The following is a 55247-nucleotide window of genomic DNA, read 5'->3' as shown; positions in this document are numbered from 1 at the left end:
GACGGTCCCGCCGCACCCCTCACCTGAGCCCGACCCAGGAGACCACCCGCATGAGCATGCCGTTCTACGTCTCGCCCGAGCAGCTGATGAAGGACCGGGCCGACTTCGCGCGCAAGGGCATCGCCCGGGGCCGCTCGGTCGTGGCGATCCACTACGCCGACGGCGTCCTGTTCGTCTCGGAGAACCCGTCGCAGGCCCTCCACAAGGTCTCCGAGATCTACGACCGGATCGCCTTCGCCGCGGTCGGGCGCTACAACGAGTTCGAGAACCTCCGCATCGCCGGGGTGCGCCTGGCCGACATGCGCGGCTACGCCTACGACCGGCGCGACGTCACCGGCCGCGGCCTGGCCAACGCCTACGCCCAGACCCTCGGCACGATCTTCTCCTCCGGCGGCGAGAAGCCCTACGAGGTGGAGCTGTTCGTCGCCGAGATCGGCGACGCGGAGGCCGACGACCAGATCTACCGCCTCACCTACGACGGCCAGGTCGCCGACGAGCACGGTTTCGCGGTGATGGGCGGTGCGGCCGACGTCGTCGCCGGCCACCTCCGCGAGCACTACCGCACCGGCATGTCGCTGGACGACGCGCTGCGGCTCGCGGTCGCCGCCCTCGGCCACAGCGAGACCGACGACCGGGTGATCCCGACCGAGGACCTCGAGGTCGCGGCGCTCGACCGCACCCGCACCCAGCCCCGCAAGTTCGTGCGGCTGCGCGAGGCGCGGCTGGCCGAGGTGCTCGGCGACCGCGGGCCCGGCGAGGCCGACGCGCCCGCAGCCGAGGACTCGGCGCCGGGCGGCGGGGGCCAGCCGTCCGCGGTCGACGACCCGGCCGATCCCACCGACCAGGTCTCCGGAGCCGTCGCCCCGCTGGAGGACCCGGTGACCGGCGAGCCTCCGGTCGCACCCCCCGCAGCTCCGCCGGCAGCTCCGCCGGTCGCACCGCCCGTGGCACCGCCGGTCGCACCGCCCACCGAGCCCGGCCAGGGCTGAGGGGGTCCGGCTCCCGGGCTCAGAGCAGGTGCAGCCCGGTCCACCCGGGCGTCGGCGTCGTCGGGATGCCGCTGAGCCGGCGCCGGTAGCGCACGAAGGGACCGAACTCCGCCAGCGCGTCCCACAGCCGCTGGTGCGCCGCCCACGGCAGCGGTCCGGACGGGCGCACGTCGCCGTCGGGCCCGAACTCGTGCCACGCGGCGCCGAAGCCGATCCAGGCCGGCGTCCACGTCGCCGCGTCGTCCCAGCCGCCGTGGCGCTGCTCGACCATCCGTCGGCGCAGCTGGAACTCGGTGCGGGGACCGTCGACGACGACCGGGGCCGTGCGCACCGGCCACAGCCACAGGTCGTCGGTCATCAGCCGCAGCTCGAGGTCGCCCACGGTGCCCGGCTCGACCAGCGCGGTCGCGACGAGGTGGCGGGGTCCCATGCCCCCACGCTCACCCGGACGCGACGGGCCCGTCAAGACGTCGCTCGACCACCGACATCGCCAGCGAGAGCGTCGCGGCCGCAGCGCCCATCCAGAGCCGCGGGCGCCGTACGCCCCTCGCCGTCAGTCCGTGCTCGGCCCAGGTGTCGAGCCCCTGGCCACCGCGGCTCACCAGTGCCGTGACCGCGCCGACCCCGAGGGCCAGCGCCGCGACCGTCGCGACCGGCGGCGGCGCGTCGTCCTCGTCGCGCCCGTGGATCCGCAGGCCGAGGACGGTGGCCGCGGACGCCAGCGCACCGAAGCCGCCGTGCAGGCTCCACTGGGCGCGGCGGCTCCACCGGTGCATCGGCAGGAACGTCGTCACCACGCCGGTGGCCGCGGCGGTCGCGAGGTCGCTGGCCCAGCCCCGGGCCGCCTCGGGCGTCCCGGCGCCGCTCGAGGTGCCGCCCGAAGTGCCACCCGACGTGTCGCGCGGGGTGCTGCTCGTGGTCTCCATGCGGGCAACCCAAGCAGCCGCCGCAAGTCGAGCGGCGGGTCGGCAGCGGCGCGCCGAGGGGGATTTGCGCCGGATCCGGGGGCGGGGCTGGTGCGCGGTCCTAGGGTGGGGTCATGGACCGTCGGATCTTCGGGATCGAGAACGAGTACGGCGTGACGTGCACGTTCAAGGGCCAGCGCCGCCTGAGCCCCGACGAGGTCGCCCGGTACCTCTTCCGCAAGGTCGTCAGCTGGGGTCGCTCGTCCAACGTCTTCCTGCGCAACGGCGCGCGGCTCTACCTCGACGTGGGCAGCCACCCGGAGTACGCGACGCCGGAGTGCGACGACATCGTCGACCTGGTCACGCACGACAAGGCGGGGGAGCGGATCCTCGAGGGCCTGCTGCTCGACGCCGAGAACCGCCTGCACGAGGAGGGCATCTCCGGCGACATCTACCTGTTCAAGAACAACACCGACTCCGCCGGCAACTCCTACGGCTGCCACGAGAACTACCTCGTCGGCCGCGCGGGCGAGTTCAGCCGCCTCGCCGACATCCTCATCCCGTTCCTGGTGACCCGGCAGATCGTCGTCGGCGCCGGCAAGGTCGTGATGACCCCGCGCGGGGCGTCGTACAGCGTGAGCCAGCGCGCCGAGCACATCTGGGAGGGCGTCAGCAGCGCGACCACGCGCAGCCGCCCGATCATCAACACCCGCGACGAGCCGCACGCCGACGCCGAGCGCTTCCGCCGCCTGCACGTGATCGTCGGCGACTCCAACATGAGCGAGACCACCACGATGCTCAAGGTGGCCTCCTGCGACCTCGTCCTGAGGATGATCGAGGAGGGCGTGGTGATGCGTGACCTCACGATGGAGAACCCGATCCGGGCCATCCGCGAGATCAGCCACGACCCCACCGGCCGCCGCAAGGTGCGCCTGGCCAACGGACGCGAGGCCAGCGCGCTCGACATCCAGGGCGAGTACCTCGCCAAGGCCCGCGACTTCGTCGACCGGCGCCAGATCTCCACCCCCACCATCGAGCGGGCGCTCGACCTGTGGGAGCGCGGCCTCAAGGCCGTGGAGTCCGACGACCTCGGCCTCGTCGACCGCGAGATCGACTGGGTGATCAAGCTCAAGCTCATCGAGCGCTACCGCGCCAAGCACGGGCTGCAGCTCGGCGACGCCCGGATCGCCCAGCTCGACCTGGCCTATCACGACATCCACCGCGGCCGCGGCCTCTACTACCTGCTGGAGAAGCGCGGAGCGGTCGCGCGCGTGACCAGCGACCTCAAGGTCTTCGAGGCCAAGAGCGTGCCGCCCCAGAACACCCGGGCCCGCCTGCGCGGCGAGTTCATCCGGCGTGCCCAGGAGCGCCGCCGCGACTTCACCGTCGACTGGGTCCACCTCAAGCTCAACGACCAGGCCCAGCGCACCGTGCTGTGCAAGGACCCGTTCAAGGCCTACGACGAGAGGGTCCAACGACTCATCGACGGCATGTGAGCGGCTGTGAGCGGCATGTGGGCGTCGTCTGCTGGGCGATGCTGGATAGGGTGACCCGGCAACGCTGTCGTCATTGATGAGGTCGAACCCGTGTCCCGTGTACGTTCCGCCGTCCTCGGCGGCCTGCTCTCGCTCAGCCTGGTCGGACTCGCCGCATGCGGCTCGTCCTCCAGCGACACCGAGGAGGGCGGCAAGTCCTTGAGCTCGGTGAAGATCGAGGGCAAGCAGGGCAAGGAGCCCGAGGTCACCTTCGACGGCCGGCTCGACGGCTCGAAGACCGAGACCGAGACCGTCATCGAGGGCGACGGCGAGACCGTGGCCGACGGCGACACCGCGAGCGCCAGCTTCTGGATCGGCAACGGCTTCACCCAGGAGGAGGCCACGAGCACCTACGACCAGGGTCCGCAGAAGGTCGAGCTCACCTCCGACGTCCTGAAGCCCCTGCGCGAGGCGATCGTCGGCCACAAGGTCGGTGACCGGGTCGCCGTGCTCACCTCCGCCGAGGACGCCTACGGCGAGACCGGCAACCCGTCCATCGGCATCGGCAACAAGGACTCCGTGCTGTTCGTCGTCGACATCCTCGGGCGCTCCGACACGATCCCCGCGCTCGACGGACCGAAGGGCGAGGAGAAGAAGCCGGCCTCGTGGGCGCCGACGCTCGTCGAGAAGGACGGGGTCGTCACCGGCCTCGACTTCACCGACGCCCACCAGCCGACCGGCAAGCTCATCGCCACCACGCTCGTGAAGGGCGACGGCGCGAAGGTGGAGAAGGGCCAGACGATCACCGTCGACTACCTCGGCCAGGTCTACGACGCCGACAAGCCGTTCGACGAGTCCTACAGCAAGGAGCCGGCGGAGTTCCCGATCGGTGTCGGCCAGGTCATCAAGGGCTGGGACGAGCGCCTCGTCGGTCGCACGGTCGGCTCGCGGGTGATCCTCGAGATCCCGCCGGCCGACGGCTACGGCAAGACGGGCAACGAGGCCGCCGGCATCAAGGGCACCGACACGCTCTTCTTCGTCGTCGACATCCTCGCCGCCAAGTGACCCCGCCGACGCCCGGCTGACCCACCCGACCGAGATCCCGACCCAGACCCCGACCAGCACGAGCAGGAGCAGGAGCAGATGGCGCAGCCACGGGCCGAGCGGCTGATGAACCTGCACATCCTGCTGCTCGGCGCGAAGCGGTTCGTCGGCAAGGACGCGATCCGCGAGGCGGTCTACCCCGAGCACCCCCGCGGTCCCGCCGGCGACGAGGCGTTCGAGCGCGCCTTCGAGCGCGACAAGGACGCCCTGCGCCAGATCGGCGCGGTGATCGAGGTCGGCAGCGCGGACGCGTTCTTCGACGACGAGATCGGCTACCGGATCCCCACCGAGCAGACCTCGCTGCCCGAGCTCCGCTTCGAGCCCGACGAGGCCGCGGTGCTGGGCCTGGCGGCGCAGGTCTGGCAGCAGGCCACGCTCGCGAAGGCGACCGGTCGCGCGCTGGCCAAGCTGAAGGGGCAGGGGGTCGAGATCGACCCGTCGCGCCTGGAGGTGGTGGCGCCGTCCATCAGCGCCGACGAGCCGGCGTTCGAGCCGCTGTGGGACGCGGTGGGCAAGCGGCGCCAGGTCAGCTTCCCCTACCAGCGCTCGGGCGACACCGCCCCCACCCAGCGCCGCGTCCGGCCGTGGGGCCTGGCGCGCTCCTCGGGACGCTGGTACGTCGTCGGCTTCGACGTCGACCGCGGCGCCGAGCGGGTCTTCCGCCTCTCCCGGATCGTCGGACCGGTCCGCGCGACCGGCAAGTCCGGGGCCTACGACGTCCCGGCCGGCACCGACGTCCGCGAGCTGGCGCGCCGCCTCTCGCCCACCTATCCCTCCGCGCGCGCCGAGCTGCACGTGCGCCAAGGCACCGGCGTCGGCCTCCGGCGACGTGCCGAGCAGGTGCGTCCGCTCGACGAGCGGCGCGGGTGGGACGTCGTCACGGTCGAGGGGCCGGTCCACGAGCTGGCCGACGAGGTGCTCACCTATGGCGCCGACGTGGTCGTGGTCGGGCCGCAGGAGCTCCGCGACGAGGTGGTGGCACGCCTCCGCTCGGTCGCCGCCGCGGTTCCCGCCGCCGGCCCCGCGGACGGGGGTGCAGCGTGAGCACGCAGGTCGGCGACACCGCGCCCGACCAGGTGGCGCGGCTGCTCGCGATGGTTCCCTACCTCCTCGCCCGCGGCGAGGTGCGCCTCGACGAGGCCGCCGCGCACTTCGGCGTCGACGCCGACCAGGTCGAGCGCGACCTGCGGCTGCTGTTCATGACCGGCCTCTCGCCCGGCCTGCCCGGCGACCTGATCGAGGTGGACCTCGACGCGCTCGAGGGCGACCGCGTGATCCGCGTGGACAACGCCGACTACCTCGCTCGGCCGGTCCGGTTCTCCCCGGCCGAGGCGACCGCGCTCGTCGTGGCGCTGCGCACGATGGCGGAGTCCGCGCCCGAGGGGGCCGCCGACGTGATCGCGCGCACGCTCGCCAAGCTCGAGGGCGCTGCCGGCGCCGAGGGCGAGGACCTGCTGCGCCTCCACGTCACGCCGACCCCGCTCGAGGCGAGCCCGGTCGTGCCGGTGCTGCGGTCCGCGATCGATCACGGGCACCAGGTCGAGATCACCTACCACGTGCCCTCGCGCGACCAGGAGTCGCACCGTGTCGTCGACCCGCGCGGACTGGCCCGCGTCGAGGACCTGCTCTACCTCGACGCGTGGTGCCACACCGCACAGGGCGACCGCGCCTTCCGGGTCGACCGCATCGTCGCCGCCACCGAGCTCGACACCCCGGTCGCCGACGCGTCGGCGCGCCCGCGCGACCTCACCGGCGGCTGGTTCAGCGACGCCGAGACCACGACCGTCACGCTGCGCCTGGCCCCGCCGGCGCGGTGGGTGCTCGAGTACTACCAGGTCTCGGGCGAGCGGCCGGGCCCCGACGGCACGGTCGACGTCGACCTCGAGGTCGCCAGCGAGCAGTGGGCGCAGGCGCTGGTGTTCCGCCTGGCACCGCACGCCACGCTGCTCGCGCCCGTGGAGTGGGTCGAGAGCTTCTCCGCCCACGCCCGGGCGGCGCTCCGGCTCTACGAGGACGACGGCGTAGACTCGTAGCGTTCCGCGAAGGAGCGCCCCCAACAGGATGACGGAGTGTTTTCCATGATCGACCCGATGATCGGCATGCCCCAGGGCGCCGAGTGGCTGGTGATCCTTGCCATCGTGGTGCTCGTGTTCGGTGCCGCCAAGCTCCCCGAGCTCGCCCGCAGCTCCGGCCAGGCGCTCAAGATCTTCAAGGACGAGACCAAGAACCTGAAGGACGACGACGCCAAGCGCACGTCGGCCGCCCCCGACGCGCTCGAGACGCGCCCCGAGGTGACCCCGACGGAGACGCACGAGACGTCGGGCGAGGTGCTCCACGAGCGTCGCGACGACACCACCACCTGAGTGAGGCTCGCTGGCCTCGTCGGCCTCTTCCAGGGCGGCCCGCGCCACGGCGTGGGTCCCGACGGCCGGATGGCCCTGTCCGACCACTTCCGGGAGTTCCGGGCCCGGCTGCTGCGCTGCCTGCTGGCGTTCGCGCTCGCCTTCGCGGTGGCCCTCGTGTTCCGCCACCTGCTGCTCGACGCCGTCTTCGGACCCTACGAGGACGCGCAGACCAAGCTCCCGGACGGCGTCACCGAGGCGACCACCAGCGGGGCCGGGGCCGGGCTGATGCTGTGGCTCAAGCTGGCCGGCTTCACGGCGGTCGTCGTCACGGCGCCCTACTGGCTCTACCAGATCTGGGCCTTCGTCCTCCCGGGGCTCTACGCCCAGGAGCGCAAGATGACGCGCATCTTCGTCGCGGTCGCGGGTCCGCTGTTCCTGATCGGCGTCGCACTGGGCTACTTCACGCTGCCGGTCGCGCTCGAGGTGCTCATCGGGTTCAACCCCGACGGCGTCACCAACCTCATCGACTTCAACGACTACCTCCAGTTCTTCACCCGCACGCTGCTGGTCTTCGGGCTGTCGTTCAACATCCCCGTCTTCGTGGTCCTGCTCAACTTCGCCGGGGTCGTCAAGGGCAAGCAGCTGGCCGCCTACCGGCCCTGGATCGTCATCGGCACCTTCGTCTTCGCGGCCGCCGCGACGCCGTCGACCGACCCGTTCTCGATGTGCCTGATGGCCGTGCCGATGATGCTGCTGTTCTTCGCCTCCGAGGTCATCGCCCGCCTCAACGACCGCCGCCGGGCGCGCGCCCGTGCCGCCACCCTGGCCGGGGACGGCGTCTGACAGGCTGGGTCCATGCTCGCCACCATCGACGACGTCGACCCGTTCGACCTCCCGGAGTGGCTCGGCACCGCTGACGTGGTCTGGCGCTCCGACGAGGGCCTCTCGACCGGGCACCAGGTCGCGGGCCGGCTCACCGCCGACGGCGAGGACGACCTCGTGTGCGACCTGCTGGCGGTCGACGACGCGTACCCCGAGCCGGTCGTCGACGCCGCGACCCGCACCCGTGTGCACCAGGCCTGGCGGCACGGCCAGGTCGTCGTCGGGCGGCTCGACGACCGGATGGTGCTGGCCGTGCCGGGCACCGGGTTCGGGCCCGAGCTCGTGCTCGACGTCCTCGCCCGGCTCGCGCGGTCGGTCGGCGCGCACACCGAGCGCTACGCGGCGCTCCTGCGGCTCGGCGGGTAGGAGCGGGGGATAGGGTCGCGCCCATGCACGACCCCACAGCGGCCGTCCCGGTGCGGGGACGCGAGATCGCGCTGCTGACCAACCCCACCGCGGGCAGGGGCAAGGGTGCGCGCCACCGCGACGCCGCGCTGACCCGGCTGCGGGAGAGCGGCTTCGTCGTGCGCAACCTGCAGGGACGCGACGCCGACGAGGCGGCCGACCTGGCGCGCGGCTGCGTGGCGGACGGCGTCGAGGCGCTGGTGGTCTGCGGCGGTGACGGGCTGGCGCACCTCGGCGCGCAGGCGGTGGCGGGCACCGGCACACCGCTCGGCCTGATCCCCGCCGGCACCGGCAACGACGTCGCGCGCTACCTCGGCCTCCCGCGCACCGACCCGGTGGCGGCCGCCGACCGCATCGTGATGTCGCGCCGACGCACGATCGACCTCGCCCGCTGCGGCGACCGCTACTTCGTGACCGTGCTCGCCGCCGGGTTCGACGCGGTCGTCAACGAGCGCGCCAACGCCATGACGTGGCCCCGCGGCCAGATGCGCTACAACCTGGCCACGCTCGCCGAGCTGCGCACGTTCCGCCCGCTGCCCTACGTGCTCGACCTCGACGGCGAGACGGTCGAGCACGAGGCGATGCTCGTCGCCGTCGGCAACGGCCCCTCGTTCGGCGGGGGGCTGCGGATCACCGAGGGCGCCTTGCTCGACGACGGCATGCTCGACGTCGTGGTGATCACCAAGATGAGCAAGACCAAGCTGGTGCGCTCCTACCCGCGCCTGTTCACCGGTCGCATCGACGGGGTGGAGGAGTACGTCCACCGCCGGGTGCGCGCGGTGACCGTGGCGGCGCCCGGCATCGTGACGTACGCCGACGGCGAGCGCTTCGGCGCGCTGCCGCTCACCGTCGAGTGCGTCCCCGGAGCACTGGAGGTCATCGCATGAACGACGAGCAGGAGCTCTCACCGGCCGAGCGCTACGCGGCGTTCCAGCGCGACAAGGGCCACCCCATGCTGAAGGACTTCGCCGGCCTCTACGGCTTCACCCTCGACGACTTCCAGGTGCGTGCCTGCCAGGAGATCGAGGACGGGCGCGGCGTCCTGGTCGCGGCCCCGACCGGGTCTGGCAAGACGATCGTCGGCGAGTTCGCGATCCACCTCGCGCTCCAGACCGGGCGCAAGGCGTTCTACACGACGCCGATCAAGGCGCTGTCGAACCAGAAGTACCACGACCTGGTCAAGCGCTACGGCGCCGACAACGTCGGCCTGCTGACCGGCGACAACGTCGTCAACGGCGAGGCGCCGGTGGTCGTGATGACCACCGAGGTCCTGCGCAACATGCTCTACTCCGGCTCGCGCACGCTGCTCGGGCTCGGCTACGTGGTGATGGACGAGGTCCACTACCTCGCCGACCGGATGCGCGGCGCGGTCTGGGAGGAGGTGATCATCCATCTCCCCGAGTCGGTCACCCTCGTCTCGCTGTCGGCGACGGTCTCCAACGCCGAGGAGTTCGGCGAGTGGCTGGCCACCGTGCGCGGCGAGACCACCACGGTCCTGGAGGAGAAGCGGCCGGTGCCGCTGTTCCAGCACGTCATGGTCGGGCGCCGGCTGCTCGACCTGTTCGCCTCCTCCGACGTCGACGCCAGCGCCGGTTTCGTGAAGGAGGGCGCACCCGTCAACGATGAGCTCACCCGCATCGCCCGCGACGACTGGGCGAGCTCACGCCTGATGCGCGACCGCCGCTCGCCCCGCAAGGGGAAGCCGGGATCGTCGAAGAACCCCCGTGCGGTCGGCAACGGCCGCCGGGTCTGGATCCCTACGCGCGTCGACGTGGTCGAGCGCCTCGACCGCGAGGGGCTGCTCCCGGCCATCGTGTTCATCTTCAGCCGGGCCGGCTGCGACGCCGCGGTCACCCAGCTCGTGCAGGCCAACACCCGCCTGACCACCGCGGCCGAGCGCGACGAGATCTTCGCCCGGGTCGAGGAGGCCGCGCGCACGCTGCCCGAGGAGGACCTCCACGTCCTGGGCTACCACGAGTTCCTCGACGGCCTCACGCGCGGCATCGCGGCGCACCACGCCGGGCTGCTGCCGGCGTTCAAGCAGGTGGTCGAGGAGCTGTTCCAGGACGGGCTGGTCAAGGTCGTCTTCGCCACCGAGACCCTCGCGCTGGGCATCAACATGCCCGCGCGCACGGTCGTGATCGAGAAGCTCTCCAAGTGGAACGGCGAGACCCACGCCGACCTGACGCCGGGGGAGTACACCCAGCTCACCGGGCGCGCCGGTCGCCGCGGGCTCGACATCGAGGGCCACGGGGTCGTGCTCTACCAGCCGGGCATGAACCCACGCGAGGTCGCCGGCCTCGCGTCGACCCGCACCTACCCGCTCCGGTCGTCGTTCCGCCCGTCCTACAACATGGCGGTCAACCTGGTGCACCAGTTCGGCCGCGAGCGCTCACGCGAGCTGCTCGAGCAGTCGTTCGCCCAGTTCCAGGCCGACAAGGCCGTCGTCGGGCTGGCCCGCCAGGTGGTCAAGGCCGAGGAGGCGCTCGAGGGCTACCGCGAGGCCGCGCAGTGCCACCTCGGCGACTTCATGGAGTACGCCGCGATGCGCCGCGCGATCTCCGACCTCGAGAAGGGGGCGGCGCGGGAGCGTCGCCAGGACCGCCGTGAGGAGGCGCTCGCCTCGCTCGCGCGGCTGCGTCCGGGCGACGTCATCCACGTGCCGGCGGGCAAGTTCAGCGGCCTCGCCGTGGTGATCGACCCCGGGAAGTCGGGCGACGAGCCGCGCCCGTACGTCCTCACCGCCGACCGCCAGGCGCGCCGGCTCGCGCCGATGGACTTCCCCGTGCCGGTGGAGGCGATCACCCGGATGCGGGTGCCGAAGTCGTTCAACGGGCGCAACCCCGCGATGCGGCGCGACCTCGCCACCGCGCTGCGCGACAAGGCACGCGGCCTCGACGCGCCGCGTCAGCGGCGCAGCGACAAGGGCGACTCCTTCAGCGACACCGCGGCCGACCGCGAGATCGGCCGGCTGCGCGCCGACCTCAAGGCGCACCCCTGCCACCAGTGCCCCGAGCGCGAGGACCACGCCCGCTGGGCCGAGCGGTGGTTCAAGCTGCAGCGCGACACCGAGACGCTCAAGCGCCGCGTGGAGACCCGCACCAACACGGTCGCGCGCACCTTCGACCGCGTCTGCGACGTGCTCACCGCGCTCGACTACCTCGAGGGTGACAAGGTCACCGACAAGGGCCGGCACCTGCGGCGCATCTACACCGACATGGACCTCGTGGCGGCGGAGGCGATCCGCGCCGGGCTGTTCGACGGTCTGTCGCCCTCCGAGCTCGCGTCCGTGCTCTCGGCGCTGGTCTTCGAGGCGCGCAGGGCCGACGACGCGTCGTCGCCGAAGATCCCGGGCGGCCAGGTGCGTGAGGTCCTCGGCGAGCTGGTGCGGCTCTGGGGCCAGCTCGACGCGCTCGAGCGCGACCACAAGCTCGACTTCCTGCGCCAGCCCGACCTGGGCTTCGCGTGGGCGGCGTGGCGCTGGGCGGAAGGCGACGACCTCGACGAGGTGCTGATGGTGACGGGGCTGTCGGCCGGCGACTTCGTGCGGTGGATGAAGCAGCTGCTGGACCTGTGCGGGCAGGTGGCCGACGCCGCCGGCGAGGCGACGCTGCGCGAGACCGCACGGGCGGCCGCGAAGGCCCTCAAGCGGGGCGTCATCGCCTACAGCGTGCTGGCGGAGTAGCAGCGGCTTCCGCCCGGCTTCCGTCCCGCCGCTGCCCGGCGGGGCGGCGTCGGGGCGGCGTCGGAGGCGTGTGGGAGGCTGCCGCCATGGCCTCCGGCGACCGCCTCCTGCTCCTCGACACCGCCTCGCTCTACTTCCGGGCGTTCTTCGGGGTGCCCGACTCGGTGAAGGCACCCGACGGCACGCCGGTCAACGCCGTCCGCGGCCTGATGGACTTCATCAGCCGGCTGGTGGGGGAGTACGACCCGACCCACCTGGCGTGCTGCTGGGACGACGACTGGCGCCCGCAGTGGCGCGTCGACCTGATCCCCTCCTACAAGGCCCACCGGGTGGTGCGCGAGGTCCCCGGCCCGCGTCCCGACGTGGAGGAGGTGCCCGACCCGCTGCAGGCGCAGGTGCCGGTGATCCGCGAGGTCCTGGCGGCCTACGGCATCCCCGTGGTCGGCCACCCGGAGATGGAGGCCGACGACGTGATCGGCACGCTCGCCACCGGTGCGGGGATGCCCGTCGACATCGTCACCGGCGACCGCGACCTGTTCCAGCTCGTCGACGACGAGACGGCCGTCCGGGTGCTCTACGTCGCGCGCGGCGTGAGCAAGCACGAACGCGTCGACAACGCCTGGGTCCGCGCGAAGTACGGCGTGCCCGCGGCCCACTACGCCGACCTCGCCACCCTGCGCGGTGACGCCTCCGACGGCCTGCCCGGCGTCGCGGGGGTGGGTGACAAGACCGCCGCCACGCTGATCAACCGGTTCGGCGGCGTCGACGCCATCGTCGCGGCCGCCGCCGACCCCGACTCCGACATGGGGCCCGGGCCGCGCGGGAAGATCAAGGCGGCCGTCGACTACCTCGACGTCGCGCCCGAGGTCGTCGCCGTACGCCGTGACCTCGACCTCGGGTCCCCCGACCTGACCCGTCCGCGCACCCCCGCCGACCACGACGCCGTGGTCGCGCTCGACGAGCGCTGGGGCCTCGGCTCGTCTGCCGTGCGGCTCGTCGAGGCGCTCTCCGGATCCCACTAGTCTGTGGCCGTGAGCACATCGGAGGTCGAGTCCAAGGACCGGCAGATCCTGTCCCTGCTGGCCACCGACGGCCGGATGTCCTTCACCGACCTCGGCCGCGCCACCGACCTGTCGACCTCCGCGGTCCACCAGCGCGTGAAGCGGCTCGAGCAGCGCGGACTGATCAAGGGCTACGGCGCCACCATCGACCACGACCAGCTCGGTCGACCGCTGACCGCGTTCATCTCGATCACCCCGATCGACCCCTCCCAGCCCGACGACTACCCCGAGCGGCTGGGCGGGATCCAGGAGATCGAGTCGTGCTGGTCGGTCGCGGGGGAGGAGTCCTACATCCTCAAGATCCGCGTCGCCACCCCCCGTGACCTCGAGGACCTCCTCGCCCGCATCCGCGGCGCCGCCAGCGTCTCCACCCGCACCACCATCGTGCTCTCCACCCCCTACGAGAACCGCCCCCTCGACTGACCCTGGGGCGGCGTTCGTCAGTGATCCCCGGCCGCCTGCCGCGCGCCGGCCGCTGCGCTTAGCCGCTGCGCGTAGCGCGTCGGGTTCCCCCGCTTCACCGGGGGAACCCGTGGTTCTGGCACCTTGCAAGCCACGAGAACCACGAGGAACGCTCGAGAGGTCACGCACCCAGCGGGCGGCGCAGCTCCAGCACGCGGCGGATCCGCGAGCCCGTCTGCAGCGGCCGAGCGAGGTCCTCCCAGGTGATCCGGATGCAGACCCATCCCGTCAGCAGGCACACCAGCTCTTCCCGCTTCTTCTCGCGGAGCAGGTACTGCGCCAGCGTCTCGCCCGGCCTGCGGTGCTGGTCGTACTTGGCTCGACCGTCGAACTCCACGAAGACGCCGTACGCCGGCCACGCGAGGTCGAGGCGCGCCACCACGTTGCCCCGTTCGTCGCGCACGACGTACTGCGGCTCGGGACGCGGCAGACCCTGCTGTCGGCACAGGTAGAACGCCCGCGTCTCGCCGACGGACTCGAACCGCCCGTCCGCGAGCGCCACCACGACGTGCGCCGACAACGAGTAGGGCCAGTGCTTCATGGCCTGCGCCGCGGCGACCAGCTCTGGGCGGGTGATGTGCCGAGCATGGAGCAGCCCGTTCGCGACGACGAGGGCTGCCTCCGGTGTCGCGGTGGCCATCACCTCGACGGCCGCGCGGGCGGCGGGCCCGATGCGTACGCCCTCCACGACCTGCGTCTCGCTCTCGGCCAGGAGCCCCGAGTGGTGGACGACGCCTGCCTCCCGCCGCGCACCCTTGCCGTCCGTGCGGGTGGTGTGCACCTCGTCGAGCGGGACGCCCCACACCGCGACCCCCAGCTCCAGCACAGCCGAGACGTGCGTCAGCGCCATGAGCGGGTGCCCCGCACGGAGGACCGCACGGCTGAGGACGCGGTGCCGGTCCTCGGGCGCGAGCCGGTCCCACAGCTTCTTCTCGACGTACGCGCCGCGGCGGATCCTCACCAGCACCCCGGCCCGTAGGAGCCTGGTCAGCTGGTCGTCGGTGTACCCGTCGGCGAGGAGCTCACGACGCAGCCGGACGGCGAGTCGGAGGTCAGGAGGTGGTGACTGCATGGGCTGTACCTGCCCACCCGCGACCGGCGCCGAAACCGGCACCCCGTCGGTTGTGGAGAACCGCTGGGACGTACCGGGGAGTTCTCGGGTGTGTCCCGGGGTTCTCGCGGTCTGCAAGGCACGAGAACCCCGGGTTCCCCCGGCTAGGCGGGGGAACCCGGGGTTCCGGGGCGGCAACGCCTCAGTAGGCCTGGAGGGCAGCCGTACGGCGGGAGGCCTCGGCCATCTCGGCGGCCTTGAGGGAGGCCTCGTCGAGGCGGCCGTGCTGCTCCCACCACTGCTGGCCGGACTCGGGCAGCGTGTGGATCGGGTCGTAGTACTCGTAGTAGCGCGAGAGGGCCTCGGCGTCGTCGGCCTCGATCGAGGTGCGGTAGTTCTTGGTCCAGTACGAGATGCCGTGCTCGGTGTCGTAGTCGGCGTTCTGGTGGACCCAGCGCTTGCCGACGAACGGGACGTCGCACACGATGCGCGGCGTCGCGAAGCCCGGGAGGTAACCCATGATGTGGTGCTGCAGGCGCTGGGCGTCGGCCAGCGAGACCCGCCAGTGCTCCGAGAACGGGATCATGTCGCACATGTAGAAGTAGTAGGGCATGATCTGCGCGCCGTCGAGGAGGCGGAAGCACAGGTCGAGCAGCGCGTGCGGGTCGGCGTTGACGCCGTTGAGCAGCACGCCCTGGTTGCGCACGTCGCGCAGGCCGGCGTCCAGCATCGCCCTCGCGGCCTCGGCGACGACCGGCGTGACGGAGTTCGCGTGGTTGGCGTGGGTGTGCATCGCGAGCGAGACGCCGCGCGAGCGGGCGAGGCCGGCGACGCGCGAGACGCCCTCGACGACGTCGGGCTGCAGCCAGTGCTGCGGCAGGCCGATGAGCGCCTTGGTGGCCAGGCGGATGTCGCGGATGTTCTCGACCTCGAGCACGGAGGTGAGGAACGCCTCGAGGCGGGGCCACGGCATGTTGGCCACGTCGCCGCCGGAGACGACGACGTCGCGCACCGAGGGCGTACGACGGAGGTAGTCGAGCATGTCGCCGAGGCGGTCGTTGGGCTTGCCGGCGAACTTCAGCTTGTCGATGACCACCGTCGAGTTGCCGACGAGGTCCATGCGGGTGCAGTGGCCGCAGTACTGCGGGCACGTCGGGAGCAGCTCGGCGAGCACCTTGGTGGGGTAGCGGTGGGTCAGGCCCTCGGTGGCCCACATGTCGTGCTCGTGGAGCGAGTCGCGCGCTGCGTGCGGGTGGGAGGGCCAGTCGGTGCGGCGGTCGCTGAAGACCGGGATCATGTAGTGGCGCACCGGGTCGGCGTAGAACGCCTCGGTGAGCGAGCCCGGACCGGCGGGGTCGAGGTGCGGCACCATCGTGTTCATCATCTGCGGCGGCACCAGCATCGACATGGTGGCGCGCTCGGCCTGGTCGCGCTCGAGGTCGGCGTAGAACCGCTCGTCGAGCAGGTCGCCCATCAGCTCGCGCAGCTGCTTGACGTTCTTGATGCAGTGGGCCCGCTGCCACTGGACCGAGGCCCAGTCCTCGGCGGTGACGCCCGCCCAGCCCGGGAACCGCGTCCAGTCGGGCTCGACGAGCTCGACGCGCTGGTACGGGTAGGGCTGGCCGGTGTCGAGGGCCTGTCCCAGCGCGCTGGCGGTCTCGATGCTCATGAGGTCTCCTTGAAGCGTGGCCCGGTGGATGGCCGGGTCGGTGCCGGACGGCGCGCCGGTTGTGTGGGCGGCGCCACATCTGGGAGAGTACGCGGAGAAAGTGCGGTGCGTCCAATGCCACGCCGCAAGATTTACGGTCCAGCCGCGTTGACGAAGAAGGATGACCTGCATGCCCACCCCCTCGGACATCCAGACGGAGCACCAGCCCGATCCCGCGAGCGGCCGCCGTCCCGGCGACCCGACGGGCCTGCACCGGGTGCTCGACGAGCGCGTCGTGCTGCCCCAGGCCGCCCAGCGCCTCGACACCACCGACGAGCTGTGGCCCGACGAGGTCCGCGTGCGGGTGGAGCGGCTCAACCTCGACGCCGCCTCCTTCCGCCAGCTCGAGCGCAAGCACACGCGCTTCGGTGAGACCGACGGCGACGCGGTGCGCGCGGAGGTCCTCGACATCGTCGCCACGCGCGGCAAGATGCAGAACCCCGAGACCGGGTCCGGCGGCATGCTCGTCGGCACCGTCGAGGAGGTCGGCCCGGACTCACCGCTCGGCCTGTCGGTGGGCGACCGCGTCGCCACCCTGGTCAGCCTCACCCTCACCCCGCTCGTGATCCAGGACGGGCTCGCGCGCTGGGACGGCGCGAGCGAGCAGGTGCCGTGCGACGGCTACGCCGTGCTCTTCGGTCGCTCGATCGCCGCCGTCATCCCCGACGACCTCGACCCAGCCCTCTCGCTGAGCGTGATGGACGTGTGCGGCGCACCGGCCCTCACCGCCCGCGTGGTGGGGGAGTACGCCGCCACGGGGACCGCCCCGACCGTCGCCGTCATCGGCGGCGCCGGCAAGTCCGGCTCGCTCAGCCTCGCGGCCGCGCGCCAGGCGGGCGCAGCGCGCACCATCGGCGTCGTGCCCCACCAGGCCGAGCACGACCTGCTCACCGGCGCCGGGATCGCCGACGCCGTCACCATCGCCGACGCGCGCGACCCCATCGCCCTGCGCGAGGCGGTCGCCGCCGCGGGCGGTCCTGCCGACGTGACGGTCGTGTGCGTCGACGTCCCCGGCTGCGAGGGCGGCGCCGTCCTGGCCACCGCCGAGGGCGGCACCGTCATCTTCTTCTCCATGGCCACCAGCTTCAGCGCCGCAGCGCTCGGCGCCGAGGGACTGGCCGCCGACGTGCGGATGCTCGTGGGCAACGGCTACGTCCCCGGCCACGCGGCCTACGCGATGGAGCTGCTGCGCGCGGACGCCGGTGTCCGCGGACTCTTCGAGCGGAGGCTCTGATGGCACGCCCCACCAGCCAGCTCGGCATCGACCGGGCCGACGTACGCCGCGCGCGCACGCTCGCCCGCCAGGTCGGCAAGCCGATCGTCGACCTCGCCACCCAGCACACGACGGTGAGCGTCGAGCGGGCCACGCTGCGCCTGGCCGGCCTCTCGGGTGCCGACCCCGACGGCACCCCCTGGGTCAACCGCCTCGCCGACGCGGTGCGCGCCGACGTGGGCCTCGAGCACGGCGTCAGCCTCCCGGTCTGGGACGCGCTGCTCCGGGGCGAGGGCGACGACCTCACGACGCTGGCCCAGAAGGCCGCCGCCGGCTCGGTGACGTTCCGCGTGCCGGAGGGCAAGGACGCCACCCGTGCCACGGCCGCCTCCCGCAAGGCGGTCGGCGCCGGCATCAAGCAGGTCGACCGGCAGCGCGTCGCGCGCGAGCGGATGATCGCCAAGGTGGGCGACGCCCCCAGCAAGCCGTGGATCTACCTCATCGTCGCCACCGGCGACATCATGGAGGACATCCCGCAGGCCCAGGCCGCGGCCCGCGAGGGCGCCGACGTGATCGCGGTGATCCGCTCGACCGGCCAGTCGCTGCTCGACTTCGTCCCCGAGGGCGCCACCCGGGAGGGCTTCGCCGGCACCTACGCCACGCAGGAGAACTTCCGCCTCATGCGCGCCGCGCTCGACGAGACGTCGAGGGAGCTCGGCCGCTACGTCCGGCTCACCAACTACGCCTCGGGTCTCTGCATGCCCGAGATCGCCGCGCTGGCCGGTCTCGAGCGCCTCGACATGATGCTCAACGACTCGATGTACGGGATCCTGTTCCGCGACATCAACCCGATCCGCACCTTCGTCGACCAGCGCTTCAGCCGCCAGGTCCACGCGCGCGCGGGCATCATCATCAACACCGGCGAGGACAACTACCTCACCACCGCCGACGCCGTCGAGGCCGCGCACACGGTCACGACCAGCCAGCTGCTCAACGAGTACTTCGCCAAGGAGGCCGGGCTCGAGGACTGGCAGCTCGGGCTCGGGCACGCCTTCGAGATCGACCCCGAGGTGCCCGACTCGTTCCGCCTCGAGCTCGCCCACGCGATGCTCGCCCGCGAGCTCTTCCCCGACGCCCCGCTCAAGTGGATGCCCCCGACCCGCCACATGACCGGCGACATCTTCAAGGGCTACCTCCTCGACGGCTTCTTCAACCTCGTCGGCGCGATGACCGGCCAGGGCATCCTGCTGGTCGGGATGATGACCGAGGCGGTCGTGACGCCCTGGATCTCCGACCGCGACCTGGCGCTGCAGAACGTCCGCTACGTGATGAACGCCGCGGGCAACCTGCGCGAGGACTTCCACCCCGCGCCCGAGGGGTTCATCGCCAGCCGCGCACGCGAGGTGCTGGGCGAGGCGATCGGCCTGCTCGAGGAGATCAAGGCCGACCGCAGCACGCCGGGGGAGCCGCCGCTGCTCTCGGCGATCGCCGACGGCACGTTCGGCCTGATGAAGCGCCCCGCCGACAAGGGCAAGGGCCTCGACGGCGTGGCCCGCAAGGCCGAGGGCTACTACAACCCGGCGACCGAGATCCTCGAGGGGGACCAGCGATGAGCTTCGAGGCTCGCTGCGCTCGCACCTCGACCACCGAGAGGGGATGCTCCGCATGAACCTGATCCGTCCCTACGGCGACACCACCGGCGACGGCATGGTGCAGCTGTCCTTCACCCTGCCGATCCAGCACTCGAAGGTCGCCGAGGGCGCCGCGGTGCAGCTGGCCAACAAGATGGGCATGGACCCCGCGCTGGTCGTGCACGCCAAGCCGATGGGCGACGGCTTCACGTTCTTCGTCGTCTACGGGCGGGTCAACCACCTCGTCGACCCCAGCACGGTCGAGGTGGTCGAGCGCGACTACCCGCTGCTGACGCCCAAGGAGGCCAACGCGGCGATCAAGCGCTCGATGCGGCGCCGCCTGGTGGTGGTGGGCGGGTGCATCGGCACCGACGCCCACACCGTGGGCATCGACGCGATCCTCAACATCAAGGGCTTCGCCGGCGAGAAGGGCCTGGAGTACTACCGCGAGCTGAAGGTGGTGAACCTCGGCGCCCAGGTCTCGGTGCCGCAGCTCGTCGAGGCGGCCCGCGCGGAGAAGGCCGACGCGGTGCTGGTCTCGCAGGTCGTCACCCAGCGCGACGCCCACCTGCTCAACACCCGCGAGATGTCAGCGGCGTTCCGCGAGGCGTATCCCTCGGACAAGCGGCCGCTGCTGGTCGTGGGCGGGCCGCGCTTCGACGAGACGATGGCCGAGGAGCTCGGCGTCGACCGGGTCTTCACCCGCGGCACCACGCCAGGCGAGGTCGCCTCCTACATCGTCCACCGCGTCGCGGGAGCCCGCGCGTCCAGCAAGGAGAAGGCCTCGTGAGCACCCCGGACCCGACCGCGGGTCGCGTCGGCACGGTCGTCACCCACCGGCGCTACGTCCCGTACTCCCACGCCCACTACGCCGGCAACCTCGTCGACGGCGCCTACAGCCTCGGGCTGTTCGGCGACGTGGCCACGGAGATGTGCATCGTCCTCGACGGCGACGAAGGCCTGTTCGCCTCCTACTCAGACGTCCAGTTCAAGGCCCCGGTCAGGGCCGGCGACGTCCTCGAGATCACCGCGACGCTCGTCAGGGAGGGCACCCGCAGCCGGGTGATGGACTTCGCGGTCCACGTGGTGGGTCGCGGCGCCCCGACCCAGGACGCGCCCGGTGCCGCGGAGGTGCTCGACCCGCCGGTGGTGGCGACGACCGCGACCGGCACGGTCGTCGTTCCTCCCCGCTGACCCGAGCAGCCGGACACCGGGCGTCACACCGGCACCACGCCGTCGGCGTGTCGCCCACGACACGCCGGAGCGCCTCGAATCGGCGGTGCCGCCCGGTCCGCCGCTGACCTGCGGGGATGCACGAATCCGCAGGTCAGGACCGTGTTGACACCGGCCCGCCCGTGAAGGCATCGTTCCGGCGTCCGCCTGTGCAGCTCGTGGGTGGTGGTGTCGGCAAGGGGGAGCAAGACGTGCGGATCGCAGCGCCAGCGATGACCGCCGTCGAGCAACCCGTCGGCAGCGCCCTGCGGGGGCCGGATGCGGGAGGGACCCCGGTGCCGTAGACAACTTCACGCGATCGGCAGCCAGCCGTGTCGCGCGTCGGTCCGAAGCCTCGTCGTCCCTCCCGCACCGCTGCAGGCCCTTGGCCGTCGGCTACGGTCTGCACCGTGCCGCTGCGCTGCCTCCTCGCCCTCGTCGGCGGACTCGTCCTGGCAGCCGCCTTCGAACCGATCGGCTGGGCGTGGCTGATGCCGCCCGCGATCGCCGCGCTGGTGCTGTCGGTGCGCGGCCTGGGACCGCGTCGCGCGTGGCTGCCGAGCCTGCTCTTCGGGCTGACCTTCACCTACGCCGTCATGGTCTGGATGCGCTCGGTCGGGACGGATGCGTGGATCGGGATGTGCGGCGTCGAGGCGGCGTTCTTCGTGCCGCTCGGCCTCGGCCTGTCCTGGAGCCTCCGGCTGCGGGCGTGGCCGGTGTGGACCGCGCTGTGGTGGGTCGGGATCGAGACCCTGCGCAGCGGCTTCCCGTTCTCCGGGATGCCCTTCGGGCGACTGGCGTACGCCACCGCCGGGACGCCGTGGGCCGAGGCCCTGCCCTACGTCGGCATGGTGGGCACCGGCTTCCTCGTCGCCCTCACCGGCACCACGCTCGCCTGGGTGCTGGTCACGGTGCGCTCGCACCCACGGGCGGCGGTGGCCGTCGTCGCGGCCCTCGCGGTCGTCACGCTGCTGCCGGCGCTGGCGCCGTTCCGCGTGACGCAGCAGGGCTCCACGACGGTCGCCGCGGTGCAGGGCGACGTGCCGGGCACGGGCCTCGACGTCCCGTCGGTGCACCGGGAGGTCACCGCCAACCACGTCGACCTGACCCGCGACCTCGCCGAGGCCGTCGCGGCGGGGGAGCAGCCCCCGGTCGACTTCGTGGTGTGGCCGGAGAACTCCACCGCGGTCGACCCGTTCACCGACCCGGGCATCCACGCCGGGATCGTGGCGGCCAGCGACGCGGTCGACGTGCCGATCATCGTCGGCGGCGTCTCCACCGACCCGCTCGACGACACGCAGGTGCTCAACCAGGGCATCGTCTACGAGCCCGGGCTCGGCAGCGGCGACCGCTACACCAAGCGCCACCCCGTGCCGTACGGCGAGTACATCCCGTTCCGGGGCAGCAGCCTGATCCCCTCGACCTACGGCAAGCTCCGGATGGTGCCGCGCGACATGGTGCGGGGCACCAGCCTGGAGCCGCTGCGCGTGGCCGGCGTGCGGGTGGCCGACGCGATCTGCTTCGACGTCGCCTACGACGACGGGATCGCCGGCCAGGTGGCGCGCGGCGCCCAGCTGGTCACCGTGCAGACGAGCAACGCCATGTTCAGCCGCACCTCCCAGCTCGACCAGCAGTTCGAGATCAGCCGGCTGCGGGCGCTGGAGACCGGCCGCTGGGTCGTGGTCGCGGCGATCAACGGGATCTCGGGCATCGTGAGCCCCGACGGGGAGGTCGTGGCGTCGGTCCCGCGCCGCCAGCAGGGCGTCCTCGTCGAGACCGTGGGGCTCAGCACGACCCTCACCCCGGCCGTGCGGATCGGGCTGTGGCCGGGACGGCTCGCCCTCGTGTTCCTCCTCGTCCACACGATCGTCGTCGTTCTGGCCTATCGTCGTCGCCGACGCGGCGACCGCCCCGTCGACGTGCGGAGCGAACGAGGTGGCACCCGGTGAGCGTCGAAGGCCTCGGCCGCTGCGTGATGGTCGTCCCGACCTACAACGAGTCGGAGAACCTCGAGTGGATCGTGGGTCGCCTGCGGGCCGCCCAGCCCGGGGTGGACGTGCTCGTCGTCGACGACAACAGCCCGGACGGCACCGGCGCCATCGCCGACCGCCTGGCGGCGGAGGACGAGGCGGTGACGGTGGTGCACCGCACCGAGAAGGCCGGGCTGGGGGCGGCGTACCTCCACGGCTTCCGGGTGGCGCTCGAGGCCGGCTACGACGTGATCGGCGAGATGGACGCCGACGGCTCCCACCAGCCCGAGCAGCTCCAGCGCCTGCTCGACGCCCTGCGGACCGCCGACCTCGTCATCGGCTCGCGCTACGTGCCGGGCGGGTCGGTGGTGAACTGGCCGGTGCAGCGGCTGCTGCTCTCGCGCGGCGGCAATCTCTACGTGCGCCTGCTGCTCGGCATCAAGGTCAAGGACGCCACCGCCGGCTACCGCCTGTTCCGCCGGGCCACGCTCGAGGCGATCGACCTTGCCTCGGTGAGGTCTACTGGGTACGTGTTCCAGACCGACCTCGCCTACCGCACGCTGTCCCGCGGCCTGCGTCTGAGGGAAGTGCCCATCGAGTTCATCGAGCGCGAGCGGGGCGACTCCAAGATGAGCGGGCAGGTGGCGAGCGAGTCGCTGCGCCTGATCACCCGATGGGGACTCTCCGAGCGCCGCGCCCAGCTGCGCCACCGGAGGGGCGCCGGGGCATGAGCACCCTCGGCAGCACCCGTCCGCCGCGACGACGCCGCGCCTGGCTCCGACCGCTCCTCGCGATCGCCTTCGTGGCGGTCCCGCTCGCCGAGATCTGGGTGATCCTCCAGGTCGGCCGGCTCGTCGGCCCGTGGTGGACGATCCTGCTGCTCGTCCTCGACAGCATGCTCGGCGCGTGGCTGGTCAAGCGGGAGGGCGGCCGCGCGTGGCGCGCGCTGCGCGAGGCTCTCCAGCACGGCCGGATGCCGGCCCGGGAGCTCGCGGACGGCGCGCTCATCCTCATCGGCGGCACGCTCATGCTCAGCCCCGGCTTCGTCCTCGACGTCGCTGGCATCCTGCTGATCCTGCCCTTGACCCGTCCGATCGCGCGCCGGCTGCTCACCTCGGTGGTGGAGCGCCGCCTCGTCGTGGTGCCGGGAGGCTTCCCCGCTGGCGGGCCCGGAAATGGCCGTCGCCCCGGACCGGGGGCCGAGGGGCCGGTGGTCCGGGGCGACGTGGTCGACTGAGCGAGCGGCTCAGGAGACCTTGCGCTTCTTGGCGTTGGCCCGGTGCAGGTGCGCCGGTCCGATCTCCCCGCCACGGAGCAGCTCGAGGCGCTCCTTGAGGATGTCCTCGAGCTCCTTCTCCGAGCGACGCTCCAGGAGCATGTCCCAGTGCGTGCGAGCCGGCTTCTCGACCTTCTCCTCGGGGAGGATGCCGGCCGTGCTGAGGGCCTCGGCGCCGCAGCGCGGGCACTCCCAGACCGCCGGGATGTCGGCCTCGACCGACATGGTCACCTCGAACTCATGACCCTGCTTGCACTTGTAGCCGACCTGCTGACGAGCCGCGAACTCGATGCCGCGCTCGTCCTCAAAGCTCTGGCCGCCGAGCCTCGCGCCACGCAGTGTGCGCTCCGCCACCGTGCCCACCTCCAGTTGGGTTGCTGACCCCGTAGATTGTGTTCCGGGCAATGGGGAGACGAGCCGGACCGTGGTCCATGACGCCGCTCGTGACGACGCGCTCGCCCCTTCTTGATCCTTCAACGGTAGCGGGGACGTCCACATTCCGTGGATTCGACGGCAGAACTCCCACGCGTGAGCGAGACGAACCTCACCCCCACGGGTGGCACCCCGGCCACGGCGGGGCCGGCGGGACTCAGATGACCGCCGGCACCTCGTTCCCGGCGTCGCGGATCCCGCGCTCGGTGTCGACCCGGAGCAGCAGCAGACCGCCGAGGACGAAGAAGATGATCAGGGCGAAGATCGCCGGGCGGTAGGAGTCGGTGAGCTGGAAGACCAGGCCGAACACGAGGGTGCCGAACCACGACGTCCCGCGGTCCATGGCGTGGTAGAAGCTGAAGTACTCCGCCTCCTTGCCACGGGGGATGAGGAGCGAGAAGTACGACCGCGCCAGCGCCTGCGTGCCGCCGAGCACGACGCCGATGGCCACGCCGAGCAGCAGGAACGGCACGAGTCCCTTGACGGGCAGGAAGAGCGCCGCGGTCACGATCAGCATCCAGACCACGAGGCCGCCCAGGATCGTGCGCTTGGAGCCGAACCGCCTGGCCAGCCGGCCGAACACCAACGCGCCGCCGAAGGCGACGAACTGCACCAGCAGGATGGTGCCGATCAGCACCGACTGCCCGAACTCCAGCTCCTCCGAGCCATAGGTCGAGGCCGAGGCGATCACGGTCTGGATCCCGTCGTTGAAGAACAGGTAGGCCAGCAGGAAGTTGAGCGCGACGGGGTAGCGCGGCAGCTCGCGCAGGGTCTTGCCGAGCTGGCCGAAGCTCTGCGCGAAGATCCCGCCGCCCCCACCGTCGGCCTCGGCCAGCGGCACGGGCTCGTGGTCCTGCAGCCGGAGGAACGGGATGAAGGTGAACGCCGCCCACCACAGGCACGCCGAGAGCATGCTCAGCCGCGCCGCGTCGCCCTCGGAGAGGCCGAAGGTGTCGTGCAGGGTCACCACGGCCAGGTTCACCGCGAGCAGGAGGCCGCCCCCGAGGTAGCCCCACGCCCACCCGCGCGAGGAGACCCGGTCGCGGTCGTCCTCGTCGGAGATGAGCGGCAGGATCGAGTCGTTCACCACGAGCGAGGCGCCCAGGAAGATGTTGGCCAGGAAGAAGCCGAGGGCGCCGATCTGCCAGTTGCTGCCGGTGGCGAAGAAGATCAGCGACCCACTCAGCGCTCCGAGCCAGGCGAACGCCGCCAGGAGGCGCTTCTTGTCCGCCGTGCGGTCGGCGACCGGACCCATCAGCGGCAGCACGATCGCGGAGATGATCGTGGAGACGGTCACCAGGTAGGACGGCAGCGAGCCGGGCGCCACGGAGATCCCGAGCAGCGAGACCCGGTTGTCGACCGCCGCCTCCTTGGCGATGGCGATGATGTAGGGCGCGAACAGCACGGTCCCGACCGTGGTCACGTAGGCGCTGTTGGCCCAGTCGTACCAGTACCAGGCCTTCTGCTCCCGCGCGCGGGCGAGCGGGCGGAGGTCGGCGATGCCGGTGGGCGTGCCGGGCGTGCCGGCGGGGTGGGCGCCGTCGGAGTGGCTCATGAGTCACCTTCCCGGCCGCCGTGGGGGCCGTTCCACTGTCCGCGTGCGCGGAGCACGTCCCTGAGTATGTCCGTGCGATCGGTCATGATGCCGTCAACGCCACGGTCGAGGAGGGAGTTCATCTCGATCGGGTCGTCGATGGTCCACACGTGCACCTGCAGGCCCGCCGCGTGGGCGCGACGCACCAGGGCGGGGGAGGTGACCCGCAGCCGTCCGTGGCGGTGCGGGACCTGCAGTGCGCGCGGACGGCCGCGGGTGACCCACCGTGCGAGCCGGGCGCTCGGGAGCAGCAGGAACGCCGCCACCTCCAGCGGGTGGGCCGAGGTGGCGACCCGCCCCCGGGTGCGCCGGCGAAACGCCTCCAGCCGGCGTACGGAGAACGATCCGACCAGCACCCGGTCCCAGGCCTCGCGCTCCTCGACGAACGCGGCCAGCGCCTCCACCGCCCCCTCCGACTTGAGGTCGATGTTGAACCGGGCGTCGGGGAAGGCGTCCACGAGCTGTGCCAGCGTCGGCACCGGCTCGGAGCCGCCGATGAGCGCCATCTGGACCTCGGACCACGTCGCGTCCTCGATGCTGCCGGTGCGGTCGGTGACCCGGTCGAGGACGGTGTCGTGGAACGCCAGCAGGACGCCGTCGCTGGTCACGTGCACGTCGGTCTCGAGGTAGGTGTAGCCGAGCGCCACCGCGTGGCGGAACGCGGTCAGCGTGTTCTCCAGGCCCTCGATCTCGGGGTGGTACGCACCGCCGCGGTGGGCGAAGGCGAGGGGCCGGGGGGAGTCGAGGTAGCGCGACTGGGGCGGGCGCGGCGGGGTCACGCCGAGAAGTATGGGGCGAGGAGTACCTTCAGGGGATGGAGCCCGAGACCGAGAGCCTGACGTGTCCCCGCTGCCGCGCCGAGATGGCCGAGCGCTCCCTCGGCGGAGCCACCGTGGGGCAGTGCCCCGAGGGGCACGGGGTGTTCCTCTCCAGCGCCGACCTCGGCGTGCTGGTGGAGGCCGAGAACGACTGGCACCGCAACGCCGGCCAGCACACCGCCCCCATGCCGCGGATCACCGCCGACATGACCGCCCCGCCTGCGGTCGGTCGCCAGTCGCGCGCGTGGGTGGAGACCCTCTTCGGCTGAGCGCGCACCTCGACGCGCCCGTCCCGGGCTCGTGCGTCGCCCGGAGGGCTTGCTCGGCCTGGCCGAGCCCACGCCGCCGACTCGTCCCTCGTCGGCGGCTGCTCGACTCAGATGTCGCGGAACGAGTCGATGTTGGCGCCGAGCTCGTTGAGCCGCTCCGCGAGGTCCTCGTAGCCGCGGTGGATGACGTACGTCGAGCGCAGCACGCTGCGGCCCTTCGAGGCCAGCATCGCGATCAGCAGCACCACCGCCGGGCGCAGCGCCGGCGGGCAGACGATCTCCGCGCCGGAGAAGTGCGTCGGGCCCTCGACCAGCACGCGGTGCGGGTCGAGCAGCTTGACCTGCGCGCCGAGCTTGTTGAGCTCGGTGAAGTAGATCGCGCGGTTCTCGTAGACCCAGTCGTGCAGCAGCGTCTGCCCCTCCGCCACCGCGGCGATGACTGCGAAGAAGGGCAGGTTGTCGATGTTGAGGCCCGGGAACGGCATCGGGTGGATCTTGTCGAGGGGCGCCCGCAGCTCGGAGGGGTGGGTGGTGAGGTCGACCAGGCGGGTCTCGCCGTTGAGCGCGGCGTACTCGGCCGAGCGGTCGTAGCGGAAGCCCATCTCCTCCAGCGTCGCGAGCTCGATCTCGAGGAACTCGATCGGCACCCGGCGGATGGTGATCTCCGACTTCGTCACGATGGCGGCCGCGAGCAGCGACATCGCCTCGATCGGGTCCTCCGACGGGGCGTAGTCGACGTCGACGTCGATCTCCTGCTTGCCGGTCACGCGGAGCGTGGTGGTGCCGACGCCCTCGACCTCGACGCCGAGCTTGCGCAGGTAGAAGCAGAGGTCCTGGACCATGTAGTTGGACGAGGCGTTGCGGATGACGGTGGTGCCGGGGTGCAGCGCGGCGGCCATGAGGGCGTTCTCGGTGACCGTGTCGCCGCGCTCGGTGAGCACGATCGGGCGCCCCGGCTCGACGGCGCGGTTGACCCGCGCGTGGTAGGCGCCGTCGGTGGCCTTGACCTCGAGGCCGAAGGGCCGCAGGGCCGACATGTGGGGCTCGACGGTGCGCTCGCCGAGGTTGCACCCGCCGGCGTAGGGCAGGTCGAACTGGTCGTAGCGGTGCAGCAGGGGGCCCAGGAACATGATCACCGACCGGGTGCGTCGCGCGGCCGCCTCGTCGATCGCGACCAGGTTGAGGTCGGCCGGCGGGATGATCTCGAGGTCGTTGTCCTCGTTGAGCCAGCGGGTGGCCACGCCGAGGGAGGTGAGGACCTCCAGCAGGCGGTTGACCTCCTCGATGCGGGCGACCTTGCGCAGCGTCGTCCGGCCCTTGTTGAGCAGCGAGGCGCACAGCAGGGCGACGCCGGCGTTCTTGGAGGTCTTGACGTCGATGGAGCCCGACAGCGTGGTGGGGCCGTCGACCCGGAGGTGGGTCGGGCCCGCGCCCAGGGCGACGATCTCGGAGTCGAGGGCGGTGCCGATGCGCGCCAGCATCTCCAGCGAGAGGTTCTGGTGACCCTTCTCGATGCGGTTGATCGCGCTCTGGCTCGTGCCGAGGAGCTCGGCGAGCTGGTGCTGGGTGAGGCCCCGGTGCTTGCGGGCGTCGCGGATCAGGTTGCCGATGCGGCCCTTGTAGTCAGCCATGCCCACCACGGTATCTCAGATATGAGATAAAGCCAGTCAGGGTCGTTCGCAGCGGCGCGTCACCTCCGCCGTGCAGACGTCGCGGCGGCCCTTGCCGCCGTCGGCCCGGTCCTTCCCGGCCCCGCCGACCAGCCGGTCGGGTCGCGGGTCGGACGCCCCGACGAGCACGTCCGCGCCCGGCCCGCCGAGCGCCACCCGCTGGCGGCGCGGGGTGTCGCCCTCGAAGACTCCGCCGTCGGCCGGCATCCGGATCCGGTCGGGTCCGGCCTCGCCGCGCACGACGGCGTCGAGACCGATCGCGCTGACACGGTCGGCACCGGCTCCCGCGCGGACCCGGACGAACGGTGCCGTGGCGTCGATCACGTCGTCGCCACCGCGGCCCCGCACGACGGCCTTGCTGCCGAAGGCCCTCAGCGTGTCGCCGCGGCCCGTCCCGACCAGGGTCGTCGCGGGTTCGGGGGAGGCGCCGGACGACGCGATGACCTCCTCGAAGCGGGAGAAGTCCCCCGTCCTGCCGTCGCACGAGGTGGCGTCGTCGAGGCGCACCACGATCGACCGACGGCACAGCATCTCGAGGTGGGCCGTGTCGCGCCCCGCCCCGCCGAGGGCAGACGCGGGCTGGGTCGGCAGGTTGAGGCCCTGGACGGCGAGCGTGTCGTCACCTCCGCCGAGGTCGACGTCGCCGACGTTGGCGTCGGTGTACCTCACGGTCTCGGCGAGGTCGCTGCCCACGAACGACACGTACGCGCCGAGGGACCGGGTCGGCGTGCCGATCTCGAAGGTCTGCACGTCACCCACCCAGCTGACGGTGGGGGAGCCGGCGACGACGCGGCGAGCGCGGTTGTCGACCAGCACGCCTCCGTAGGGCACGGACCGCAGCCGGTCCGGGCTCGGCAGCGCGAGCGTCGCCTCCTCGGACGCCGAGACGTCGACCAGGCCGTCCGCGGACATCGGTCCGTCGATGACGGCGCGGGCGCCGCGCGTGCCGAAGGTGATCCGGTCGGCGTTGGGCCCGTCGAGCGGTGCGGTGCTCCAGACCTGCGCGGCGCCCGTCACCACGTCGCGCTGCGCACCGGTCAGGCGGGCGTCGGTCGCGACCGCGTCCGGGTCGTAGGCCACGGTCTCGGCGAAGACCTGCTCACCGATGTCGGCGCCCGTGAAGGTGTCGCTGCCCAGGCCGAGCGTCACCGTGGTGGTGATCCCGGTCGTGCCGGCAGGGACGAGGTTGACGACCGTGTCGTCGCCCGCGCCCGCGTCGAGGATGGCGAGCCGGCTGCGTCCGCCGTAGTGGTCGGTGACGATCTCCGCCGGGACGTCCAGGCAGATGGTGTCGTTGCCGCCCTTGGCGTCGAAGTCGGTCCACGCGCCGGGCTCCACGGCCACGACGTCGTCGCCCTCGGTGCCCTCGGTGACGGTGGAGCTTGCCACGACGGTGACGGCCCTGCCGAGGCAGCTGGTCGGAGCGACGGCGTGGGCCGGCACCGCGACCAGGCACGGCGCGACGGCGGTGACGGCGGCCGCCGCGAGGAGCGATCGTGGGCTGAGAGACATGCGTGGTTCCCCCTGTGTCGTGGTGCCTGCCGCGAGGAGACGCCCGTCCGGGCGGAAAGGTTGTCCGGGTCCGTGGCAGTATCCGAGCATGCGCGCAACCACGATCCACGCCCCGGGCGACATCCGCTTCGAGGAGGTCCCCGACCCCACCATCGAGCAGCCGACCGACGCCGTCGTCAAGGTCGTCGCCGGCTGCATCTGCGGCTCCGACCTGTGGCCCTACCGCGGTCACAACGACATCGACGCGGGGGCGACGATCGGCCACGAGTGCGTGGGCGTGGTCGAGGAGGTCGGCGCCGACGTGAAGGACTTCCGCCCCGGCGACTTCGTCATCGTCCCGTTCTGCCACAGCGACAACACCTGCCCGCACTGCCTGGCAGGAGTGCAGTCCGCCTGCCAGAACGGCGGCTTCACCGCCAGCGGCCAGGGGGAGTACGCCCGCGTGACCCAGGCCGACGGCAGCCTGGTCAAGACCGACGGGATGCCCGACGCGTCGATGATCCCCTCGCTCCTCACGCTCTCCGACGTCTTCCCGACCGGCTGGCACGCCGCCGTGTCGGCGGGAGTCCGGCCCGGTGGGACCGCCGTGGTCATCGGTGACGGCGCGGTCGGCCTCTTCGGCGTCCTGGCGGCCTCTCAGCTCGGCGCGGAGCGGGTGATCGCGATGTCGCGCCACGCAGACCGGCAGGCGATCGCCCGCACCTTCGGGGCCACCGACGTCGTCGCGGAGCGCGGCAAGGAGGGCGGCGAGCGGATCGCCGAGCTGACGGGCGGCGTCGGCGCCGACGCGGTCCTGGAGTGCGTCGGCACCGACGAGGCGATGAAGACGGCGTTCGCGGTGGCCCGCCCGGGCTCGACCGTCGGGTTCGTCGGCGTCCCGCACGGCGTCGAGCTGCCGGTGCGCCGGATGTTCCAGAAGAACGTCGGTCTCGCCGGCGGCGTCGCCCCGGTCCGGCGCTACCTGCCGGACCTGCTCGAGCGCGTCCTGTCCAACGCGGTCGACCCCGGCATCGTCTTCGACCTGACCCTGCCGATGTCGGAGTCGCCCGAGGGCTACCGCGCGATGGACGAGCGCCGCGCGACCAAGGTCCTGCTCCAGCCGTGAGCGGGCCCGACGACCTGCTGGTCCTGGGTCCGCTCCTGCGCCACGTCGACTCGACCTCGGCCGCGGTCTGGGTGGAGACGCGCGACCCCGCCACCGTGACCGTGACCCGTGGCGCGACCACCGCGGAGGCGCGCACGTTCGCCGTGCACGGCCACCACTACGCGCTGGTCGAGGTCCTCGACCTGGAGCCCGGGACCACCGAGGCCTACACGGTCGCGGTCGACGGCCGGCAGGTCTGGCCCGAGCCGGGCTCGCCGTTCCCCGCGCCGGTCATCTCCACCCTCGAGCCGGGCCGGCCGCTGCGGATGGCGTTCGGCTCGTGCCGCACCTCGGTGACCCACGACGAGAAGGGCAACCGGTCGCACGGCGTGGACGCGCTGCGCGCCTGGGCGCTGCGGATGGCCGGCCAGGTCGACCCGGCCGACCCCGACGACCCCGACCTCGCCTCGTCGCTGCCCGACCTGGTGCTGTTCCTCGGCGACCAGGTCTACGCCGACGAGACCACCGAGGAGATGCAGGCGTTCATCGAGTCGCGTCGCGACATCGAGCAGCCGCCCTGGACCGAGCTGCAGGACTACGAGGAGTACGCCCACCTCTACAAGCTCGCGTGGTCCGACCCGGCCAACCGGTGGGTGCTCTCCACCGTGCCGAGCTCGATGATCTTCGACGACCACGACATCCGCGACGACTGGAACACCTCGCAGCAGTGGCGCGAGCAGATGGAGGCCACCTCGTGGTGGCACGGGCGCATCGTCGCGGGGCTGGCGTCGTACTGGGTGCACCAGCACCTCGGGAACCTGTCCCCGGCGGAGCGCGCCCAGGACGAGATCTGGCAGCACGTGCTCGCCCACGCCGGTGACGACGAGCAGGACCTGGGCGAGGTGCTCGACGCCTTCGCCGCCCGCGTCGACCAGGAGCCGGCCACCTACCGCTGGAGCTACGTCCGCGACTTCGACACCCAGGCCCGACTGGTCGTGGTCGACTCCCGCGCAGCGCGCCAGCTCGAGGAGGGCCACCGCGCGCTGCTCGACCCCGACGAGGCGGCGTGGCTCGACGAGCACCTCCGCGGCGACGTCGACCACCTGTTCGTGGCCACGTCGCTGCCCTTCCTCCTGGCCCGCGGCCTGCACCACCTGGAGGCCTTCAGCGAGGCCCTGTCCGACGGCACGTGGGGCGACCGCGGCGCCCGGTTCGGCGAGAAGATGCGCCAGACGGTCGACCTCGAGCACTGGGGCGCCTTCCAGCGCAGCTTCCAGGACGTGTGCCGCCAGGTCCTCGAGGTCGCCGACGGCCGGCGCGGGCGAGCGCCGTCATCGGTGACCTTCCTGTCCGGCGACGTGCACCACAGCTACGTCAGCGAGGCGTGGCCGGTCGCACGCGACGGTCAGGTGCGCTCGACCCTGCTGCAGGCGGTGTGCTCACCGATCCGCAACCCGCTCTCGCGCAACATGCGCTTCGCCACCGCGGTGCTGTCCTACGGCGTGGCCGGTCCGATCGGCCGCCTGGCGTCGCGGTCGGCGCACGTGCCCGACGCGCCGCTGACGTGGCGTTACGCCGAGGGGCCGTGGTTCGACAACAACCTGGCCAGCCTGGAGGTCCGCGGCAGGAGCCTGAGGATGTGGTGGGTCACCGGCGAGGTGGTCGATGCTCACGACCGGCCGCGGCTGGCGAAGGTGGCGAGCTACGCCTTGGGGGACGACGGCCGGCCGCCGGCCCACGAGACGGTGCGGCAGCGGTTCGTGCGCGGGGTGCGCCGCCGGGTGCGCGACAAGGTGCGCGACGGGGTCAGACAGCGCTGAGGACGCGGCCCTGCGTGCAGTGGCACGTGTCGGAGCACGGCAGGTAGGAGTGCACACCGTGGCCGCACGCGCTGCACGGCAGGTCGTGCGAGAGGTGCTTCGAGCTGGTCTCGACGGTGTCCCACATGATAGTGCTCCCCATGGCTGTACGGCGGTCCGAGATGATCGCCTGACGTGCTTCGAGCGTGTCACCGGGACGGCCCCCGCACGGGCGAAATCGGGTCAAGTGCCCGATATCGGGGTCGGAATGACCCGAACGGGCCATGGCGGTGGTCCTACGATCGGGGCATGGCCGGGGCGCACGTGCACGAGCTGACCGCCGCGCAGGCCCGGCGCATCGTCGTACGGGCCCAGCTGCTGGCCGAGCCCCGACCGACCGACGTGCTCGACGTGGTGCGCCACCTCGGGTTCCTCCAGGTCGACCTCACCCGGGTGGTGGCCCACCACGCCGACCTCGCGCTGTGGACCCGGCTCGGTGCGCGCTACCACCCCGACGACCTCGAGGAGCTGCTCGGCGACGGCGCCGTGGTCGAGCTCCAGGCGCTGCTGCGCCCGGCCGAGGACGTCGCGCTCTTCCGCGCCGACATGGACACCTGGCCGGGGGAGCCGCCGCTCAAGGAGTGGCAGGAGGACCTCGCCGACTGGGTGGCCGCCAACGACGGTTGCCGGCGCGACGTGCTGGCCCACCTGCGCGCCGAGGGCCCGACCCCCGCGCGCGACCTGCCCGACACCTGCGAGGTGCCGTGGCGCTCCAGCGGCTGGACCAACGACAAGAACGTGATGAAGCTCCTCGAGTGCCTGGAGGCGCGCGGCGAGGTGGCCGTGGCCTCGCGCGAGGGCCGCGAGCGACACTGGGACCTCGCCCGGCGCGTGCACCCCGGCGACCCCGCCGTACCCGCGCCGGAGGCCCACCTCGAGCTGGCCCGCCGGCGCCTGCGGGCGCTCGGGCTGGCGCGACCGCGCGCGCTCGAGGCGTGGCACGAGCCGTACGACGTGCGCGGGGTCGGCGCTGCGGCGCGGGTCGAGGGCGTGCGCGGCACCTGGCGCGTCGACCCGACGCTGCTCGACGACGACTTCGAGGGCCGCACCGCGATCCTCTCGCCCCTCGACCGCCTGGTCTTCGACCGCAAGCGGATGGAGGAGCTGTTCGGCTTCGACTACCAGCTCGAGATGTACAAGCCGGCCGCGGCGCGGCGGTGGGGCTACTGGGCGATGCCCGTGCTCGACGGCGACGCGCTCGTGGGCAAGATCGACGCCACGGCCGACCGCGAGGCGGGCGTGCTTGTCGTGGACGCCGTCCACGAGGACGGCGACTGGTCGGCCGCCCGGCGCCGACGCGTCCACCACGAGCTCGACGCGCTGGGGGAGTGGCTCGGCCTCGACGTGGTGCGCCCCTGACCCGACGCGGGTGCGGGCCGGGCGGCGGTCAGGAGTCGCGCAGCGCGGCCCACACGTGCACGTCGGGCTCGCCGGCGACCGTGCCGGTCAGTTGCGGGCCCTCGCCCAGCGGCGTGCCGACCACGCGCGCCAGCGCGATCGTGTGCCCGCCTGCCTCGACCACCGTCACCGCGTCCTCGTCGCGCACGCCGTCCACCGTCGTGACCGGCGCGGACGCGTCGGCGCTCCCGCTGCCGCTCACCTCGATGCGGGGCGGGATGTCGACCCGCTCGCCGTCGCGCTCGAAGAACATCGGCGTCTCGTGGCCGCCGGTGAGGATCGCGCGGACGAGGGTGTCGGCCCAGACCGGGTCGCCGCAGCCGTCGTAGACCCAGCGGGTGCCGAGCACCGAGTGCTCGGTGGTCGCGACCAGGTGCTCCTCGGCGGACGCGAGCGGCTCCGAGCGGTAGGTCAGCGGTGTCTGCAGCAGAGCCCCGTCGTCCGCCCGCCACACGATCGTCTCCACCCCGACCTCGCCGGCGGGGTCGTCGAGCCGGTACTCGCCGACCTTCTCCGCCACGGTGCGGCCCTGCGCCCAACCGCGGGTGGGCAGCCAGCCCTCGACGATCTCCTGCTTGGTCGGGCTCAGCGAGGCGCCCCGGTGCACGATTCCCATGCCCTGCACCCTAGGCCGGGCAGTGGCACCGCGGCCACGAGCGGCAGCCGCCACGCGTGGGATGGCGGCAGGTGGGCACTGGGGAGGTCCGCCACCGGAAGGACTGCACGATGAAGAGGACCTGGATCGCCGTCGCCGCGTTCGCGCTCGCAGGCTGCGGGGTGGGGAGCGACGACCCGCCGTCCGGCGACCCGAAGGACACGGTCGCGCCCGACCCGAGCACGAGCGAGGTCGTCGACGCGGTCAGTGGGAAGCCACTGTCGGAGTTCGAGGGGTCGGCCGACTACGAGTGGCGCAAGGCCATCGCGGAGGACCCGGACGCGATCGTGCAGCAGATGCAGGCCATCGCGCCCCACCTCGACGAGCAGGACCTGTCGGGACTCCTCGAGACCTGTGGGTCGGCCTCCGGTGGTGAGGCCGACGACCAGCTCGCCGACGCCGCGGTCGACCTGTTCTCGGGAGGACCGGGCGAGGAGGTCTCCCCGGACCAGGCGACGGCCCTGGTCGGGCTCGCCCGGACCGACGTCTGCCCCTGAGCCGGTCTCTCAGCCGGTCTCAGACGTCGAACCCGAGGGCGTTGGCAAGGCCCGCGGGGTCGGCGACCGAGATGGTCGCGCCGGGGTGGACGATCGCACCGGTCGGGTCGATGGCCGGCACCGGCTCGTGGAAGGTCACGCACAGCGCCGCGTCGCCGTTGGTGGTGAAGGAGACGCCGCGGTCGGTCAGCGACAGGTGCGGCGGCCCGGCGGTCTTCACGAAGGAGAACCCGCCGCTCGGCTCGACCGAGGCGACGTTGGTGCGTGGCGTCGCCAGACGCCACGGTCCGTAGCGGACGTAGAGCCAGTGCGGCCCGACCTCGACCGCGGTCGTGCGGGGCGTGATGCCGAAGGGACGACCGGCGGCGGCGTAGGACGGCGCGAAGGCGAACCGGAACGCCTGGACCGCCTCGGGGGTCAGTCCACCGGCGTGACCGCCCGCGTCGCGGACCAGGCGGCGCAGTGCGTCCCGCGCCGGTAGGCGGTAGGGCTGGAGGAGGGCCGCGGCGGGGGCGGGCACCCGGAGCTGGGCGCGGCTGGCGCCACCGGGGGCCGGCAGCACGTGGTGGTCCATCGTCACCGCGGCGCCGCCGCGGCCGACCCGCCACGTCCACGTGCGTACGAGCGGGTCGAGGGCGACGACCTCGAAGTCGACGGCGACGCGGCCCGGCCCGTGCACCCGACCGGTCGAGCCGACGGCGATGACCGGGTCGTCGCACTCGACGGACTGGATCAGGGGCGCCCAGGACGACCAGTCGTCCGGCGTGGTGAAGCGGCGCCACACCTCGTCGGGGTGGGCAGGTCCGTGGACGTCGACGAGCACGGCAGGACCGTCAGAGGATGACGGTGTCGTTGTCGCCGAGGTCGGGCTGGTCGTCGGTCAGCAGCCCCTTGGCCATCTGCACGACGGCCGCGGCCTTGCCGGGAGACTCCCAGTACTCGGCGGTCGAGCCGTCGATCTCCAGCAGGACGTTGTCGGGGTCGTCCGGGCCGCCGCTCATGAAGGCACCCGCCGAGGCGTCCCACAGCTCGCGCAGCTTGGCGCGGTCCTCGCTGACCCTGGCGGTGCCGGACAGCGACACCCACCCGGCCTTGCTGGAGTACGCGACGTTGACGCGTGCGTCGGCCTCGATCGCCTGCACCTTGTCCGAGCTGCGCTCGGTGAGGAACCACGTCGTGCCGGGCTCCTCGAAGTCCTGGGTGCCCATCGGTGTCGACACCAGCGCGCCCTCGCGCGCCACGTAGGTCAGCACCGCGATGTCGGTCTTGCGCATGATCTCGGCAACGGTCCGCACCTGCTCGTCGTGGTCGCTCATGCGCTCGACCCTCGCACGCCCGTCAGCGACCACGCACCATCCGCACGGGCGGTCGGGCCCGGGCTGTCACACACCGGGCGCGGTGTCCGTCATGACTGGCAGGATGACCCGCGAGCAGACAGGGGAGCACCATGACCACCACCCACCCGGCCGACGACCACGACGTGATCCGCGTGCAGGGGGCGCGCGAGAACAACCTCAAGGACGTCGACGTCGATCTTCCCAAGCGCCGTCTGACCGTGTTCACCGGCGTGTCCGGCTCCGGCAAGAGCTCCCTGGTCTTCGCCACGATCGCCGCCGAGTCGCAGCGGATGATCAACGAGACCTACAGCGCCTTCGTGCAGGGCTTCATGCCCTCGCTGGCGCGGCCCGACGTGGACCACCTCGAGGGCCTCACGACCGCGATCATCGTCGACCAGGAGCGGATGGGCGCCAACCCGCGCTCGACGGTCGGCACCGCCACCGACGCCAACGCCCTGCTGCGCACCCTCTACAGCCGGCTCGGCGAGCCCTACGTCGGCCCGCCGACGGCGTACTCGTTCAACGTCCCGACCCGCAAGGCCAGCGGGATGATGACCACGGAGAAGGGCGGGCGCACCGAGCGCCGGATCGCCAAGCAGGAGGTCTACCTCGGCGGCATGTGCCCGCGCTGCGAGGGCATGGGCAAGGTCAACGACATCGACCTGACCGCGCTCTACGACGCGGACAAGTCGCTCAGCCAGGGCGCGCTGACGGTGCCGGGGTACTCGATGGACGGGTGGTACGGCCGGCTCTTCGAGGGCATGGGCCTGCCGATGGACACCCCCATCGGGTCGTTCACCAAGAAGCAGCTCGAGACGATGCTGTGGTCCGAGCCGACCAAGATCAAGGTCGAGGGAGTCAACCTCACGTTCGAGGGGGTCATCCCCAAGATCCAGAAGTCGATGCTGTCGAAGGACCCCGAGGCGATGCAGCCCCACGTGCGCCGCTTCGTCGAGCGGGCGGTGACCTTCCAGACCTGCCCCGACTGCGAGGGCACGCGGCTGACGCCCGAGGCGCGGGCCTCGAAGATCCGGGGGAAGTCGATCGCCGACCTGTGCGCCATGCAGATCAGCGACCTGGCCACGTGGGTCCGCGAGCTCGACGAGCCGTCGGTCGCCCCGCTCCTCAAGGGCCTGCAGCACCTGCTCGACTCGTTCTCCGAGATCGGCCTGGGCTACCTGTCCCTCGACCGGCCCGCCGGCACGCTGTCGGGCGGCGAGGCGCAGCGGACCAAGATGATCCGACACCTCGGCTCCTCCCTCACCGACGTCACCTACGTCTTCGACGAGCCCACCATCGGCCTGCACCCGCACGACATCGAGCGGATGAACCAGCTGCTGCTGCAGCTGCGCGACAAGGGCAACACCGTCCTGGTGGTCGAGCACAAGCCGGAGACGATCGCGATCGCCGACCACGTCGTCGACATCGGTCCCGGCGCGGGCTCGGGCGGCGGCACGGTGTGCTTCGAGGGCGACGTGGCGGGACTGCGCGCCAGCAGCACCACGACCGGGCGCCACCTCGACGACCGGTCCCGGCTCAAGGACCAGGTGCGCACGGCGTCCGGCGTCATCGAGGTGCGCGGCGCGAGCACCCACAACCTCCGCGACGTCGACGTCGACGTGCCGCTCGGCGTGCTCACCGTCGTCACGGGTGTGGCCGGCTCCGGCAAGAGCTCGCTCATCCACGGGTCGCTGGCCGGTCGCGAGGACGTCATCGTCATCGACCAGGGCGCGATCAAGGGCTCTCGCCGCAGCAACCCGGCGACCTACACCGGCCTGCTCGAGCCCATCCGCAAGGCCTTCGCGAAGGCCAACGGCGTCAAGCCGGCGCTCTTCAGCTCCAACTCCGAGGGCGCCTGCTCGACCTGCAACGGCGCCGGGGTGATCTTCACCGAGCTCGGTCCGATGGCGACCGTCGAGTCACCGTGCGAGGAGTGCGAGGGCCGCCGGTTCCGGGCGGAGGTGCTCGAGCACACGCTCGGCGGCAAGGACATCGCGGAGGTGCACGAGATGTCGGTCCAGGACGCGCTGGCGCACTTCAGCGAGGGCGAGGCGAGGATCCCCGCCGCGGTGAAGGTGCTCGAGCGCCTCGTCGACGTCGGACTCGGCTACATCACCCTCGGCCAGCCGCTCACCACGTTGTCGGGCGGCGAGCGCCAGCGGCTCAAGCTCGCGGTGCAGATGGGGGAGAAGGGCGACGTCTACGTCCTCGACGAGCCCACGACCGGCCTGCACCTCGCCGACGTCGCGAACCTCCTCGGCCTGCTCGACCGCATCGTGGACTCCGGGAGGTCGGTCATCGTCATCGAGCACCACCAGGCCGTGATGGCGCACGCCGACTGGATCATCGACCTCGGCCCGGGGGCCGGCCACGAGGGCGGCACGGTCGTCTTCGAGGGGACGCCCGCGGAGATGGTCGCCGCGTCCGCCCCGACGCTCACGGGCAAGCACCTGCGCGACTACGTGGGCGGCTGAGGGCTCAGGCCTGGCAGACCGGGCACCAGAACAACCGGCGCGCGGCCACCAGCGCGTCCTGGACGGGTGTCCCGCAGATGCGGCAGGGCAGGTCGGCGCGCCCGTAGACGTAGTGGGCGTCGACGCGGCGGGGGCGTCCGGACGGACGCTCGCGGTCCTTTGGCCGCGTGGTGACGATCCGTCCGGCCCGCACGCCGGCGCGCAGCAGCCCGACCAGGTCGTCCCAGACCGCGAGCACCTGCGCCTCCTCGACCTCGCGGCCCGGCAGGAACGGGGAGAGCCGCTGCCGGAACAGCACCTCGGCGCGGTAGACGTTGCCGACGCCGGCGATGACGGCCTGGTCCATCAGCATGCGCCCGATCGGGGCGCGGCTGCGCCGGACGCGGTCGACGAAGGCGTCCACGTCGGGCCTCCGTCGCAGCGGGTCCGGCCCCAGCCGGGCGAGCACGACGCGCCGCTCGGCGTCGGTCATGACCTCGCACGCGGTCGGGCCGCGCAGCTCCAGCCACGACTCCTCGCCGACCAGGCGCAGCCGCAGCGCCCCGCGGGGCTCGGGAGCGGGCAGCGACCCGTCGCGGAACTTGCCGTACAGACCGAGGTGCACGTGGAGCCAGAGGTCGTCGTAGCGGTGGAAGAGGTGCTTGCCCCACGCGTCGGTGGACTCCAGCACGCGACCGTCCAGCAGCCTCGCGCCGTCCTCGAAGCGGCCCTGCGGGCTGTCGGCGGCGACGCGCTGGCCGGCGAGCAGCCGGGCGTGGCGCCGCGCGAGGCGGTGGATGGTGTGTCCCTCTGGCACGCCCCGATCCTGCCCAGCCCGCCCAAGGGGTGGGGACCCCTGCGAGCATGGGCCCATGACGCGCACCGACCTCCGTACGACCGTCGCGGACCGTCCTGTCGTCCTCGACGGCGGCCTCGCCACCCTGCTCGAGCGACACGGCCACGACTTGTCGTCGCACCTGTGGTCGGCGCGGTTGCTGCGCGAGGACCCGGCGGCCGTGGAGGCGGCGCACCGCGAGTTCTTCGAGGCGGGTGCGGAGGTCGCGACGACGGCGTCCTACCAGGTCTCCTACGAGGGCTTCGGCTCCGATGGCGTCGACGCCGACGAGGTGACCGGGCTGCTGCGCCGCAGTGTCGCGCTGGCGGCCTCCGCGCGCGACGAGGTCGCCCCGGGCGGCTGGGTCGCGGCCTCGGTCGGGCCCTACGGAGCCGTGCTCGCCGACGGCTCGGAGTACCGCGGCGACTACGGCCTCGACGTGGCGGGCCTGCGGGCGTTCCACCGTCCGCGGCTCGAGGTGCTCGCCGCGACGGTGGGGGAGGGCGCTGACGTGCTCGCCGTCGAGACCGTCCCGTGCCTTGCCGAGGTGGAGGCGGTGCTCGCCGAGCTCGACGGGACCGGCGTGCCGGCGTGGATCTCGCTGTCGGCGGCCGGCGACCGGACGCGCGCGGGGGAGCCGCTGGCCGAGGCGTTCGCCATGGCGGCCGACGTCGCCGAGGTGCTGGCCGTCGGGGTCAACTGCACGACACCCGGCGACGCCACTGCCGCCGTCACGCTCGCGGGCCGCCACGGTCCGGCCGTCGTCTACCCGAACTCCGGGCAGGGCTGGGACGCCGACGCCCGCGCGTGGACCGGCGAGTCGGCGTTCCGTGCGGACGACGTGGCGTCCTGGGTCGCCGACGGCGCCCGTCTCGTGGGCGGTTGCTGCCGGGTCGGGCCCGAGGACGTCCGCGCCCTGCGCGCCACGCTGGGCCGATGACCTCCTCCGTCCCGATCCTCGACGCGATGGGCGTCCGGGTCGTCGAGGCCGTCCCCGGCCGGGCGGTGGCCGAGCTCCCCGCCGAGCCCAACCGCAACCACTTCGGCGTCGCCTACGCCGGCTCGCTCTACAGCGTCGCGGAGATGCTCGGCGGCGTGCTGGCGATGGCCACCTTCGACCTCGGGGGCGAGCTCGCCGGCATGGTGCCGCTGGTCAAGGAGTCGACGATCCGGTTCCGGCGGCCCGCGGTGGGCGTCGTACGGGCGACGGCCGAGCTCGCCGACGCCGAGGTCGAGCGGGTGAGGCGTGACGCGCTAGCGACCGGCAAGGGGGAGTTCGTCCTCGACGCGACGCTGACCAACGCGTCCGGAGAGGTGGTCGCGACGACGACCGGGACCTACCAGGTCCGCCGCCTCGGGTGACATGCTGACCGGGAGGTCAGGAAACCGAGCAGGAGGACGCCCGTGCCAGCAGCGATCCCACCCGACGACCACCTCGAGCCGATCGAGCAGGTCTCCGTCGAGGAGCTCCGCTCCGTGCAGCTCGACCGCCTGCGCTGGTCGGTGAGGCACGCCTACGACAACGTCCCGCACTACCGCGCGGCGCTCGACGCGGCCGGCGTGGACCCGCGCGAGGTCCGCGAGCTGTCCGACCTCGCGCGGCTGCCGTTCACGACCAAGGAGACCCTGCGGCAGAACTACCCGTTCGGGATGTTCGCGGTGCCGCGCGAGGAGGTCGTGCGGCTGCACGCGTCGTCCGGCACGACCGGCAAGCCGACCGTCGTGGGCTACACGCGGGCCGACCTGGACGTCTGGGCGACCGTCGTCGCGCGGTCCATCCGCGCCGCGGGCGGCCGACCGGGCGACGTGCTGCACAACGCGTACGGCTACGGCCTGTTCACCGGCGGCCTCGGGGCGCACGCCGGCGCGGAGAAGCTGGGCTGCACCGTCGTCCCCGTGTCCGGCGGCATGACCGAGCGGCAGGTGCAGCTGATCGCGGACTTCCGGCCGGCCGTCATCATGGTGACGCCGTCGTACATGCTCAACATCGTCGACGAGATGGAGCGGCGCGGCCTCGACCCGCGCGCGAGCTCGCTGCGCGTGGGGATCTTCGGCGCCGAGCCGTGGACCGACGAGATGCGGCGCGCGATCGAGGAGCGGCTCGACATGCACGCCGTCGACATCTACGGCCTGTCCGAGATCATCGGGCCCGGCGTCGCCCAGGAGTGCGTGGAGACCAAGGACGGCCTCCACGTGTGGGAGGACCACTTCTACCCTGAGATCATCGACCCGACCACCGGCGAGGTGCTGCCCGACGGGGAGGAGGGCGAGCTGGTGCTGACCTCGCTGACCAAGGAGGCGATGCCGGTCCTGCGCTACCGCACGCGCGACCTGACCCGGCTGCTCCCGGGCTCGATGCGGCCGATGCGGCGGATCGAGAAGATCACCGGCCGCACCGACGACATGATCATCCTGCGCGGCGTGAACCTGTTCCCCACGCAGATCGAGGAGCTGGTGCTGGGGGTGCCGGAGCTGACGCCGCACTTCCAGTGCGTACGCCGTCGCGAGGGCAACCTCGACACGCTCACCGTCCGGATCGAGCGGCGCGAGCACGTCGGGACCGAGGTCGGCGACGCCGCCGGCCGCCACGTCGCCGACCTGGTCAAGCGGATGATCGGCGTCAGCGTCGCGGTCGAGGTCGTCGAGCCGTTCGGCATCGAGCGCTCCGTAGGCAAGATGCGCCGCATCGTCGACGAGCGACCGCGGGACTGACCCCGGTGCCGGCCCGCTTCGTCCTGCACGACCACCGCAAGCCGAGCCCCCACTTCGACCTGCGGCTCGAGGAGGACGGCGTGCTGCGCAGCTGGGCGGTGCCCAAGGGGATGCCGGACGATCCGGCGCACGACCGCCTCGCGATCGCGGTCGGCGACCACGACCTCGACCACGTGGCGTACGAGGACGAGCACAAGACGATCGCCGACACCGGCACCTGGACCCTCGAGGACCGCTCCGAGCACCGCCTGCGGTTCCTCCTGGCCGGGCTCGGCGGCACCCGCCGCTACGCCCTCATCCACACCGGCGGCACCCAGTGGCTGCTGCACCTCACGAAGGACCAGCGCGTCAACGAGGGTTGACTTCTGGGTTCTCGTCAATCATCGTTGACGCATGAGGACCGCTGTCGACGCCGAGGAGCCGGGGGAGGAGAGCCCCCTCGAGGAGCTCGTGCGCATCGCCCGCGCCAGGCACGAGCTGGCCGCGGCCGAGGCCGTCGCCGTACGACGCGCCCGCATCCACGGCTTCAGCTGGGCCGAGATCGGCACCATGCTCGGCGTCAGCAAGCAGGCGATGCACAAGAAGTACGGCAAGTTCGCCTGACGCGTTATGTCACTTGCAGGGTGCGTCGCCGCCGTTGTTCGTGACGACGCCTTGCTCGACATCGCGGAAGATCCGAGCCACCTGATGACTCGGATGTTCCGCCATCGCCACGAAGTCCCCGGATATCCGGGGACTTCGAACGGACACGGCGAGCGGAGTGCCACGAACGGCGTCCTCACGGCGGCTCCACGGACAGCGTGGACGATCCGTGCCACCAGGTGACTCGGATGTTCCGTCATCGTCCGGACAACGGCGTTCTCACGACGACGACAGCGGGAGTGCGGTGCTGGTGACGCACCAGGTACGTCACCAGGACCGCGGGAGCCTCGAAGTCCCCGGATATCCGGGGACTTCGGCCCCTCCACGCTCACTCCGTCCAAACCGCCGATAACTGACATTATGTCAGATAGCGGAGCGAGCGAGCCCCAGCCCGAATCACACCCGTGTCAGACCCGGTCCCCTGCACGACTGCCCCCGCACACCCCGGCCACTACCCTGACGTGGTGGAGCTGCTGACCCTCGCCATCGCCGGCCTGACGGCGATCGTCGTGGCGGCGGTGCTCGCGCGGCGCACCGGGATCGCCACGCCGCTTGTGCTCCTCGTGGTCGGGATCGTCTTCAGCCTGCTGCCGGGCACCCCCGACTTCGCCCTCGAGCCCGACTGGATCCTCGTCGGCGCGCTGCCGCCCCTGCTCTACGCCACCGCGGTCCAGGTGCCCGTGATCGACCTGCGCCGCAGCTTCGGCATGATCACCTGGCTCTCGGTCACCCTGGTCGTCGTGTCCGCGCTGGCGGTGGGCCTCGTGGTGCACCTGCTGGTGCCGAGCGTGTCGTTCGCCGCCGGCGTGGCGCTCGGCGCGGTCGTCAGCCCCACCGACGCCGTCGCCGCCACGGCGATCGGCAAGCGGCTCGGGCTCCCCCACAGGCTGATGACGGTGCTGGAGGGCGAGAGCCTGCTCAACGACGCGTCCGCGCTGGTCGTGCTGCGCACCTCGCTGCTCGCGGTCACCGCGGGCTTCAGCCTCGGCGACGCGCTCCTCGACTTCGTGCGCGCGGTCGTCGTCGCCCTGGTGATCGGGTACGCCGTCGGCCACGGCACCGTGTGGCTGCGGGTCCGCCTGGCCGACCCGGTGCTGATGACCGCGGTCAGCTTCATCGTGCCGTTCCTGGCCTTCCTGCCGGCCGAGGAGGCGGAGGCCTCCGGAGTGGTCGCGGTCGTGGTCGCCGGGCTGGTCACCGGCCACCACGGGTCGCGCCGGTTCACCGCACGCGAGCGCCTCACCGAGCGGACCAACTGGCTGACGTTGCAGTTCCTCGTCGAGAACGGCGTCTTCCTGCTGATGGGCCTCCAGCTCGAGGGCCTGCTGCGCGACCTCGACGACTCCAACGCCACGCCCGGGCAGGTCGTCGTGCTCTCCGCCGTCGTCCTCGCGCTGCTCCTCGTGCTGCGCGTGGGCTTCGTCGGGGTGCAGGTGCTGAGCGAGCGCCGCCAGCAGCCTCGTCTCGACGCCATGCGCGAGCGGCTCGACGAGATCAGCGACCGCGTCGACACGCTCGCCGACCAGGGCGCGCGGCGGGCCGGCCAGTTCCGGCGGCGGGTCGCCCGCGGTCGCGCCGACGTCGCCTACCAGGAGAGCGAGCCGGTGACCGCGCGCGGCGGGGCGGTGCTGTCCTGGGCCGGCATGCGGGGCGTCGTGACGCTCGCCGCCGCGCTCACGATCACCACGGACGTCGAGGAGCGCACGCTCCTGGTCACGGTGGCGTTCTTCGTCGCCGTCGTCTCGCTGCTGCTGTACGGCGGCACGCTCCCCCTGGTGATCCGCAGGCTCGGGGTGTCGGGCACCGACCCGGAGAGCCGGCGCGACGAGGTGGCCGACCTGTTCAGCGGGATCACCACCTCGGCCGTGACGGCCCTGGGTCCCCTCGACGAGGTGGTGGTCGACGGCCGGGCGATCGACCCGACCGTCGCCGAGGAGATGGTCGGCTGGCTCGAGCGCGTGCGCGAGAGCCGGGCCGACGCCTCCCCGGAGTCGTTGTCGCTGGCCTCGCAACGTGCGCTCCTCCACCGCGAGTTCATCGCACGCATGCGCGACGCGCTCCACGAGGAGCAGGCGATCGGCGCCTACAGCACCGAGGCGCTGCGCCAGGCCTCGGCGTTGATCGACGCCCAGGAGCTCCGCCTCGAGCGCTGAGCGCGCTCAACCCAGCGGCGGGTGCGGTCCGGTGCCCGCGCCGAGCCCGCGGTCGAGCGCGGCGAGGACGCTCTCGACGATCGGCAGCGCCTCCGCGTCGGGCAGCCTCTGCAGCGGACCCTCGACCAGCAGCATGGCGAGGCCGTGGACCGCGGCCCAGCAGGTGTACTCCGCCCCCGGCCGCGACCCCGGGTCCAGGAAGCCCACCGCCTCGAGGTCGTCGAGGCAGGCGGCGAGCTGGCCGAACGGCCCCTCCCCCTCCCGCACCTCGGTGGTCGCGTCGACGGCCGGTGTGGAGTCAGGGTCAGGAGCGGTGTCGGGTGCGGTGTCGAGCGCGGGGTGGTCGGCGAACGCGACCCGGAAGAGCCCGGGCTCGGCCCGGGCGAAGGCGACGTAGCCGCGCCCGAGCTCGCGCAGCCGCAGCCGGGCCCGCCGGACGGGGTCGGGCTCCTCGACGGCCTCGAGCCGGCTGCGGCCCGCATCGGCGAGCGCCTCCATCCCGGCGCCGGCGATCTCCCCCATCAGGGCCTCGCGGTCGGCGAAGTGCCGGTACGCCGCGTTGTGGCTGACCCCGACCCGCCGCGCCAGGTCGCGCAGGGCGACCCCGTCCGGCCCGGCCTCGCGCACGGCGGCGACCCCGGCCTCGACGAGGGCCTCGTGGAGGTGGCCGTGGTGGTAGCGCGAGGAGCTCACGGGCCGAGGCTAGCCGACACCGACGGAAATGTTGACACCGCCCACACCACGGGTCATCCTCATGTTGACACCGCCAACACTTCTGCGAGGCCCCCATGTCCCACCCCGTCGCCCGCCGGCCGCTCGTGCTCGTCACGGTGTGCCTGGCCGCGCTGAGCATCAACCTCGACACGACGATCGTGAACGTCGCGCTCCCCGAGCTCGCCACCTCCCTCGACGCCGGCACGCGACAGCTGCTGTGGATCGTCGACGGCTACAACCTCGCCTTCGCCGCGCTCGTGCTGGCGATGGGCAGCCTGTCCGACCGGTTCGGACGACGCCCCGCGCTGGTCCTCGGCCTGCTCGGCTTCGCCACCGCGACGGGGGTAGCGGCCCTCGCCTCCACCGCGGGACAGCTCGTGGCGCTCCGCTTCGTGATGGGCGCCTGCGCCGCGATCGTCTTCCCGACGACCCTGTCGATCATCGCCAACACGTTCCCCGACCGCCGCGAGCGCGCGGCCGCGCTCGGGGCGTGGGGTGCCAGCACCGGCATGGGCGTGGCCCTCGGTCCGGTGAGCGGCGGCTGGCTCCTGGAGCACTTCACCTGGCACTCGGTGTTCTGGGCGCTGGTGCCGGTCGCGCTGCTCGCCACCGCGATGGCGGTGGCGTTCGTCCCCGAGTCGCGCGACCCCTCCGTGCCGCGGCTCGACCTCCGCGGCCTCGCGGTGTCGGTCGCCGCGCTCGGCCTGCTCACCCACACGATCATCGAGGGCCCGGAGCGCGGCTGGTCGAGCGGAGCGACGCTCGCGGGCTTCGCGGTGGCACTGGCGCTCGTGCTGGTCTTCGTGCAGGTCGAGCGCCGCGCGGAGCACCCCATGCTCGACGTGACCCTGTTCGCCGACGCCCGCTTCAGCGCCGCGTCCGGGGCGGTCACGGTCGCCTTCTTCGCGCTCTTCGGCTTCATCTTCCTCATCACGCAGTTCTTCCAGTTCGTCCGCGACTACTCCCCGCTCGGCGCCGGTGCCCGGACGATCCCGGTCGCGCTGGCGATCGCGGCGGCGTCCGTCGTCGGTGGCCTGCTGGCTCCGCGCCTCGGCACGCGGGCCGTCGTCACCACCGGGCTCGCACTGCTCGGGACGTCCTTCCTCTGGATCTCGCGCAGCGGCGTCGACACCGACTACGCGACCGTCATCGTCCCGCAGATGCTGCTCCTGGGCGTCGGCATCGGGCTGGTCTCCACGCCCGCGACCGAGTCGATCCTCCAGGTCCTGCCGCCGGCCCGCGCCGGCGTGGGCTCCGCGGTCAACGACGCCACCCGCGAGCTCGGCGGCACGCTGGGCGTCGCGGTGATCGGCTCGGTGTTCTCCAGCGTGTACGCCGACCGCCTGGGCGAGCTGCTCGCCGGGAGCCTGCCCCCGCAGCAGCTCGAGGCGGCGCAGGAGGGCGTCGGGGTCGCCGTGGCCGTCGGACGCCGGGTGCCCGGCGTGCAGGACGCGGTCGCGACGGCGTTCATGGACGGCCTGTCCGTGGGCTGCACCGTCATCGGCGTGCTCTGCCTGCTGGGCGCGCTCGGCGCACTGGTCGCCCTGCCCGGTCGTCGCGGCAGCGTGCACCACGACGCCGTACCGGCGACCGCCGACGAGGTGGGGACGCTGGCCTAGGTTGGACGACATGGCACCCATCCCCCAGCTCGAGCTCAACGACGGCACCACGATCCCGGCGATCGGCCTCGGCACCTACCCGCTGAAGGGCGAGGACGGCACGGCCGCGATGGTCGGCGCCCTCGAGGCCGGCTACCGGCTCCTCGACACCGCGGTCAACTACGAGAACGAGGCCGAGGTCGGTGAGGCGCTGCGTCGCTCGGGCCTGCCGCGAGACGAGGTGCTCGTCGCCAGCAAGATCCCCGGACGCCACCACGCCTACGACGACGCCATCGCCTCGGTGCGCGGGTCGCTCGAGCGGCTCGGCGTCGAGCGCACCGACCTCCACCTCATCCACTGGCCCAACCCCAGCCAGGGGAAGTACGTCGAGGCGTGGCGCGCGCTCGTGCAGCTGCAGCGCGACGGTCTGGTGCGCTCCATCGGCGTCTCGAACTTCACCGAGGAGCACCTGACCCGGATCATCGACGACACCGGCGTCGTCCCGGCGGTCAACCAGGTCGAGCTGCACCCGCGCTTCCCGCAGCAGCACATGCGCGAGGTGCACGAGCGCCTCGGCATCCGCACGGAGGCCTGGAGCCCGATGGGCAAGCGCCGCGCCCCGCTCGAGGAGGAGGCCGTCACCTCGGCGGCCGGCGCGCACGGCGTCACGCCCGGGCAGGCGATCCTGCGCTGGCACGTGCAGCTCGGCAGCCTGCCGATCCCCAAGTCGGCCGACCGCACCCGCCAGGAGCAGAACCTCGACGTCTTCGGCTTCGAGCTCACCGCGGGCGAGATGGACGCCATCTCCTCGCTGGCCGAGGACGACGGGCGGCTCTTCGGCGGCGACCCCGACACCCACGAGGAGATGTGAGCACCGCTGGCTACGATCGCCGCATGTCGAACCTGCTGACGAAGCGACCTGCCCTCCTGCGTCCCGCCTCCGTGCTGGCGTGCCTGTCCGTCCTCGCGCTCGCCGGGTGCGGCAACGAGTCGGACGGCTCGTCCGACTCCGCGAAGGACTCCTCCAGCGCGTCCTCCAGCGCGTCCTCGAGCGAGTCGGCCGGCGCCTCGGGCAGCACGGGCAAGACCGTGACCTGCGACTACCCCACCGACGGGCAGGACCCGGCGCGCGACGTCGACGCCCCCGACGAGCAGGCCCCGGCCGAGGGCACCGTCACCGCCACCATGACCACCAACTTCGGCGACATCACCCTGACCCTCGACCGCGCCGACGCCCCGTGCACGGTCAACTCGTTCGTCTCGCTGGCCGAGCAGGGCTTCTACGACGACACCCCCTGCCCGCGCATCGGCGACCAGGAGGGCTTCGGCATCCTCCAGTGCGGCGACCCGACCGGCACCGGAGCGGGAGGCGCCGGCTACTCGTTCCCCGACGAGCTCTCCGGCGACGAGACCTACCCCGCCGGCACGCTCGCGATGGCCAACGCCGGACCCGACACCAACGGCTCGCAGTTCTTCCTGGTCTTCCGCGACTCGCAGTTCCCGCCGAGCTACACGACCTTCGGCACGATCGACGAGGCCGGGCTCAAGGTGATCGACGCGATCGCCAAGGAGGGCAACGACGGGGCCAACCCGGCCGGCGGCGGCGCCCCCAACAAGGACGTGACGATCGAGAAGGTCACGATCGCCTGACGCCGGTCCCCCGCTGGGTCAGCGGGCGTCGAGGTCGCTGTAGGTGACCTCGGCGCCCAGCTGCACCGTGCGCGAGACGGTGCACAGGCGGTCGCGCGACATCGCGATCGCGCCCGCCACCCGCTCGCGTGCGGCGTCGCCCTCGGGGCCCTCCGGGAAGGCGACGTCGAAGCTCACCCGCAGCCCCGTCATGTGGTTGCCGTGCTCGTCGCGGACCTTGTGACCCTCGGCGTGCACCGCGAACGTCGTGCTCGACACGCGCTTGTGCGTGATCGCCTCGACGTCGAGCGCGCTGCACCCCGCGATCGCCGCCAGCAGCAGCTCGACCGGGGTGAAGTCGGGGTCGTCGCCCCCGGTGCCGAAGAACGTCTCCCCGCCGCGGGCGTTGGTGGCCTTGAAGCGCGCCGGCCCGATGCGGGTGAGGTCGATGCTGCGCAGGGAGTCGTCCGTCATGCGGGCCAGCCTGCCAGAGCCCTTCCCGGCCCCGCGGACCCTCACTAGGCTCACGGCGACGAGGGAGCTTCATCCGGGGGGAGACCGCATGTCACGCAGGACCGGACGCACGGTGGCGTACGGGGCCGCGCTGGCGGCCCTCGGGCTGGTCGCGGCCAGCCTGCCCGCCCACGCGCTCACCGACCGCTGGACCGGCTGGGGGCCCCTCGCCGGGTCGGCCAACGACTACCGCACCGCGCTCCTGCAGCGCTCCCCCGGCTTCCCCGCGGCCACGGTCGCCTCCGACTCCCGTGCGCCCGCCTCGATCCCGAGCGGCACGGCCGCCGTCCTCGGGCCCGGCACGCCACCGGGGCAGAAGTACGGCACCAGTGCCGGCAGCCCCTACCTCCTGCTCCGGCCGCGTGCCGACGTGGCCGCCGCGCCGTCCACGACGACGTACGCCTTCGACCACCCGACGCCCGACACCGGCTGGGCCTTCGTCCTGGGCGACGTCGACGCCGACTCGGTGCGCGTGCGCGCGACCGACGAGCAGGGTGCCGCCGTGCCCGTCAGCGAGGTCGCGAGCTGGTTCGCCGGCGCCTTCAACTACGCCGGCGGACCCGACCTGCCCACCTGGGACCCCACGACGGCGACCCTCACCGGCAACCCCTCGGCCACCGACACCGACGGCGCCAGCGGCTGGCTCGAGCCCGACGTCCGGCTCTCCAGCCTCACCCTGACCTTCACCCGCCGCGCCGGCTTCCCGGTCTACCAGACCTGGTTCGTCAGTCGCGCCCGTCCGGTCGGCGGCACGGTGTCCGACGTGTCCCTGGCGGGCGCGTGCAGCCCCACGCAGGCGACCACCACGCTCCTCTCGCCGTGGGGCGAGGTGCTCGGCACGACGAGCCCGGCTGCGGACGGCACGTACTCCTTCGGCGAGGTGGCCACCCAGGCGGGCTACGTGGTGCGGCTCGACGTGCCCGACTCCTGCGCCGTCGTGGGTGCGGCCGAGCACACCGTCTCGAACCGCGGGAACGACGGCTCCCCCGCCTCCCGGGCCGACTTCGACGTGCGCGCCGTCGTGCCGCAGCCGGTCAGCGGCACGGTTCGCGACGCCTCGGGCGCACCGGTCCCGGGCGTCGTCGTCACCCTCACCGCGCCCGGTGGCGCGACGACCACCGCCACGACCGGGGCCGACGGCACCTACCTGATCGACGACAACGCCAGCGGCACGGGCTACACCGTGTCGATCGCCGTCCCCGCCGGCTACGTCGCGGGACCGTCCGGCACCTCGATCAGCGGGATCACCGTCGCCGCGCAACCGGTCACCGGCCAGGACCTGGTGCTGGTCGCGCTGCCGTCCGTCTCCGGCACCGTCACCGGAGCCGGGCACGGTCTCGGCGGCGTCGAGGTCGTGCTCACCCCCGTCGGCGGCGGTGCACCGCTCACGGTCGCGACGACCGGTGACGGCGCGTACGAGCTCGCCGGCGTCCCGCCGGGCGACTACACGCTCGCGGTCACCGCACCCGAGGGCTGGACCGCGCCCGCTCCCGTCGCGGTCACCGTGCCGCCCGGCGGGCTGACAGGCCAGGACGTCGCGCTGTCGCGGCCGGGATCGGCGGGCGGCGTGGTCACGCTCGACGGCGCTCCCGCTGCGGGTGTCGAGGTGGTCGTCGAGGGACCGGGAGGCCGTCAGGTCGTGCGCACCGACGCCGACGGCGGCTGGTACGTCGACCAGCTCGGGCCCGGCGCATGGACGGTGTCCGTGACAGCACCGGCCGGCACCATCCCCAGCGGCGCCGGGACGCTGACCTTCACGATCACCAGCGGCGGCGAGGTGCGGGGCGGCCGCGACTTCGCGCTCGTCACCGCGCCGGCGCCGACCACCTCGCCGACCACCTCGCCGACCCCTTCGCCGACCACCTTGCCGACCACCTCGCCGACCACCTCGCCGAGCCCGTCGTCCCCACCACCGTCACCCACGACGTCGCCGACGCCCACCCCTTCCCCGACCGCCACCGACAGCCCCACACCCGGCGGCGGGGGCGACGGGGGCGGAGGTGACGGAGGCGACAGCGGTGGCGGCGACGGGGGCGGGAGCGACCCCGGCCCGGGCACGCTGCCCGGCACCGGTGGGCCCTCGCCGTGGCTGCCCGGGGCGAGCCTGGTCATGGTCGCCCTCGGGGCGGCCCTGCTCGCGGCCTCCCGGAGGCGCCCCGGCCGGGAATGACGACACCCCGCCGACCGTCGGTCGACAGGGTGCTGGGGATGCAGGGGTTCGCTGCAGTGGGTCCGGGTCGGACCCCGGCGTCAGCGGGCGTTGCGGCGAGCCGCGCGGCGGGCGCGGCGCTCCTCGCGTCGGGCGATCTCCACGTCGCGCAGGAGGGCGCGGTCCTCGGCCGAGTGCGCCCGCGAGTCGACGAGGCTGAAGGCGACGTGCAGCTGCGTGGTCATGGAGTTCTGTCCTTCCGAGGGCATCTGGCCCTGAGCTCGAGTGGTGAAGATGTAAGAATCAGCCGCTCCGTTGCGGCTCTTACATTCTACGAGCGCGGACCAGCCGACCGGGCATCCGGGAGGGGGTGATCTCGGCCACCAGCTGCCCGGCCCGGGGCCACCTGATCGGGCGGTGCGGGCGCGGTCCGGACGGCTAGTGTCGGGGCGTGACGCAGTCCCGAACCCGACGACCCGGACCCTCGGTCCGGACCCGCGTGGTCGAGCACACCGACGACCGCGAGCTGTCCCGCGAGGACCGACTCATCACCGAGGAGCCGCTGGAGATCCGGGTGCGCTCGCACGGTGTCGCGCCCCGTCGCGCCTGGGTGACGATGCGCACACCGGGCCACGACTTCGAGCTCGCCGCCGGCTGGCTGGTCCACGAGGGCCTCGTCGCGCCCGACGGCATCGACCGGGTGGCCTACTGCACCGACGAGGACCTCTCCCCCGACCAGGAGTTCAACGTCGTCACCGTCGACCTCGCCGGCGGCGCCGAGGTGCCGCACCGCCACGTCGCCTCCTCGTCCGGCTCGTCGGCCTGCGGGGTGTGCGGCAAGGACAGCGTGAGCGAGGCGCTGACCACCCGGGCGGCTGCGCCGTGGGCGGGCCCGCGGCCGGAGGCCGACGTCGTACGCCGCCTGCCCGACGCCCTGCGCGAGCGCCAGCAGCTCTTCTCCCGCACCGGTGGCGTCCACGCCGCAGGCCTGGCCGACGCCGACGGCACCCTGCTGGTGGTGCGCGAGGACGTCGGACGCCACAACGCCGTCGACAAGGTCGTCGGTGCGCGGGTCCTCGGCGGCCAGTCCCCCGCGGCCGCCTGCCTGGTCCTGAGCGGGCGCGTGGGCTTCGAGCTCGTCCAGAAGGCCGCCGCCAGCGGGATCGGCTCGATCGTCGCCGTCGGCGCGCCCACCAGCCTCGCGGCCGGCCTCGCCGAGGAGGCGGGCATCGACCTGTGGGGCTTCACCTCGCCGGGACGCACCGTCCGCTACTGCTGACCCGCTCGCCCGCGTGGTGCCGGACACGTCACGGCGTGGTGGACCGACGGTGTCGGTGGAGCGTCCTAGGTTCGTCGTGTGCGCATCCTCCACACCTCCGACTGGCACCTGGGGAGGTCCTTCCACCGCGAGGGACTGCTCGGGCACCAGGCCGCGTTCGTGGACCACCTCCTCGAGGTCGTGGAGCGCGAGCGCGTGGACGTCGTGGTCGTCGCTGGCGACGTCTACGACCGGGCCCTCCCCCACGTCGACGCCGTGGAGCTCGCGGACGAGGCGTTCGCGCGCCTCGCGGCATCGCGCGCGCAGGTGGTGGTGAGCAGCGGCAACCACGACAGCGCCCGCCGCCTGGGGTTCGGCTCGCGCCTGATGGACGCCGCCGGCGTGTTCGTGCGCACCGACGCCTCCGGCGTCGGCACGCCGGTGGTGCTGGGCGACGAGCACGGCGACGTGGCCTTCCACGCCCTGCCCTACCTCGACCCCTCCGCCCTGCTCGAGCCGTGGGGTCTGTCCCACCGCAGCCACGAGGCGGCGCTGACCGAGGCGATGACCCGGGTCCGCCGCGACCTCGCGACCCGTCGCGGCGCACGCTCGGTGGTGCTGGCGCACGCGTTCGTCGCGGGCGCGACGCCGAGCGAGTCCGAGCGCGACATCAGCGTCGGCGGCGTCTCCCGCGTCGCGACCAGCACCTTCGACGGCATCGACTACACCGCGCTGGGCCACCTCCACGGCCCCCACGAGCTCGGCCCCGCCCTGCGCTACTCCGGCTCCCCGCTGGCGTACTCGTTCTCCGAGGCCGAGCAGGCCAAGGGGTCGTGGCTCGTGGAGCTCGACGCCGGCGGGTTCCGCGGTGCGACCTGGGTGCCGGCGCCGGTCCCCCGGCGGCTCTCGCGGATCAGCGGCGCCCTCGACGACCTGCTGGTCGACCCTGCCCTGACCGACCGGGAGCACGACTGGGTGCAGGCCACGGTGACCGACGTGCCGCGCCCCGCGCGCGCGATGGAGCTGCTGCGCCGTCGGTTCCCCCACACGCTCGTGCTGCAGTTCCCCGCGCCCGTCGCCCGGGCCGACGCGCCGGCTGCGCCCGCCACCGGTCGCAGCGACCACGGCATCGCGCTCGACTTCCTCGAGCACGTCCGCGGCGTCGGGGCGAGCAAGGTCGAGTCCGCGCTGCTGCAGGAGGCCGTCGACGCCTGCTGCCACGACCCCGACCAGGACGTCCTGGTCGGCTCCTCCACCGGCGGCGCGTCATGAGGCTGCACCGCCTCGAGGTGACCGGGTTCGGTCCCTTCGCCGACACCGCACGGGTCGACCTCGACACGCTGTCCGAGGCCGGGCTCTTCCTGCTCACCGGCCCGACCGGCGCCGGCAAGTCGAGCGTCCTCGACGCGGTCTGCTTCGCGCTCTACGGCGACGTCCCCGGCGACCGCTCCACCGCCAAGCGGCTCCGCTCCGACCACGCCGGCGACGACGTGGTCCCCCGCGTCGTCCTGGAGGTCACGCTTTCCGGGCGTCGGTTCCGCATCGACCGCTCGCCAGCGTGGCGTCGCCCCAAGAAGCGCGGCACCGGCACCACGACCGAGCAGGCGCGGGTGGTCGTCTCCGAGCGCCGGCGCGACTCCGACGGGCACGACGTGTGGCACCCCCTCACCACCCGCCTCGACGAGGCCGGTCACCTCCTGACCCGGCTGGTCGGCATGACGCTGCCGCAGTTCTGCCAGGTCGCGCTGCTCCCGCAAGGGCGGTTCCAGGCGTTCCTGCGCGCGCGGTCGGAAGAACGCCACGCCCTCCTGCAGCAGGTCTTCCGCACCGAGCGGTTCGACCAGGTCGAGCGCTGGCTGCGCGAGCGCCGGGTCGAGCTGCGCCGCGCGTCCGAGGCGCACCGCGTCGCGGTCGCCGACCTCGTCAGCCGCGTCAGCGAGGTCGGCGACGTGGCCGCGCCGGACGACTGGCACGACGACCCCGAGCAGCTGACCGGCTGGGCACGCACCCTCGAGGGCGGCACGCGCGACGCCGCGGACCGGCAGCGGGCCGTCGTTGCCACCACCGCTGCCGAGGAGGCCTCGGCCGCCTC

55 protein-coding genes (1 of these 55 cut by a window edge) are annotated in these 55247 nt (G+C 72.8%); 39 read left to right on the top strand and 16 right to left on the bottom strand.

The genetic code is table 11. From position 1 onward, the window contains the following. Positions 1–27: the final stretch of a proteasome subunit beta gene (gene prcB / locus ACFFJG_RS19250; protein ID WP_378520414.1), read on the top strand. The gene continues 804 nt to the left of window position 1, outside the view; only the last 27 of its 831 coding nucleotides appear in the window; its start codon lies off the left edge, out of view; the stop codon is at positions 25–27. Positions 28–50: 23 nt separating this feature from the next. Continuing rightward, a complete protein-coding gene (gene prcA / locus ACFFJG_RS19245; protein ID WP_378520413.1) occupies positions 51–989 on the top strand; it encodes a proteasome subunit alpha in 939 nt (312 codons plus the stop codon). A 19-nt stretch (positions 990–1008) separates the two neighbouring features. Here the strand turns inward: prcA and ACFFJG_RS19240 are convergent, their stop codons facing one another. Together ACFFJG_RS19240 and ACFFJG_RS19235 are read right to left on the bottom strand one after the other, a co-directional pair. Next, positions 1009–1419: a hypothetical protein gene (locus ACFFJG_RS19240; protein ID WP_378520412.1), complete on the bottom strand. Its 411-nt coding sequence runs from the start codon at positions 1417–1419 to the stop codon at positions 1009–1011. 10 nt (positions 1420–1429) lie between these two features. Then, positions 1430–1915 (bottom strand): hypothetical protein, encoded by a 486-nt coding sequence (locus tag ACFFJG_RS19235; RefSeq protein ID WP_378520411.1) that lies wholly within the window; start codon positions 1913–1915, stop codon positions 1430–1432. A 113-nt stretch (positions 1916–2028) separates the two neighbouring features. Here ACFFJG_RS19235 and pafA point away from each other — a divergent pair, with 113 nt between their 5' ends. The 11 genes from pafA to ACFFJG_RS19180 all read left to right on the top strand — a co-directional run bounded on the left by pafA (position 2029) and on the right by ACFFJG_RS19180 (position 13274). Further along, complete coding sequence (gene pafA / locus ACFFJG_RS19230; protein WP_378520410.1) at positions 2029–3390, top strand: Pup--protein ligase; 1362 nt, start codon at positions 2029–2031, stop codon at positions 3388–3390. Positions 3391–3480: 90 nt separating this feature from the next. Beyond that, complete coding sequence (locus ACFFJG_RS19225; RefSeq protein ID WP_378520409.1) at positions 3481–4434, top strand: FKBP-type peptidyl-prolyl cis-trans isomerase; 954 nt, start codon at positions 3481–3483, stop codon at positions 4432–4434. A 78-nt stretch (positions 4435–4512) separates the two neighbouring features. After that, on the top strand, positions 4513–5517 hold the full coding sequence (locus ACFFJG_RS19220; RefSeq protein WP_378520408.1) for a helix-turn-helix transcriptional regulator: 1005 nt from the start codon (positions 4513–4515) through the stop codon (positions 5515–5517). After that, positions 5514–6506, top strand: coding sequence for a helix-turn-helix transcriptional regulator (locus ACFFJG_RS19215; protein ID WP_378520407.1), 993 nt, complete (start codon positions 5514–5516; stop codon positions 6504–6506). Before ACFFJG_RS19220 ends, ACFFJG_RS19215 begins: the two co-directional genes overlap by 4 nt. A gap of 45 nt (positions 6507–6551) precedes the next feature. Further along, the gene (tatA, locus tag ACFFJG_RS19210) at positions 6552–6836 is read left to right on the top strand and encodes a twin-arginine translocase TatA/TatE family subunit (RefSeq protein ID WP_378520620.1); all 285 of its coding nucleotides are present in this window, start codon (positions 6552–6554) and stop codon (positions 6834–6836) included. Next, a complete protein-coding gene (gene tatC / locus ACFFJG_RS19205) occupies positions 6837–7661 on the top strand; it encodes a twin-arginine translocase subunit TatC (protein WP_378520406.1) in 825 nt (274 codons plus the stop codon). It begins immediately after the preceding gene. A 12-nt stretch (positions 7662–7673) separates the two neighbouring features. Continuing rightward, positions 7674–8066: a hypothetical protein gene (locus tag ACFFJG_RS19200; protein WP_378520405.1), complete on the top strand. Its 393-nt coding sequence runs from the start codon at positions 7674–7676 to the stop codon at positions 8064–8066. Between the two features lie 23 nt (positions 8067–8089). Beyond that, positions 8090–8992: a YegS/Rv2252/BmrU family lipid kinase gene (locus tag ACFFJG_RS19195; protein WP_378520404.1), complete on the top strand. Its 903-nt coding sequence runs from the start codon at positions 8090–8092 to the stop codon at positions 8990–8992. Continuing rightward, a complete protein-coding gene (locus ACFFJG_RS19190; RefSeq protein ID WP_378520403.1) occupies positions 8989–11790 on the top strand; it encodes a DEAD/DEAH box helicase in 2802 nt (933 codons plus the stop codon). Before ACFFJG_RS19195 ends, ACFFJG_RS19190 begins: the two co-directional genes overlap by 4 nt. An 86-nt stretch (positions 11791–11876) precedes the next feature. Beyond that, positions 11877–12812 (top strand): 5'-3' exonuclease, encoded by a 936-nt coding sequence (locus ACFFJG_RS19185; protein ID WP_378520402.1) that lies wholly within the window; start codon positions 11877–11879, stop codon positions 12810–12812. A gap of 9 nt (positions 12813–12821) precedes the next feature. Beyond that, positions 12822–13274: an Lrp/AsnC family transcriptional regulator gene (locus ACFFJG_RS19180; protein ID WP_378520401.1), complete on the top strand. Its 453-nt coding sequence runs from the start codon at positions 12822–12824 to the stop codon at positions 13272–13274. Between the two features lie 160 nt (positions 13275–13434). Here ACFFJG_RS19180 and ACFFJG_RS19175 read toward each other — a convergent pair whose 3' ends face one another. Together ACFFJG_RS19175 and ACFFJG_RS19170 are read right to left on the bottom strand one after the other, a co-directional pair. After that, entirely contained in the window at positions 13435–14385 is a 951-nt protein-coding gene (locus ACFFJG_RS19175; protein ID WP_378520400.1) for a hypothetical protein, read from the bottom strand. A gap of 181 nt (positions 14386–14566) precedes the next feature. Continuing rightward, positions 14567–16033, bottom strand: coding sequence for a KamA family radical SAM protein (locus ACFFJG_RS19170; protein ID WP_378520399.1), 1467 nt, complete (start codon positions 16031–16033; stop codon positions 14567–14569). A 169-nt stretch (positions 16034–16202) separates the two neighbouring features. On the opposite strand from ACFFJG_RS19170, the gene kdd reads away from it, so the two are divergent. The 7 genes from kdd to ACFFJG_RS19135 all read left to right on the top strand — a co-directional run bounded on the left by kdd (position 16203) and on the right by ACFFJG_RS19135 (position 23335). Continuing rightward, the gene (gene kdd, locus ACFFJG_RS19165; protein ID WP_378520398.1) at positions 16203–17306 is read left to right on the top strand and encodes an L-erythro-3,5-diaminohexanoate dehydrogenase; all 1104 of its coding nucleotides are present in this window, start codon (positions 16203–16205) and stop codon (positions 17304–17306) included. Further along, the gene (gene kamD / locus ACFFJG_RS19160) at positions 17306–18898 is read left to right on the top strand and encodes a lysine 5,6-aminomutase subunit alpha (protein WP_378520397.1); all 1593 of its coding nucleotides are present in this window, start codon (positions 17306–17308) and stop codon (positions 18896–18898) included. Before kdd ends, kamD begins: the two co-directional genes overlap by 1 nt. Positions 18899–18950: 52 nt before the next feature. After that, the gene (gene kamE, locus ACFFJG_RS19155; protein ID WP_378520396.1) at positions 18951–19706 is read left to right on the top strand and encodes a lysine 5,6-aminomutase subunit beta; all 756 of its coding nucleotides are present in this window, start codon (positions 18951–18953) and stop codon (positions 19704–19706) included. Further along, on the top strand, positions 19703–20110 hold the full coding sequence (gene kal, locus ACFFJG_RS19150) for a 3-aminobutyryl-CoA ammonia lyase (protein ID WP_378520395.1): 408 nt from the start codon (positions 19703–19705) through the stop codon (positions 20108–20110). Before kamE ends, kal begins: the two co-directional genes overlap by 4 nt. A gap of 428 nt (positions 20111–20538) precedes the next feature. Beyond that, positions 20539–22077 carry an apolipoprotein N-acyltransferase gene (gene lnt / locus ACFFJG_RS19145; RefSeq protein ID WP_378520394.1) on the top strand — a complete coding sequence of 513 codons (1539 nt, stop codon included), beginning with the start codon at positions 20539–20541 and terminating at the stop codon, positions 22075–22077. 26 nt (positions 22078–22103) lie between these two features. After that, positions 22104–22829: a polyprenol monophosphomannose synthase gene (locus tag ACFFJG_RS19140; RefSeq protein ID WP_378520619.1), complete on the top strand. Its 726-nt coding sequence runs from the start codon at positions 22104–22106 to the stop codon at positions 22827–22829. Next, the gene (locus ACFFJG_RS19135) at positions 22826–23335 is read left to right on the top strand and encodes an FxsA family protein (RefSeq protein ID WP_378520393.1); all 510 of its coding nucleotides are present in this window, start codon (positions 22826–22828) and stop codon (positions 23333–23335) included. Before ACFFJG_RS19140 ends, ACFFJG_RS19135 begins: the two co-directional genes overlap by 4 nt. A 9-nt stretch (positions 23336–23344) precedes the next feature. Here ACFFJG_RS19135 and ACFFJG_RS19130 read toward each other — a convergent pair whose 3' ends face one another. From ACFFJG_RS19130 to ACFFJG_RS19120, 3 genes are all read right to left on the bottom strand, one after another. After that, complete coding sequence (locus ACFFJG_RS19130; protein WP_211731803.1) at positions 23345–23728, bottom strand: RNA polymerase-binding protein RbpA; 384 nt, start codon at positions 23726–23728, stop codon at positions 23345–23347. Between the two features lie 235 nt (positions 23729–23963). Next, complete coding sequence (locus tag ACFFJG_RS19125; RefSeq protein WP_378520392.1) at positions 23964–25361, bottom strand: MFS transporter; 1398 nt, start codon at positions 25359–25361, stop codon at positions 23964–23966. Continuing rightward, positions 25358–26179, bottom strand: a complete 822-nt coding sequence (locus ACFFJG_RS19120; protein ID WP_378520391.1) for a glycerophosphodiester phosphodiesterase family protein — start codon at positions 26177–26179, stop codon at positions 25358–25360. Before ACFFJG_RS19120 ends, ACFFJG_RS19125 begins: the two co-directional genes overlap by 4 nt. Positions 26180–26214: 35 nt before the next feature. Here ACFFJG_RS19120 and ACFFJG_RS19115 point away from each other — a divergent pair, with 35 nt between their 5' ends. Next, positions 26215–26487, top strand: coding sequence for a zf-TFIIB domain-containing protein (locus ACFFJG_RS19115; protein WP_378520390.1), 273 nt, complete (start codon positions 26215–26217; stop codon positions 26485–26487). A gap of 107 nt (positions 26488–26594) precedes the next feature. Here the strand turns inward: ACFFJG_RS19115 and ACFFJG_RS19110 are convergent, their stop codons facing one another. Together ACFFJG_RS19110 and ACFFJG_RS19105 are read right to left on the bottom strand one after the other, a co-directional pair. Beyond that, complete coding sequence (locus tag ACFFJG_RS19110) at positions 26595–28118, bottom strand: helix-turn-helix domain-containing protein (RefSeq protein WP_378520389.1); 1524 nt, start codon at positions 28116–28118, stop codon at positions 26595–26597. Between the two features lie 36 nt (positions 28119–28154). Beyond that, positions 28155–29669, bottom strand: a complete 1515-nt coding sequence (locus ACFFJG_RS19105; RefSeq protein ID WP_378520388.1) for a hypothetical protein — start codon at positions 29667–29669, stop codon at positions 28155–28157. A gap of 88 nt (positions 29670–29757) precedes the next feature. Here ACFFJG_RS19105 and ACFFJG_RS19100 point away from each other — a divergent pair, with 88 nt between their 5' ends. From ACFFJG_RS19100 to ACFFJG_RS19090, 3 genes are all read left to right on the top strand, one after another. Continuing rightward, positions 29758–30774 carry a zinc-dependent alcohol dehydrogenase family protein gene (locus ACFFJG_RS19100; protein ID WP_378520387.1) on the top strand — a complete coding sequence of 339 codons (1017 nt, stop codon included), beginning with the start codon at positions 29758–29760 and terminating at the stop codon, positions 30772–30774. Next, on the top strand, positions 30771–32573 hold the full coding sequence (locus tag ACFFJG_RS19095) for an alkaline phosphatase D family protein (RefSeq protein ID WP_378520386.1): 1803 nt from the start codon (positions 30771–30773) through the stop codon (positions 32571–32573). Before ACFFJG_RS19100 ends, ACFFJG_RS19095 begins: the two co-directional genes overlap by 4 nt. Positions 32574–32861: 288 nt before the next feature. After that, positions 32862–33971 carry a DNA glycosylase AlkZ-like family protein gene (locus tag ACFFJG_RS19090; protein ID WP_378520385.1) on the top strand — a complete coding sequence of 370 codons (1110 nt, stop codon included), beginning with the start codon at positions 32862–32864 and terminating at the stop codon, positions 33969–33971. Between the two features lie 28 nt (positions 33972–33999). Here ACFFJG_RS19090 and ACFFJG_RS19085 read toward each other — a convergent pair whose 3' ends face one another. After that, positions 34000–34626 carry a maltokinase N-terminal cap-like domain-containing protein gene (locus ACFFJG_RS19085; RefSeq protein WP_378520384.1) on the bottom strand — a complete coding sequence of 209 codons (627 nt, stop codon included), beginning with the start codon at positions 34624–34626 and terminating at the stop codon, positions 34000–34002. Between the two features lie 110 nt (positions 34627–34736). Here ACFFJG_RS19085 and ACFFJG_RS19080 point away from each other — a divergent pair, with 110 nt between their 5' ends. Next, a complete protein-coding gene (locus ACFFJG_RS19080) occupies positions 34737–35162 on the top strand; it encodes a hypothetical protein (RefSeq protein ID WP_378520383.1) in 426 nt (141 codons plus the stop codon). 19 nt (positions 35163–35181) lie between these two features. Here ACFFJG_RS19080 and ACFFJG_RS19075 read toward each other — a convergent pair whose 3' ends face one another. Together ACFFJG_RS19075 and ACFFJG_RS19070 are read right to left on the bottom strand one after the other, a co-directional pair. Beyond that, positions 35182–35985 (bottom strand): SRPBCC family protein, encoded by an 804-nt coding sequence (locus tag ACFFJG_RS19075; protein WP_378520381.1) that lies wholly within the window; start codon positions 35983–35985, stop codon positions 35182–35184. Positions 35986–35995: 10 nt separating this feature from the next. Further along, a complete protein-coding gene (locus ACFFJG_RS19070; protein ID WP_378520380.1) occupies positions 35996–36478 on the bottom strand; it encodes a pyridoxamine 5'-phosphate oxidase family protein in 483 nt (160 codons plus the stop codon). A 131-nt stretch (positions 36479–36609) separates the two neighbouring features. Here ACFFJG_RS19070 and ACFFJG_RS19065 point away from each other — a divergent pair, with 131 nt between their 5' ends. Beyond that, a complete protein-coding gene (locus tag ACFFJG_RS19065; protein WP_378520379.1) occupies positions 36610–38973 on the top strand; it encodes an ATP-binding cassette domain-containing protein in 2364 nt (787 codons plus the stop codon). A gap of 4 nt (positions 38974–38977) precedes the next feature. Here ACFFJG_RS19065 and ACFFJG_RS19060 read toward each other — a convergent pair whose 3' ends face one another. After that, positions 38978–39769 (bottom strand): Fpg/Nei family DNA glycosylase, encoded by a 792-nt coding sequence (locus tag ACFFJG_RS19060; protein WP_378520378.1) that lies wholly within the window; start codon positions 39767–39769, stop codon positions 38978–38980. A gap of 55 nt (positions 39770–39824) precedes the next feature. Here ACFFJG_RS19060 and mmuM point away from each other — a divergent pair, with 55 nt between their 5' ends. From mmuM to ACFFJG_RS19030, 6 genes are all read left to right on the top strand, one after another. Beyond that, on the top strand, positions 39825–40727 hold the full coding sequence (gene mmuM / locus ACFFJG_RS19055) for a homocysteine S-methyltransferase (RefSeq protein ID WP_378520377.1): 903 nt from the start codon (positions 39825–39827) through the stop codon (positions 40725–40727). Next, entirely contained in the window at positions 40724–41149 is a 426-nt protein-coding gene (locus ACFFJG_RS19050; protein ID WP_378520376.1) for a PaaI family thioesterase, read from the top strand. The genes mmuM and ACFFJG_RS19050 overlap by 4 nt, the downstream gene beginning before the upstream one ends. A 42-nt stretch (positions 41150–41191) precedes the next feature. Next, complete coding sequence (paaK, locus tag ACFFJG_RS19045; protein WP_378520375.1) at positions 41192–42499, top strand: phenylacetate--CoA ligase PaaK; 1308 nt, start codon at positions 41192–41194, stop codon at positions 42497–42499. A 5-nt stretch (positions 42500–42504) separates the two neighbouring features. After that, positions 42505–42861 carry a DNA polymerase ligase N-terminal domain-containing protein gene (locus tag ACFFJG_RS19040; RefSeq protein ID WP_378520374.1) on the top strand — a complete coding sequence of 119 codons (357 nt, stop codon included), beginning with the start codon at positions 42505–42507 and terminating at the stop codon, positions 42859–42861. A 31-nt stretch (positions 42862–42892) separates the two neighbouring features. Then, entirely contained in the window at positions 42893–43102 is a 210-nt protein-coding gene (locus ACFFJG_RS19035) for a helix-turn-helix domain-containing protein (RefSeq protein WP_378520373.1), read from the top strand. 503 nt (positions 43103–43605) lie between these two features. Continuing rightward, positions 43606–45294, top strand: a complete 1689-nt coding sequence (locus tag ACFFJG_RS19030; RefSeq protein ID WP_378520372.1) for a cation:proton antiporter — start codon at positions 43606–43608, stop codon at positions 45292–45294. A gap of 6 nt (positions 45295–45300) precedes the next feature. Here ACFFJG_RS19030 and ACFFJG_RS19025 read toward each other — a convergent pair whose 3' ends face one another. After that, positions 45301–45987 carry a TetR/AcrR family transcriptional regulator gene (locus tag ACFFJG_RS19025; RefSeq protein WP_378520371.1) on the bottom strand — a complete coding sequence of 229 codons (687 nt, stop codon included), beginning with the start codon at positions 45985–45987 and terminating at the stop codon, positions 45301–45303. A gap of 95 nt (positions 45988–46082) precedes the next feature. Between ACFFJG_RS19025 and ACFFJG_RS19020 the strand changes: the two genes are divergently transcribed. From ACFFJG_RS19020 to ACFFJG_RS19010, 3 genes are read left to right on the top strand one after another with little or no spacing between them, the layout of a single operon-like run. Next, positions 46083–47627 (top strand): MFS transporter, encoded by a 1545-nt coding sequence (locus tag ACFFJG_RS19020; RefSeq protein ID WP_378520370.1) that lies wholly within the window; start codon positions 46083–46085, stop codon positions 47625–47627. 10 nt (positions 47628–47637) lie between these two features. Beyond that, positions 47638–48477: an aldo/keto reductase gene (locus tag ACFFJG_RS19015; RefSeq protein ID WP_378520369.1), complete on the top strand. Its 840-nt coding sequence runs from the start codon at positions 47638–47640 to the stop codon at positions 48475–48477. 23 nt (positions 48478–48500) lie between these two features. Then, a complete protein-coding gene (locus tag ACFFJG_RS19010; protein ID WP_378520368.1) occupies positions 48501–49256 on the top strand; it encodes a peptidylprolyl isomerase in 756 nt (251 codons plus the stop codon). 18 nt (positions 49257–49274) lie between these two features. Here the strand turns inward: ACFFJG_RS19010 and ACFFJG_RS19005 are convergent, their stop codons facing one another. Continuing rightward, entirely contained in the window at positions 49275–49709 is a 435-nt protein-coding gene (locus ACFFJG_RS19005) for an OsmC family protein (protein ID WP_378520367.1), read from the bottom strand. Between the two features lie 88 nt (positions 49710–49797). Between ACFFJG_RS19005 and ACFFJG_RS19000 the strand changes: the two genes are divergently transcribed. Further along, entirely contained in the window at positions 49798–51918 is a 2121-nt protein-coding gene (locus ACFFJG_RS19000) for an MSCRAMM family protein (RefSeq protein ID WP_378520366.1), read from the top strand. An 80-nt stretch (positions 51919–51998) separates the two neighbouring features. Here the strand turns inward: ACFFJG_RS19000 and ACFFJG_RS18995 are convergent, their stop codons facing one another. Continuing rightward, positions 51999–52142 (bottom strand): hypothetical protein, encoded by a 144-nt coding sequence (locus ACFFJG_RS18995; RefSeq protein ID WP_378520365.1) that lies wholly within the window; start codon positions 52140–52142, stop codon positions 51999–52001. Between the two features lie 206 nt (positions 52143–52348). Here ACFFJG_RS18995 and ACFFJG_RS18990 point away from each other — a divergent pair, with 206 nt between their 5' ends. The 3 genes from ACFFJG_RS18990 to ACFFJG_RS18980 form a co-directional block, all read left to right on the top strand. Next, complete coding sequence (locus ACFFJG_RS18990) at positions 52349–53176, top strand: formate dehydrogenase accessory sulfurtransferase FdhD (RefSeq protein ID WP_378520364.1); 828 nt, start codon at positions 52349–52351, stop codon at positions 53174–53176. A gap of 78 nt (positions 53177–53254) precedes the next feature. Further along, a complete protein-coding gene (locus ACFFJG_RS18985; RefSeq protein WP_378520363.1) occupies positions 53255–54427 on the top strand; it encodes an exonuclease SbcCD subunit D in 1173 nt (390 codons plus the stop codon). Beyond that, the coding region (locus ACFFJG_RS18980) for an AAA family ATPase (RefSeq protein WP_378520362.1) at positions 54424–55247 on the top strand (824 nt) is incomplete at its 3' end. The genes ACFFJG_RS18985 and ACFFJG_RS18980, both read left to right, overlap by 4 nt.

It is taken from the genome of Nocardioides zeicaulis (assembly GCF_042432345.1).
In the GTDB taxonomy this organism is placed as follows: domain Bacteria; phylum Actinomycetota; class Actinomycetes; order Propionibacteriales; family Nocardioidaceae; genus Nocardioides; species Nocardioides zeicaulis.
This window is presented reverse-complemented; position numbering and strand designations above follow the sequence as displayed.

What these genes read in the sequence shown, in the direction of transcription:
- mmuM (WP_378520377.1), top strand. Translation starts at nt 39,825, where the DNA reads ATGACGCGCACCGACCTCCGTACGACCGTCGCGGACCGTCCTGTCGTC.
- ACFFJG_RS19175 (WP_378520400.1), bottom strand. Translation starts at nt 14,385, where the DNA reads ATGCAGTCACCACCTCCTGACCTCCGACTCGCCGTCCGGCTGCGTCGT.
- ACFFJG_RS19035 (WP_378520373.1), top strand. Translation starts at nt 42,893, where the DNA reads ATGAGGACCGCTGTCGACGCCGAGGAGCCGGGGGAGGAGAGCCCCCTC.
- ACFFJG_RS19070 (WP_378520380.1), bottom strand. Translation starts at nt 36,478, where the DNA reads ATGAGCGACCACGACGAGCAGGTGCGGACCGTTGCCGAGATCATGCGC.
- ACFFJG_RS19105 (WP_378520388.1), bottom strand. Translation starts at nt 29,669, where the DNA reads ATGTCTCTCAGCCCACGATCGCTCCTCGCGGCGGCCGCCGTCACCGCC.
- ACFFJG_RS19050 (WP_378520376.1), top strand. Translation starts at nt 40,724, where the DNA reads ATGACCTCCTCCGTCCCGATCCTCGACGCGATGGGCGTCCGGGTCGTC.
- ACFFJG_RS19065 (WP_378520379.1), top strand. Translation starts at nt 36,610, where the DNA reads ATGACCACCACCCACCCGGCCGACGACCACGACGTGATCCGCGTGCAG.
- ACFFJG_RS19185 (WP_378520402.1), top strand. Translation starts at nt 11,877, where the DNA reads ATGGCCTCCGGCGACCGCCTCCTGCTCCTCGACACCGCCTCGCTCTAC.
- ACFFJG_RS19020 (WP_378520370.1), top strand. Translation starts at nt 46,083, where the DNA reads ATGTCCCACCCCGTCGCCCGCCGGCCGCTCGTGCTCGTCACGGTGTGC.
- ACFFJG_RS19170 (WP_378520399.1), bottom strand. Translation starts at nt 16,033, where the DNA reads ATGAGCATCGAGACCGCCAGCGCGCTGGGACAGGCCCTCGACACCGGC.
- ACFFJG_RS19090 (WP_378520385.1), top strand. Translation starts at nt 32,862, where the DNA reads ATGGCCGGGGCGCACGTGCACGAGCTGACCGCCGCGCAGGCCCGGCGC.
- ACFFJG_RS18995 (WP_378520365.1), bottom strand. Translation starts at nt 52,142, where the DNA reads ATGACCACGCAGCTGCACGTCGCCTTCAGCCTCGTCGACTCGCGGGCG.
- ACFFJG_RS19235 (WP_378520411.1), bottom strand. Translation starts at nt 1,915, where the DNA reads ATGGAGACCACGAGCAGCACCCCGCGCGACACGTCGGGTGGCACTTCG.
- ACFFJG_RS19140 (WP_378520619.1), top strand. Translation starts at nt 22,104, where the DNA reads ATGGTCGTCCCGACCTACAACGAGTCGGAGAACCTCGAGTGGATCGTG.
- ACFFJG_RS19080 (WP_378520383.1), top strand. Translation starts at nt 34,737, where the DNA reads ATGAAGAGGACCTGGATCGCCGTCGCCGCGTTCGCGCTCGCAGGCTGC.
- kdd (WP_378520398.1), top strand. Translation starts at nt 16,203, where the DNA reads ATGCCCACCCCCTCGGACATCCAGACGGAGCACCAGCCCGATCCCGCG.
- ACFFJG_RS19190 (WP_378520403.1), top strand. Translation starts at nt 8,989, where the DNA reads ATGAACGACGAGCAGGAGCTCTCACCGGCCGAGCGCTACGCGGCGTTC.
- ACFFJG_RS19010 (WP_378520368.1), top strand. Translation starts at nt 48,501, where the DNA reads ATGTCGAACCTGCTGACGAAGCGACCTGCCCTCCTGCGTCCCGCCTCC.
- ACFFJG_RS19085 (WP_378520384.1), bottom strand. Translation starts at nt 34,626, where the DNA reads ATGGGAATCGTGCACCGGGGCGCCTCGCTGAGCCCGACCAAGCAGGAG.
- pafA (WP_378520410.1), top strand. Translation starts at nt 2,029, where the DNA reads ATGGACCGTCGGATCTTCGGGATCGAGAACGAGTACGGCGTGACGTGC.
- ACFFJG_RS19115 (WP_378520390.1), top strand. Translation starts at nt 26,215, where the DNA reads ATGGAGCCCGAGACCGAGAGCCTGACGTGTCCCCGCTGCCGCGCCGAG.
- ACFFJG_RS19135 (WP_378520393.1), top strand. Translation starts at nt 22,826, where the DNA reads ATGAGCACCCTCGGCAGCACCCGTCCGCCGCGACGACGCCGCGCCTGG.
- ACFFJG_RS19240 (WP_378520412.1), bottom strand. Translation starts at nt 1,419, where the DNA reads ATGGGACCCCGCCACCTCGTCGCGACCGCGCTGGTCGAGCCGGGCACC.
- ACFFJG_RS19125 (WP_378520392.1), bottom strand. Translation starts at nt 25,361, where the DNA reads ATGAGCCACTCCGACGGCGCCCACCCCGCCGGCACGCCCGGCACGCCC.
- kamE (WP_378520396.1), top strand. Translation starts at nt 18,951, where the DNA reads ATGAACCTGATCCGTCCCTACGGCGACACCACCGGCGACGGCATGGTG.
- prcA (WP_378520413.1), top strand. Translation starts at nt 51, where the DNA reads ATGAGCATGCCGTTCTACGTCTCGCCCGAGCAGCTGATGAAGGACCGG.
- ACFFJG_RS19200 (WP_378520405.1), top strand. Translation starts at nt 7,674, where the DNA reads ATGCTCGCCACCATCGACGACGTCGACCCGTTCGACCTCCCGGAGTGG.
- ACFFJG_RS19000 (WP_378520366.1), top strand. Translation starts at nt 49,798, where the DNA reads ATGTCACGCAGGACCGGACGCACGGTGGCGTACGGGGCCGCGCTGGCG.
- tatA (WP_378520620.1), top strand. Translation starts at nt 6,552, where the DNA reads ATGATCGACCCGATGATCGGCATGCCCCAGGGCGCCGAGTGGCTGGTG.
- ACFFJG_RS19015 (WP_378520369.1), top strand. Translation starts at nt 47,638, where the DNA reads ATGGCACCCATCCCCCAGCTCGAGCTCAACGACGGCACCACGATCCCG.
- ACFFJG_RS19100 (WP_378520387.1), top strand. Translation starts at nt 29,758, where the DNA reads ATGCGCGCAACCACGATCCACGCCCCGGGCGACATCCGCTTCGAGGAG.
- ACFFJG_RS19110 (WP_378520389.1), bottom strand. Translation starts at nt 28,118, where the DNA reads ATGGCTGACTACAAGGGCCGCATCGGCAACCTGATCCGCGACGCCCGC.
- ACFFJG_RS19220 (WP_378520408.1), top strand. Translation starts at nt 4,513, where the DNA reads ATGGCGCAGCCACGGGCCGAGCGGCTGATGAACCTGCACATCCTGCTG.
- kamD (WP_378520397.1), top strand. Translation starts at nt 17,306, where the DNA reads ATGGCACGCCCCACCAGCCAGCTCGGCATCGACCGGGCCGACGTACGC.
- ACFFJG_RS19195 (WP_378520404.1), top strand. Translation starts at nt 8,090, where the DNA reads ATGCACGACCCCACAGCGGCCGTCCCGGTGCGGGGACGCGAGATCGCG.
- ACFFJG_RS19005 (WP_378520367.1), bottom strand. Translation starts at nt 49,709, where the DNA reads ATGACGGACGACTCCCTGCGCAGCATCGACCTCACCCGCATCGGGCCG.